This window comes from Bacillota bacterium LX-D, assembly GCA_031628995.1.
GTDB lineage: Bacteria > Bacillota > DUOV01 > DUOV01 > Zhaonellaceae > JAVLUO01.
In genome coordinates, this window is sequence record JAVLUO010000002.1 from 57,672 (window position 1) to 115,342 (window position 57,671).

The 57,671-nt window shown below is 38.4% G+C and carries 60 protein-coding genes and 2 other annotated features (2 of these 62 cut by a window edge); of the genes, 54 read left to right on the top strand and 6 right to left on the bottom strand.

The annotated features are described in order from the left end of the window. The 18 genes from RDV78_02695 to RDV78_02780 form a co-directional block, all read left to right on the top strand. Positions 1-1,493 carry the 3' portion of an Rne/Rng family ribonuclease gene (locus RDV78_02695; protein ID MDS1029411.1) on the top strand. The gene continues 193 nt to the left of window position 1, outside the view, so 1,493 of the gene's 1,686 nt are visible here — the last part of the coding sequence; its start codon lies off the left edge, out of view; its stop codon occupies positions 1,491-1,493. A gap of 108 nt (positions 1,494-1,601) precedes the next feature. After that, positions 1,602-1,856, top strand: a complete 255-nt coding sequence (locus tag RDV78_02700; protein ID MDS1029412.1) for a hypothetical protein — start codon at positions 1,602-1,604, stop codon at positions 1,854-1,856. A 52-nt stretch (positions 1,857-1,908) separates the two neighbouring features. Further along, positions 1,909-1,980, top strand: a sequence feature (ribosomal protein L21 leader region). A gap of 12 nt (positions 1,981-1,992) precedes the next feature. Next, entirely contained in the window at positions 1,993-2,304 is a 312-nt protein-coding gene (gene rplU, locus RDV78_02705) for a 50S ribosomal protein L21 (protein ID MDS1029413.1), read from the top strand. 3 nt (positions 2,305-2,307) lie between these two features. Continuing rightward, positions 2,308-2,652, top strand: coding sequence for a ribosomal-processing cysteine protease Prp (locus tag RDV78_02710; protein MDS1029414.1), 345 nt, complete (start codon positions 2,308-2,310; stop codon positions 2,650-2,652). Next, on the top strand, positions 2,652-2,930 hold the full coding sequence (rpmA, locus tag RDV78_02715) for a 50S ribosomal protein L27 (GenBank protein ID MDS1029415.1): 279 nt from the start codon (positions 2,652-2,654) through the stop codon (positions 2,928-2,930). The genes RDV78_02710 and rpmA overlap by 1 nt, the downstream gene beginning before the upstream one ends. 109 nt (positions 2,931-3,039) lie before the next feature. Further along, positions 3,040-3,585, top strand: a complete 546-nt coding sequence (locus tag RDV78_02720) for a Spo0B domain-containing protein (GenBank protein MDS1029416.1) — start codon at positions 3,040-3,042, stop codon at positions 3,583-3,585. A gap of 44 nt (positions 3,586-3,629) precedes the next feature. Further along, complete coding sequence (obgE, locus tag RDV78_02725) at positions 3,630-4,922, top strand: GTPase ObgE (GenBank protein MDS1029417.1); 1,293 nt, start codon at positions 3,630-3,632, stop codon at positions 4,920-4,922. 148 nt (positions 4,923-5,070) lie between these two features. Continuing rightward, positions 5,071-5,361, top strand: coding sequence for a ribosome assembly RNA-binding protein YhbY (yhbY, locus tag RDV78_02730; GenBank protein ID MDS1029418.1), 291 nt, complete (start codon positions 5,071-5,073; stop codon positions 5,359-5,361). Between the two features lie 14 nt (positions 5,362-5,375). Continuing rightward, positions 5,376-6,509 (top strand): glutamate 5-kinase, encoded by a 1,134-nt coding sequence (gene proB, locus RDV78_02735; GenBank protein ID MDS1029419.1) that lies wholly within the window; start codon positions 5,376-5,378, stop codon positions 6,507-6,509. A 35-nt stretch (positions 6,510-6,544) separates the two neighbouring features. After that, a complete protein-coding gene (locus tag RDV78_02740; GenBank protein MDS1029420.1) occupies positions 6,545-7,798 on the top strand; it encodes a glutamate-5-semialdehyde dehydrogenase in 1,254 nt (417 codons plus the stop codon). 172 nt (positions 7,799-7,970) lie between these two features. Then, positions 7,971-9,281, top strand: coding sequence for a glucose-6-phosphate isomerase (locus RDV78_02745; GenBank protein MDS1029421.1), 1,311 nt, complete (start codon positions 7,971-7,973; stop codon positions 9,279-9,281). Positions 9,282-9,358: 77 nt separating this feature from the next. After that, complete coding sequence (gene nadD, locus RDV78_02750) at positions 9,359-10,000, top strand: nicotinate-nucleotide adenylyltransferase (protein MDS1029422.1); 642 nt, start codon at positions 9,359-9,361, stop codon at positions 9,998-10,000. A gap of 113 nt (positions 10,001-10,113) precedes the next feature. Further along, entirely contained in the window at positions 10,114-10,365 is a 252-nt protein-coding gene (locus RDV78_02755) for an RNA-binding protein (GenBank protein MDS1029423.1), read from the top strand. Positions 10,366-10,410: 45 nt separating this feature from the next. Then, positions 10,411-10,998 (top strand): bis(5'-nucleosyl)-tetraphosphatase (symmetrical) YqeK, encoded by a 588-nt coding sequence (gene yqeK / locus RDV78_02760; GenBank protein ID MDS1029424.1) that lies wholly within the window; start codon positions 10,411-10,413, stop codon positions 10,996-10,998. Positions 10,999-11,019: 21 nt separating this feature from the next. After that, the gene (gene rsfS / locus RDV78_02765) at positions 11,020-11,370 is read left to right on the top strand and encodes a ribosome silencing factor (GenBank protein ID MDS1029425.1); all 351 of its coding nucleotides are present in this window, start codon (positions 11,020-11,022) and stop codon (positions 11,368-11,370) included. Positions 11,371-11,398: 28 nt separating this feature from the next. After that, positions 11,399-11,601, top strand: a binding site (T-box leader). Between the two features lie 43 nt (positions 11,602-11,644). Further along, positions 11,645-14,122, top strand: a complete 2,478-nt coding sequence (gene leuS, locus RDV78_02770; protein MDS1029426.1) for a leucine--tRNA ligase — start codon at positions 11,645-11,647, stop codon at positions 14,120-14,122. A 206-nt stretch (positions 14,123-14,328) separates the two neighbouring features. Then, on the top strand, positions 14,329-14,976 hold the full coding sequence (locus tag RDV78_02775) for a ComEA family DNA-binding protein (protein ID MDS1029427.1): 648 nt from the start codon (positions 14,329-14,331) through the stop codon (positions 14,974-14,976). 13 nt (positions 14,977-14,989) lie between these two features. Then, entirely contained in the window at positions 14,990-17,341 is a 2,352-nt protein-coding gene (locus RDV78_02780; GenBank protein ID MDS1029428.1) for a DNA internalization-related competence protein ComEC/Rec2, read from the top strand. A 2-nt stretch (positions 17,342-17,343) separates the two neighbouring features. Here the strand turns inward: RDV78_02780 and RDV78_02785 are convergent, their stop codons facing one another. Next, the gene (locus tag RDV78_02785) at positions 17,344-18,384 is read right to left on the bottom strand and encodes a rod shape-determining protein (protein MDS1029429.1); all 1,041 of its coding nucleotides are present in this window, start codon (positions 18,382-18,384) and stop codon (positions 17,344-17,346) included. Between the two features lie 130 nt (positions 18,385-18,514). On the opposite strand from RDV78_02785, the gene holA reads away from it, so the two are divergent. Beyond that, positions 18,515-19,546 (top strand): DNA polymerase III subunit delta, encoded by a 1,032-nt coding sequence (holA, locus tag RDV78_02790; protein MDS1029430.1) that lies wholly within the window; start codon positions 18,515-18,517, stop codon positions 19,544-19,546. 60 nt (positions 19,547-19,606) lie between these two features. Here holA and rpsT read toward each other — a convergent pair whose 3' ends face one another. Continuing rightward, on the bottom strand, positions 19,607-19,873 hold the full coding sequence (gene rpsT / locus RDV78_02795) for a 30S ribosomal protein S20 (protein MDS1029431.1): 267 nt from the start codon (positions 19,871-19,873) through the stop codon (positions 19,607-19,609). A 150-nt stretch (positions 19,874-20,023) separates the two neighbouring features. Between rpsT and RDV78_02800 the strand changes: the two genes are divergently transcribed. From RDV78_02800 to RDV78_02890, 19 genes are all read left to right on the top strand, one after another. Beyond that, positions 20,024-20,365: a phage holin family protein gene (locus tag RDV78_02800; protein MDS1029432.1), complete on the top strand. Its 342-nt coding sequence runs from the start codon at positions 20,024-20,026 to the stop codon at positions 20,363-20,365. Between the two features lie 112 nt (positions 20,366-20,477). Beyond that, the gene (locus RDV78_02805; GenBank protein ID MDS1029433.1) at positions 20,478-21,572 is read left to right on the top strand and encodes a stage II sporulation protein P; all 1,095 of its coding nucleotides are present in this window, start codon (positions 20,478-20,480) and stop codon (positions 21,570-21,572) included. Between the two features lie 67 nt (positions 21,573-21,639). After that, positions 21,640-21,921: a hypothetical protein gene (locus RDV78_02810; GenBank protein MDS1029434.1), complete on the top strand. Its 282-nt coding sequence runs from the start codon at positions 21,640-21,642 to the stop codon at positions 21,919-21,921. A 66-nt stretch (positions 21,922-21,987) separates the two neighbouring features. Next, positions 21,988-23,796, top strand: coding sequence for a translation elongation factor 4 (lepA, locus tag RDV78_02815; GenBank protein ID MDS1029435.1), 1,809 nt, complete (start codon positions 21,988-21,990; stop codon positions 23,794-23,796). Positions 23,797-23,804: 8 nt separating this feature from the next. Beyond that, positions 23,805-24,935: a radical SAM family heme chaperone HemW gene (hemW, locus tag RDV78_02820; protein MDS1029436.1), complete on the top strand. Its 1,131-nt coding sequence runs from the start codon at positions 23,805-23,807 to the stop codon at positions 24,933-24,935. A gap of 112 nt (positions 24,936-25,047) precedes the next feature. Continuing rightward, positions 25,048-26,079, top strand: a complete 1,032-nt coding sequence (gene hrcA, locus RDV78_02825; GenBank protein MDS1029437.1) for a heat-inducible transcriptional repressor HrcA — start codon at positions 25,048-25,050, stop codon at positions 26,077-26,079. Positions 26,080-26,191: 112 nt separating this feature from the next. Then, positions 26,192-27,766 (top strand): TCP-1/cpn60 chaperonin family protein, encoded by a 1,575-nt coding sequence (locus RDV78_02830; GenBank protein MDS1029438.1) that lies wholly within the window; start codon positions 26,192-26,194, stop codon positions 27,764-27,766. A gap of 16 nt (positions 27,767-27,782) precedes the next feature. Next, on the top strand, positions 27,783-28,373 hold the full coding sequence (grpE, locus tag RDV78_02835) for a nucleotide exchange factor GrpE (protein MDS1029439.1): 591 nt from the start codon (positions 27,783-27,785) through the stop codon (positions 28,371-28,373). A 78-nt stretch (positions 28,374-28,451) separates the two neighbouring features. Beyond that, positions 28,452-30,269, top strand: coding sequence for a molecular chaperone DnaK (gene dnaK / locus RDV78_02840; GenBank protein ID MDS1029440.1), 1,818 nt, complete (start codon positions 28,452-28,454; stop codon positions 30,267-30,269). A 58-nt stretch (positions 30,270-30,327) separates the two neighbouring features. Further along, positions 30,328-31,473, top strand: a complete 1,146-nt coding sequence (gene dnaJ, locus RDV78_02845) for a molecular chaperone DnaJ (protein ID MDS1029441.1) — start codon at positions 30,328-30,330, stop codon at positions 31,471-31,473. A gap of 89 nt (positions 31,474-31,562) precedes the next feature. Next, positions 31,563-32,501 (top strand): 50S ribosomal protein L11 methyltransferase, encoded by a 939-nt coding sequence (gene prmA / locus RDV78_02850; GenBank protein ID MDS1029442.1) that lies wholly within the window; start codon positions 31,563-31,565, stop codon positions 32,499-32,501. A gap of 16 nt (positions 32,502-32,517) precedes the next feature. Continuing rightward, the gene (locus tag RDV78_02855) at positions 32,518-33,294 is read left to right on the top strand and encodes a 16S rRNA (uracil(1498)-N(3))-methyltransferase (protein ID MDS1029443.1); all 777 of its coding nucleotides are present in this window, start codon (positions 32,518-32,520) and stop codon (positions 33,292-33,294) included. Continuing rightward, the gene (gene mtaB, locus RDV78_02860; GenBank protein MDS1029444.1) at positions 33,284-34,582 is read left to right on the top strand and encodes a tRNA (N(6)-L-threonylcarbamoyladenosine(37)-C(2))-methylthiotransferase MtaB; all 1,299 of its coding nucleotides are present in this window, start codon (positions 33,284-33,286) and stop codon (positions 34,580-34,582) included. The genes RDV78_02855 and mtaB overlap by 11 nt, the downstream gene beginning before the upstream one ends. Positions 34,583-34,638: 56 nt before the next feature. Further along, positions 34,639-34,980, top strand: coding sequence for a histidine triad nucleotide-binding protein (locus tag RDV78_02865; protein MDS1029445.1), 342 nt, complete (start codon positions 34,639-34,641; stop codon positions 34,978-34,980). A gap of 120 nt (positions 34,981-35,100) precedes the next feature. Continuing rightward, entirely contained in the window at positions 35,101-35,277 is a 177-nt protein-coding gene (rpsU, locus tag RDV78_02870) for a 30S ribosomal protein S21 (GenBank protein ID MDS1029446.1), read from the top strand. Between the two features lie 190 nt (positions 35,278-35,467). After that, a complete protein-coding gene (locus RDV78_02875; GenBank protein ID MDS1029447.1) occupies positions 35,468-36,799 on the top strand; it encodes an NfeD family protein in 1,332 nt (443 codons plus the stop codon). Between the two features lie 23 nt (positions 36,800-36,822). Further along, entirely contained in the window at positions 36,823-37,818 is a 996-nt protein-coding gene (gene floA / locus RDV78_02880) for a flotillin-like protein FloA (GenBank protein MDS1029448.1), read from the top strand. 15 nt (positions 37,819-37,833) lie between these two features. Next, positions 37,834-38,373, top strand: a complete 540-nt coding sequence (locus tag RDV78_02885; GenBank protein ID MDS1029449.1) for a hypothetical protein — start codon at positions 37,834-37,836, stop codon at positions 38,371-38,373. Next, on the top strand, positions 38,339-38,986 hold the full coding sequence (locus RDV78_02890; protein ID MDS1029450.1) for a thiamine diphosphokinase: 648 nt from the start codon (positions 38,339-38,341) through the stop codon (positions 38,984-38,986). Before RDV78_02885 ends, RDV78_02890 begins: the two co-directional genes overlap by 35 nt. Positions 38,987-39,105: 119 nt before the next feature. Here RDV78_02890 and RDV78_02895 read toward each other — a convergent pair whose 3' ends face one another. Genes RDV78_02895 through cooS form a run of 3 tightly spaced genes read right to left on the bottom strand, consistent with a single transcriptional unit; the run spans position 39,106 to position 42,723 of the window. Further along, positions 39,106-40,359, bottom strand: coding sequence for an FAD-dependent oxidoreductase (locus RDV78_02895; GenBank protein ID MDS1029451.1), 1,254 nt, complete (start codon positions 40,357-40,359; stop codon positions 39,106-39,108). 39 nt (positions 40,360-40,398) lie between these two features. Beyond that, on the bottom strand, positions 40,399-40,839 hold the full coding sequence (locus RDV78_02900) for a 4Fe-4S dicluster domain-containing protein (protein MDS1029452.1): 441 nt from the start codon (positions 40,837-40,839) through the stop codon (positions 40,399-40,401). Positions 40,840-40,851: 12 nt separating this feature from the next. Then, positions 40,852-42,723, bottom strand: a complete 1,872-nt coding sequence (cooS, locus tag RDV78_02905) for an anaerobic carbon-monoxide dehydrogenase catalytic subunit (protein ID MDS1029453.1) — start codon at positions 42,721-42,723, stop codon at positions 40,852-40,854. A 375-nt stretch (positions 42,724-43,098) separates the two neighbouring features. Between cooS and yqfC the strand changes: the two genes are divergently transcribed. The 13 genes from yqfC to glyS all read left to right on the top strand — a co-directional run bounded on the left by yqfC (position 43,099) and on the right by glyS (position 54,825). After that, complete coding sequence (gene yqfC / locus RDV78_02910; protein MDS1029454.1) at positions 43,099-43,398, top strand: sporulation protein YqfC; 300 nt, start codon at positions 43,099-43,101, stop codon at positions 43,396-43,398. A gap of 12 nt (positions 43,399-43,410) precedes the next feature. Continuing rightward, on the top strand, positions 43,411-44,640 hold the full coding sequence (gene yqfD / locus RDV78_02915; protein ID MDS1029455.1) for a sporulation protein YqfD: 1,230 nt from the start codon (positions 43,411-43,413) through the stop codon (positions 44,638-44,640). A gap of 68 nt (positions 44,641-44,708) precedes the next feature. Continuing rightward, a complete protein-coding gene (locus RDV78_02920; GenBank protein MDS1029456.1) occupies positions 44,709-45,674 on the top strand; it encodes a PhoH family protein in 966 nt (321 codons plus the stop codon). A gap of 25 nt (positions 45,675-45,699) precedes the next feature. Continuing rightward, positions 45,700-47,862, top strand: coding sequence for an HDIG domain-containing protein (locus tag RDV78_02925; protein MDS1029457.1), 2,163 nt, complete (start codon positions 45,700-45,702; stop codon positions 47,860-47,862). Continuing rightward, the gene (ybeY, locus tag RDV78_02930; GenBank protein ID MDS1029458.1) at positions 47,840-48,310 is read left to right on the top strand and encodes an rRNA maturation RNase YbeY; all 471 of its coding nucleotides are present in this window, start codon (positions 47,840-47,842) and stop codon (positions 48,308-48,310) included. The genes RDV78_02925 and ybeY overlap by 23 nt, the downstream gene beginning before the upstream one ends. Position 48,311: 1 nt before the next feature. After that, a complete protein-coding gene (locus RDV78_02935) occupies positions 48,312-48,689 on the top strand; it encodes a diacylglycerol kinase family protein (protein ID MDS1029459.1) in 378 nt (125 codons plus the stop codon). A 52-nt stretch (positions 48,690-48,741) separates the two neighbouring features. Next, complete coding sequence (locus RDV78_02940) at positions 48,742-49,140, top strand: cytidine deaminase (GenBank protein MDS1029460.1); 399 nt, start codon at positions 48,742-48,744, stop codon at positions 49,138-49,140. A gap of 27 nt (positions 49,141-49,167) precedes the next feature. Next, a complete protein-coding gene (gene era, locus RDV78_02945; protein ID MDS1029461.1) occupies positions 49,168-50,070 on the top strand; it encodes a GTPase Era in 903 nt (300 codons plus the stop codon). 136 nt (positions 50,071-50,206) lie between these two features. Next, the gene (locus tag RDV78_02950) at positions 50,207-50,341 is read left to right on the top strand and encodes a YqzL family protein (protein MDS1029462.1); all 135 of its coding nucleotides are present in this window, start codon (positions 50,207-50,209) and stop codon (positions 50,339-50,341) included. 2 nt (positions 50,342-50,343) lie between these two features. Next, the gene (recO, locus tag RDV78_02955) at positions 50,344-51,090 is read left to right on the top strand and encodes a DNA repair protein RecO (GenBank protein MDS1029463.1); all 747 of its coding nucleotides are present in this window, start codon (positions 50,344-50,346) and stop codon (positions 51,088-51,090) included. Between the two features lie 63 nt (positions 51,091-51,153). Further along, a complete protein-coding gene (locus tag RDV78_02960; GenBank protein ID MDS1029464.1) occupies positions 51,154-51,567 on the top strand; it encodes a DUF4342 domain-containing protein in 414 nt (137 codons plus the stop codon). 262 nt (positions 51,568-51,829) lie between these two features. Continuing rightward, positions 51,830-52,750 (top strand): glycine--tRNA ligase subunit alpha, encoded by a 921-nt coding sequence (gene glyQ / locus RDV78_02965; protein MDS1029465.1) that lies wholly within the window; start codon positions 51,830-51,832, stop codon positions 52,748-52,750. 2 nt (positions 52,751-52,752) lie between these two features. Further along, entirely contained in the window at positions 52,753-54,825 is a 2,073-nt protein-coding gene (gene glyS, locus RDV78_02970) for a glycine--tRNA ligase subunit beta (GenBank protein MDS1029466.1), read from the top strand. A 166-nt stretch (positions 54,826-54,991) separates the two neighbouring features. On the opposite strand, the gene RDV78_02975 is transcribed toward glyS, so the two are convergent. Further along, positions 54,992-55,213 carry a hypothetical protein gene (locus RDV78_02975; protein MDS1029467.1) on the bottom strand — a complete coding sequence of 74 codons (222 nt, stop codon included), beginning with the start codon at positions 55,211-55,213 and terminating at the stop codon, positions 54,992-54,994. 245 nt (positions 55,214-55,458) lie between these two features. Between RDV78_02975 and RDV78_02980 the strand changes: the two genes are divergently transcribed. The 3 genes from RDV78_02980 to ppdK all read left to right on the top strand — a co-directional run. Further along, complete coding sequence (locus RDV78_02980) at positions 55,459-56,076, top strand: helix-turn-helix transcriptional regulator (GenBank protein MDS1029468.1); 618 nt, start codon at positions 55,459-55,461, stop codon at positions 56,074-56,076. A 109-nt stretch (positions 56,077-56,185) separates the two neighbouring features. Beyond that, positions 56,186-56,992, top strand: a complete 807-nt coding sequence (locus RDV78_02985; protein MDS1029469.1) for a pyruvate, water dikinase regulatory protein — start codon at positions 56,186-56,188, stop codon at positions 56,990-56,992. Continuing rightward, positions 56,982-57,671 carry the beginning of a pyruvate, phosphate dikinase gene (ppdK, locus tag RDV78_02990; protein MDS1029470.1) on the top strand. 1,947 nt of this gene lie beyond the right edge of the window, so the window shows 690 of its 2,637 coding nt (coding positions 1-690); its start codon is at positions 56,982-56,984; its stop codon lies off the right edge, out of view. The genes RDV78_02985 and ppdK overlap by 11 nt, the downstream gene beginning before the upstream one ends.

Below are 57,671 nucleotides of genomic sequence, written 5' to 3' on the forward strand. Positions count from 1 at the left end.
ATGCATTTTTGTATGTTGAAGATGCTTTCCCTGCTAAACCGGAAGGGGGACATAAAGAAGTAGAAAAGCAACAGCCTAATATTGGCGATTTATTAAAAAAAGGCCAAACTTTAATTGTGCAGGTTACAAAGGAGCCTCAAGGCACTAAAGGACCAAGAGTTACTACTAATATTACTCTGCCGGGAAGGTATTTGGTTTTAATGCCTATGCTAGACTACATAGGTATATCCAGACGCATTACTGACGAAACAGAAAGAAATCGTTTAAAAAAAATTGCCCAGGATCTAGATCGAGGGAATATTGGCGTAATTGTACGCACTATAGCCCAAGGGTATAGTGAAGAGGAGTTAAAGGATGATTTTAACTCCTTATTCCAAACCTGGTTGAAAATTAAGAGCAAAATGCAAAGCCTAGCTGCTCCGGTTCTAATTCATAGTGATTTAGAATTAATGCAGCGCCTATTGAGGGATATTTTAACGGAAGATACAGATAGGATTGTTGTGAACAGTAGAAATACCTATCTAAAAACTCTGGATTATGCGGAAACATTAGCTCCCAATTTAAAACATAAAATTATGCTAAAAGAAACAGAAGAACTTTTAGCTGAATACCAAATTCCTTTACAAATAGAGCAGGCACTGAAACGTAAAATATGGTTAAACTGTGGCGGCTACCTAATTATTGAACATGTAGAGGCTTTAACTGTAATCGATGTTAATACGGGCAAATATGTAGGGAGTACTACTTTAGCTGATACAGTTTTTCGAACAAATATTGATGCTGCCGTAGAAATTGCTCGTCAGCTTCGCTTAAGGGACATTGGCGGTATTGTAATAATCGATTTTATTGATATGAGTAATGAAGGTCACCGCTCTTTAGTTTTAGAGACTCTAGAAAAAGAGCTGAAAAAGGATAGAACCAAAACTCATATTTTGGGATTGACTCAATTGGGTTTAGTAGAATTAACGAGGAAAAAAGTTAGGCAAGAAATTTCCAACATCCTCCAAAAGGATTGCCCCTACTGTCGAGGAAGGGGTAAGGTCCTTTCGGAAGAAACCATTAGTTTAGAAGCACGAAGACAAATAGCAGCTTTTGCTGCTTTGACTACTGCTCCAATTATTAAGGTAAAAGTTCATCCGGCAGTGGCTGCTTTGCTGGTAGGTGAAGAAGGTCGGCTTTTGGCTCAACTCCAAGAACAAACAGGCAAAAAAATAATTGTATTTGGTTTTTCTAGCATCCATTTGGAGGATGTAAAATTAGAAAGAAAACAACAGCTAGATCCTTTGGAAAATATTTGGCCAGTTAAAATAGGCGAGATCCTAACAGTAGAAATTGAATCTGATTCTAATGCCGGCAAACAAGATGGCGTAGTTATGCTGGATGGACATGAAGTTCAGGTGAAAGGCAGCAGCGAATATATGGGGCAATATGTGCCAATTCAAATTACACATGTTGGCAGTGTCTCGGCTAAAGCCAAAGTAATAGGAAGGTAAAGAGCAGCAAGAATTTGCTGCTCTTCTAATGCAGGTACAAGCTACAAAAAGCAGGATTATAAGTCCGAATTGCCGAATGTTATGTGTTAATTCGAGAGGAGGATTATTTTGCTGCACGAACTAATTAAAATCGGAGAAACTATACCTGAAGTGGCGATGATTAATACGCCTGATGGTTTAATTTTCGATGGAGATGAATATCGCCAATGGATAAATGATTGTCTAGCATACTTAGAAAGTCATTACACAACTTTGGATATGAATAAATACTTTAAAGGCTCAGCAGAAAAAGCTTGTGGCAGTAGCAGTGAAAACTATAATAATATGATGAATATTTTAAGATCCCTGCTTAAGCTGCAGTAAATTTGCTGTTTGCTTGACATTTAGATATATGTATGTTACGATTTCTTGGTATAGTTTTGTTCAACCGCCCGGTCCAGGTTAAAAAACCTTTAGGTTACCTAAACCGGCGAGTTTTTTTCGGGGAGGTGCACGAAAAGTGTACGCAATTATTGAAACAGGTGGTAAACAGTACAAGGTAAACGAAGGAGACGTACTCAAGGTTGAAAAACTCCCAGCTGCAGAAGGAGAAACAGTTGTAGTTGACAAAGTTTTGGTTGTGGGAGAAGCAGATAATCTAAAAGTAGGTACTCCAACCGTTGCTGGAGCGAAAGTATCTTTAAAAGTAAAAGCTCACGGCAAAGGAGAAAAAATTATTATCTTTAAGTATAAGCCTAAAAAGGGATACCGTAGAAAGCAAGGACATCGTCAACCATATACCGAAGTTTTAGTTGAAAAAATTGATGCTTAAGTAATGGTGATTGTGGAAATTTTCTTAGATGACTTGGAGAGAGTTCAATCTTTCCAAGTTAAGGGCCATGCTAATGCTGGAATATACGGCCAGGATATTGTATGTGCTGCCGTTTCAGTACTTACTCAGACAGCCTTATTAGGAATGGAGCATTATTTAACAGCAGACATGCAAATTGAGAGAAAATCTGGCTGGCTAAAATGTGTTTTGCCACAGCAGATGCCGCAAGATGAAGCGGAAAAAGCTCAAATCATTTTGCAAACAATGCTGTTGGGTTTATATTCAATGGAAAAAGGCTACCAAAAATACATGAAAATCATTAAGAGGAGGTGGACAGCATGTTCGTAATGGATTTGCAGCTGTTTGCTCATAAAAAAGGGGTAGGTAGCTCTAGAAATGGTCGTGATAGTGAGGCCAAAAGATTAGGTGTCAAAAGATCTGATGGAATGTTTGTTTCCGCAGGAAATATTCTAGTGCGCCAAAGAGGAACTAAAATCCACCCTGGTACAAACGTGGGTATTGGTAAAGATGATACATTGTTTGCTCTAATAGATGGTTACGTTAAATTTGAGCGTAAGGGTAAAGATAAAAAACAAGTTAGTATTTATGACGAAAAAGCTATGTAACAAAAAATTCCCTGGCAACAGGGAATTTTTTGTTTTAATAATTAAAGGATAAAATATATAAAAGTAGAATTATTTTAGCAAATAATATTCTGGAGGTTAAGAAATTACTTTGTTTAATTCTCAAGAAATGGTTAACTACCTTCGAATTAACAAACACGATAATTTCAATCATTTTCAAGTGATTATGGGCTATTTACAGGTTGGAAAACCTGATTTGGCCTTAAGCTATGTTAAAGAGGCTATTGCCCAGTTACAGGAAAATGCTACTATACTGCGCCTCGGTTTACCTAACTTAGTCTTATGGCTGCTTTTTAAGCAAGATGAGCTTAGGGAAAAAGGAATTGACTTAAAAATTTTAAATGAAACTGAACTAAAGAATGCTCCTCCTTGGGAAAAAAGCCTAATGGAATGTTTTACAGAAGTAGGAAATTTAATTGGGAAAATGCTTTTGGAAGTTTCAGCAGAAGAGCGCTGGTGGGAAATTAATTTTACTGGAGAAAAAACCCTGGAAATAAATTTTACTTTGCCTGCTTTAACCAATGGGAATTGGGAAGAATATTTAGCAGAAAAGTTAACAGACTTGAAAAAAATAAATGCAAACTATTGTTGCTCATTAAAGGAAGACCTATTTACCATTACAATTCAAATAAATTAACTTACTCTGTAAGCATTAGAATAATTTAACGTTAGGTGATAATAATGTTCTATGATTATGCGAAGATCTATGCAAAGGCAGGAGACGGAGGGAACGGTGTCGTATCTTTCCGCCGGGAAAAATATGTTCCTGAAGGCGGCCCTAATGGCGGAGATGGGGGAAGAGGAGGAGACATTGTTCTTGTAGCTGACGGAAGCTTAGGAACTTTAGTGGATTTTAAATATAAAAAACATTATAAAGCTGACCGAGGCCAACATGGTCAAGGCAGCAATAAACACGGCAGTTCAGCGGAAAATTTAATAATTAAAGTTCCTGTAGGAACCGTTGTCAAAAACGCTGACACTGGGGAGCCTATTGCTGATTTGTTTGCCGAAGGGCAGAAAGTGGTAATCGCTAAAGGAGGCCGTGGGGGCAGAGGAAATGCTCGCTTTTTAAGCAATAAAAATAAAGCACCTCGATTTGCGGAAAACGGGGAACCTGGAGAGGAAATTTGGGTAGTACTGGAACTAAAGCTCTTAGCTGATGTTGGTTTAGTTGGTTTTCCTAACGCAGGTAAATCGACTTTGATTTCCCGTATTTCAGCTGCTAAACCTAAGGTAGCAGATTATCCCTTTACTACTTTAACTCCTAACTTAGGAGTTGTAAAATATGATGAGGAAAGCTTTGTTGTTGCAGATATACCTGGTTTAATTGAAGGAGCTCACCAGGGGGCAGGTCTTGGGCATAATTTCTTAAGACACATTGAAAGAACTAGAGTTATTGTCCATGTGGTAGATATGAGCACTTCCATCCAATCTTCGGAACAGGAACAATCTGCTGATCCCTATTATAACTTTTTAGCAATTAACAAGGAACTAGAGTTATATAACGCTGATTTAGCCAAACGCCCTCAAATTATAGCTGCCAATAAAGTGGATTTGCCAGAAGCTCAAGCAGCGCTGCAAAATTTTATTGCTAAAGTTCAGGGCTATGAAGTATTTCCTATTTCCGCAGTAACAGGTGCAGGTGTTGAAAAACTACTGGGTAGAATAGCCCAACTGTTGCAAGAAATTGGAAAACCTGACTATGAGCGAGAAAGCCAGGAAGAAAAAGTTCGAGTAGTCAAAGTTGAACCTCAAGATAGATTTAAAATCGATTACGTAGATGGAATTTATCTTTTAAGTGGCAAGGAATTGGAAAAGCACTTTGTCATGACTAATTTTGAAAACGAAGAATCTTTGCGCCGTTTTCAAAATATCATGAAAAAAATGGGTGTTGATGATGCTTTACGGGAGAGAGGAGCCAAGGTTGGGGACACTGTGCGGATAAAGGATTTAGAGTTTGAATTTGTAGAGTAGGCTACATGTTTTCTAGTGTCGAGTGGTTTAGATTGTGCATATTCTATATTTGTTAGTTAATAGTCTGCAGCAACCCTACTGGGTTGCTGTTTATAAATTGTTTGGTAAGGGAGGTGAATGTTACTAACTTAAAAAGTTAGTAATTTACATGCTGACAGGAAAACAAAAAAGATTTTTACGAGCCATGGGCAACGAACTGGACCCTATCATTCAAGTTGGCAAGGGTGGAATCACTAAAAACCTTATTATTCAGGTGGACGAAGCCTTAGAGGCCCGGGAATTAATTAAAGTCCGTGTGCTGCAAAACTGCTTAACTGAACCTAAGGAAATTGGCAATGAATTAGCTGTTCATGCTAAGGGGGAGTTAGTGCAAGTTATTGGACGGAATCTGCTTTTCTATCGTCAAGCTTCAGAAAAGCCGAAAATAGAATTGCCATAAAGAGAGTGAGCCTTTTGGACAATAGTAATCATGAAATATTAAAAAATTTAACAAGAATAGTTGTGAAGGTAGGAACAAGTTCTTTAACCCATCGGACGGGTAAATTAAATCTATTTCGGTTGGAAAAATTAATTCGCCAGCTGGCAGATTTAGCTAACCAGGGGAAACAAGTTATTTTAGTTTCATCTGGGGCAGTGGGTGCAGGTATCGGAAAAATTGGCTTAAAAAGCCGTCCGAAAACAATTCCTGAAAAGCAGGCAGCAGCTGCTGTAGGTCAAGGGGTATTAATGCACATGTATGAAAAAATTTTTGCTGAGTACGGTCAGATAGTAGGGCAGGTTTTGTTAACCAGGGAAGATTTAGCAGATCGGAAAAGGTATTTAAATGCTAGACACACCTTATTTTCTTTGTTGCAATACGGAGTTATTCCCATTGTCAATGAAAATGATACTGTAGCAGTGGAAGAAATACGTTTAGGGGATAATGATACTTTGTCGGCTTTAGTTGCATGTTTAGTGGATGCAGACTTACTAGTACTCCTTTCCGATATAGAAGGACTTTATGATGGCAATCCGCAAAAGGATGCTAATGCTCATTTACTGCCCTTTGTTCAAGAGATTAATGCCGAGATCGAAGCACTGGCTGGGGGAGCAGGTTCGGAATTTGGCACTGGAGGAATGAATACAAAAATCCAAGCAGCCAAAATGGCCATGAATTCGGGCATTCCCATGGTAATTGCCGATAGCAAAAGGGAAGATGTTTTACGGCAAATTGTAATGGGAAACTGCCCAGGCACATTATTTGCTCCCAAAGACACTCCCTTGCATACCAAGAAAAGATGGATTGCTTACGGTTCAAGCATTCAAGGAAAAATTACCGTAGACGCTGGCGCCCAAGATGTTTTGATGAATGATGGAAAAAGTCTTCTGCCCATTGGAATTACCAAAATAGAAGGAAATTTTGAAGCTGGTAATGTAGTTAGTATTTTAGACTTGGCAGGTCATGAGTTTGCACGGGGAATTGTTAATTATGGTTCTGAGGAAATAGAAAAAATTAAAGGCAAAAATACCACTGAGATTCATAAAATTTTAGGTTATAAAGATTATGATGAAGTTATTCATCGAGATAATTTAGCTTTAAGTCAATAAGGGGAAAAGAATATAGTTATCAAAGGGGGATGCCCATGGTAAGCAAATTTTTAATTTATGAACAAGGAAGAAAAGGTAAGGAGGCTGCAAATAAATTAAGCGTCCTTCCCAAAAGTAAAAAGGACGAGGCTTTATTGGCCATGGCTCAGTTTCTACGGGAAGGAGTCGGAGAAATTATAGCAGCTAACCAACAAGATATGGCTGATGGGGAAGCTAAGGGTTTAACTAAACCTCTTCTAGACCGCCTCATGCTCAATGAACAAAGAATTGAGGAAATGGCTAGTGCACTGGAATCTATTGCAGCTTTACCAGACCCGGTAGGTGAAGTACTAACTATGTGGACCCGGCCAAATGGGTTGCAAATCGGGAAAATGCGAGTTCCATTAGGTCTTGTTGGTATTATCTATGAATCTAGACCCAATGTTACAGTAGATGCAGCAGGTTTATGCCTAAAAACCGGCAACGCTGTGTTGCTGCGTGGAGGATCGGAAGCTTTTCGTTCCAATTCGGCCATTGTTTCTATTCTTAGAGAAGCACTGAAGGGTACCAGTATCCCGGAGGATGCAGTGCAGCTCATTGAAACTCCTAAAAGAGAAGCAGTAGAAGTTATGTTAAAAATGAAAAAATTTATTGATGTGCTTATTCCTAGAGGCGGTGCCAGCTTAATTCAAAATGTAGTGGAAAATGCTACAATTCCTGTCATTGAAACTGGCGTAGGTAATTGTCATATTTATGTTGATGAAGGCGCAGACTTGGACATGGCCAAAGATATAGTCCTCAATGCTAAAACCCAAAGGCCAGGGGTTTGTAACGCCATGGAAACTTTGCTTGTACACCGTTCGGAAGCAGAAACATTTTTGCCTGCAGTTGCCAGAGAATTATTAGACAAGGGTGTAGAGCTGCGGGGCTGCCCGGAAACTAAGGCTTTAGTTAAGGAAGTTGTAGAAGCTAAAAATGAAGATTGGGAAACTGAATTTCTAGATTTAATCCTGGCTGTAAAGGTAGTAGAAAGTATGGAAGAGGCTATACAGCATATTGCTAAGTACGGAACTAAACACTCGGAGGCTATTATCACGAAAGACTACGGCAGAGCTAGAGCTTTTGTCCAGCAAGTAGACGCTGCAGCAGTCTACGTTAATGCTTCAACTAGATTTACTGACGGAGGTCAATTTGGTTTTGGTGCGGAAATAGGTATTAGCACCCAAAAACTTCATGCCCGTGGGCCCATGGGTTTAAAGGAGCTGACAACTTATAAATATATAGTTTTCGGAGATGGGCAGATCCGGTAAGGAAGTGATTTTAGCTATTTTTCATATCACCTGATTTTAACGCTAAAGTTGACTAAAAAGCTTTTAATTATTACACAATAAGATTACATGTGTTGATTCTAAAGTCGACAGAATGTTTGGAAAGCATATGCTATGATAGTTATGTTTCCAATAATTAGGAGGTGGTATGTAGTTGTCTCAACAAATAGCTATTGACTATAGCAAGACCAGTGCTTTTATGTACCCACATGAGCTTGAATTTTTAGCTCCCCAGATCAGAACAGCTCATGAAATGCTTCATAATAAAACTTGTCCGGGAAAAGAGTACGTCGATTGGTTAGATTGGCCCTTAAACTATGACCGAGATGAACTAGAAAGAATTAAATATACCAGTCTAAAAATTAAGGAAAAGGCAGAAGTATTTATCGTTATTGGCATTGGGGGGTCCTATTTAGGTGCTAAAGCAGGTATTGAAGCATTGCAGCACCGTTTTTATAACCAATTACCTATAGAAGAACGTCAGGCCCCGGAAATTTACTTTGTGGGCAATAATTTAAGTTCAACTTACATTAATCACTTATTAAAGATTATTGCTGAGAAAGATATTATAGTAAATGTTATTTCCAAATCAGGCACAACTTTAGAGCCGGCTATTGCCTTCCGTATTTTTAGAAAAATTTTAGAGGAAAGGTATGGCAAAGAAGGAGCTAGAGAAAGGATTATTGCTACGACGGACAAAGAAAAAGGATTATTGAAAAGGATGGCTCAACAGGAAGGCTATGCAACATTTGTTGTACCCGATGGAGTTGGAGGAAGATACTCTGTCTTAACTCCCGTGGGGCTGCTGCCTTTAGCCGTAGCTCAAATAAACGTTGAGCAGCTTTTGGAAGGTGCTCAACAGGGCTACCAGCTCTATAACAATAGTAATCTACTGGATAACCCTTGTTACCAATATGCAGGACTGCGCTTTATTTTGTACCAGAAGGGCAAAACCTTAGAACTACTGGCTAATTACGAACCTTCCTTACAATATTTTGCTGAGTGGTGGAAGCAGCTTTTTGGGGAAAGTGAAGGCAAAGACCATAAAGGAATTTTCCCGGCTAGTGTAAATTTAACTACGGATTTACATTCTTTAGGACAATATATGCAAGATGGCCTTAGAAATTTATTTATTACAACCCTTTGGGTGCAAGAACATCAAATTGATTTAACTATTCCCAAGCTAGACGATAATTTAGATGAGCTGGATTATTTGTGCAATCAGTCCTTACATGAAATAAATTATAAGGCTGCCCAAGGAACTATGGAAGCACATACCCATGGAGGTGTACCTAATATTAAAATTAATCTGCCCAAATTAAATCCTTACTTTTTAGGACAGCTCATTTATTTCTTTGAAAAGGCTTGTGCGATTAGCGGCTCCCTGCTGGGAGTAAATCCTTATGACCAGCCTGGAGTTGAAGCATATAAGAAAAATATGTTCAGGCTCTTAGGAAAGAAATAACTTAAGCAGGTAAAAAAGATTAGTCAAAATAGGTATTTTCGTATAAGATATAATTAAAAACATCTATGAGGTAAGATATGACAGGTTGTCCAGCGGTTCAAGCACAGCATAACATAGTTCGAAGTCTGGGAATTATGGGAGGCACTTTTGACCCCATTCATTATGGGCATTTAGTAACTGCAGAAGCAGCCAGGGAGACATTTAATCTGGAAAAGGTCTTTTTTGTTCCTTCCGGCAAACCGCCCCACAAAAAGGCTTATTCTGTTACTGAAGCACGTCATAGGTATCTTATGACAATTCTGGCCGTTGTAACAAATCCTTATTTCGAGGCTTCTTCTATTGAATTCGACCGGGCAGGCTATTCTTATGCTATTGATACTGTAAAAGAATTTAAGCAAAGATATACGGGCACTGAGATTTTTTTTATCACTGGAGCCGATGCCATCTTAGAAATATTAACTTGGAAAAATGTTGATGAGTTAATGCAACTCTGCCATTTTATTGCAGCAACTAGACCTGGGACTAAAATGAAAGAAATCACGGCATTTTTAAAAAAGCTTCCTACAGTGCTTCAAAAGAAAATTCACTTACTGGAAATACCTGCCTTAGCAATATCCTCCACAGATATTCGCCGAAGAGTTGCCGAAGGAAGAACAATTAAATATCTGTTGCCTGAACCAATAGAGCAATATATTGTCAAAAATAACCTATATAAGTAAAATAAGAATTGATTTATTTCTTTTATTTTCCGTGGTATAGATTTAAAGGAAGGGCAGATAATATAAATAAACTTTTAATCTATCTTAATTTTTGCCACGGTGAGGTGAATAAATTGGCCCGAACTCTATACGTAGGAAATCTACCTTGGTCCACAACCAAAGAAGAATTAGCAGATGCCTTTAGACAGCATGGTGAAGTAATCAGTGCTAGGATAATAAATGATAAGCAAACTGGGCGTTCCCGCGGTTTTGGATTTGTTGAAGTAGCTGATGATGATGCTGATAAAATGATAGAAGCTATGAATGGCACCGATTTTGGTAACCGTCCCTTGACGGTTAATGAAGCTAAAGCAAGGGAAGAATAATCTTAAAACCTCCTATGTTTGGTGTACGGGCTAGGAGGTTTTTTTATGGAAAATATTAAACAATTAATTCAAGCAGAAAATAAACTAATTGCAATTTTACACAAAAGATTATCCTCCAAAAGAATGAACCATACTCTAAATGTTGCTCAAACTGCAGCTGAGCTAGCTGCTGTTAACCAAATAAATTGTAAAAAAGCAGTCAAGGCCGGATTACTCCATGATTATGCTCGAGAACTTTCTTCTGATGAGCTATTAATTTTAGCTAAGGAAGCTAAGTGGCCTTTTCACCCTATGGAACAGCACATACCAATTCTACTCCATGGACCAGTGGCTGCTTACCTTGTTAATAGGGATTTAAAAATTTCTGATCAACAGATCTTAAAAGCTATCCAATATCATACTACAGGATGTCCGGGAATGGACAAACTGTCGCAAATTGTTTATATAGCAGATATGATTGAACCAGGAAGGAATTATGAAGGCGTGGAAAAGCTGCGGCACCTTGCTTACGAGGATTTAAGAACAGCATTTTTACAATGTTTAGAACATAGTATTTTTTATATTATCAAACAAGGCGGCTTACTTCATCCTTTAACAGTAGAAGCACGCAATGATTTAATATTGACTAAATAAAATTGTCCTTAGGAGGTACATATGGAGATTCAGGATAAAGTATCTTTAATCGTTCAGGCATTGTATGATAAAAAAGGAGTAGATATAGTTGCTCTAAAACTGCAGGGTTTAACCTTAGTGGCAGATTATTTTATCATTGCCAGCGGCAGGTCAACAAACCAGGTACAAGCTTTAGCGAAGAATGTAATGGATGAATTAGGAAAATCAGAAATCAAGGAACTACGAGTAGAAGGTTATCGCGAAGGTCGTTGGGTTCTTTTAGATTATAGCGATGTAGTGGTCCATATTTTCTTGGATGAAGCAAGGCAGTTCTACGGTTTAGAAAGGCTATGGGGAGATGCTGAGCATGTCCAATTGACTTTCGATAATTAATAATTTATAATACTTTAGTAATATATATAATATAGTGATGAGCGGGAGTAGTAAATCAATTGACTTTTTTAGAGAACTGTTGGTTGGTGAAAAACAGTAAATTCAATGGTTGAACTCACCCGGGAGCTTGTGTGACCTAGACACCGGTAATTGCCGTTATCCGATAGTAAGTGGGCTTTTATTTGAGCCAATACGGGTGGTACCACGGGAGTAAACTCTCTCGTCCCGACGGGGATGAGGGGGTTTTTTAGTATATAAAAGAGGAGTGAATATTTTGGAAGAACGCTATTTATTTTCGGAAATCGAACCCAAATGGCAACAAAAATGGGATGACGAAAAGTTATATAAAACAGAAGAAGATTTAACGAAGGAAAAATATTACGTTTTAGAAATGTTTCCTTACCCTTCAGGCAATTTGCATATGGGACACGTGCGGAATTACTCCATTGGTGACGTAGTAGCCAGGTTTAAAACTATGCAGGGCTTTAACGTAATCCATCCAATGGGTTGGGATTCTTTCGGCTTGCCGGCTGAAAATGCTGCCATTCAAAGAAAAATTCACCCTGCAGACTGGACCTGGGATAATATTAGCAATATGAAACGCCAACTGAAATCTATAGGCCTTAGCTACAATTGGGATCGGGAAGTAGCAACTTGCCACCCAGACTACTATAAATGGACCCAATGGCTTTTCTTACAATTTTATAAGAAAGGTTTAGTCTATAAAAAGAAGGCAGCTGTTAATTGGTGCCCATCCTGCGCAACTGTGCTGGCTAATGAACAGGTAGTGGACGGTAAATGCGAACGCTGTGACAGCACTGTAGAGAAAAAAGATTTAGCCCAATGGTTTATGAAAATTACAGATTATGCTGAGCGTTTGCTCGATGACTTGGAAAAACTACCGGGCTGGCCCGAAAAAGTTAAAATCATGCAGCATAACTGGATTGGCAAAAGTAATGGGGCAGAAGTGACGTTCCAGACAGAAGCGGGACATAATTTAACTGTGTTTACAACTCGGCCTGATACAATCTTTGGAGTTACATATATGGTCATAGCTCCTGAACATCCTTTAGTGGCAGAACTAACCAAAGGCAGTCCACAGGAAGAAAGTATTCAGGATTTTGTCAAAAAAGTAAAGAATATGTCCAACATTGATCGCATGTCTACGGATATGGAAAAAGAGGGCATGTTTACCGGAGCTTATGCTATAAATCCTTTAAGCGGGGAAAAAATACCAATTTATGTGGCAAATTATGTATTAATGGAATATGGTACTGGAATTGTCATGGGTGTTCCTGCTCACGATCAGCGGGATTTTGAATTTGCTAAAAAGTATCAATTGCCCATTAAAATAGTAATTCAACCGGAAGATGCAGATTTAAATTCCCAGGAAATGACTCAGGCCTTTCCAGCAGTTGGCGTTGTGGTTAATTCAGGGGAATTTAATGGACTCCAAAGCGATGTTGCTTTAGAAAAAATAGTAGCATACATGGAAGAAAAAGGAATTGGGCGTAAGCAAGTTAACTATCGTTTACGGGACTGGCTTATTTCCCGACAAAGATATTGGGGAGCTCCCATTCCTTTTGTTTATTGTGAACACTGCGGCGTTGTACCAGTACCTGAAGAAGAATTGCCGGTACTGCTGCCAACGGATGTGGAATTTAAGCCTGGTGGAGCTTCACCTTTAACAACTAGCCCAACCTTTATGAATACAACTTGTCCAAAGTGTGGTGGTAAGGCTACTCGAGAAACAGATACGATGGATACTTTTGTGGATTCTTCCTGGTATTTTCTAAGGTATTGCGATCCCAAAAACACAGAAACTCCTTTTGAAAAAGATAAAGTTGATTATTGGATGAATGTGGATCAGTATATCGGCGGTGTAGAACATGCTATTTTACATTTAATGTACGCTCGCTTTTTCACTAAAGTGCTATACGATTTAGGCATGGTAAGTTGTGAAGAGCCTTTTCAAAACCTATTGACCCAGGGCATGGTGCTGAAGGATGGTAGTAAAATGTCTAAATCCAAGGGGAATGTAGTTAGCCCTGAGGAAATTATTAACCAATATGGTGCAGATACAGCCCGGTTATTTATTCTATTTGCTGCTCCCCCCGAAAGGGACTTGGAATGGAGCGACCAAGGAGTAGAAGGCTGTTATCGCTTCCTAAACAGAGTTTGGCGTTTAGTTTATAGCTATGCTGCCAAAGTTAAATCCCTGGAGGCGGTGGATAAGGCTGAGAATAAAGCTGACAAAGAATTAAGGCGTTTAACTCATGCAGTTATTAAAAAAGTTACTGAAGATATTGGTGAACGCTTCAACTTTAATACAGCCATTAGTTCTATAATGGAAATGGTTAACGGTCTCCACCAATACCGGGATAATGTGGCTGAAGGAGAACAAAACCTATCTTTAGTAAAATTCAGCCTGAATCAATTAGTACTTCTCCTAGCTCCCTTTGCTCCCCACATTGCCGAAGAACTCTGGACATCCTTAGGGGCTGAAACTAGTGTTCATCTGGAAGCTTGGCCTAAATATGAACAGCAGGCCTTAGAAATGGACGAAATTACAATAGTTGTGCAAATCTCCGGCAAAGTTCGAGATAAAATTGATGTACCTAGAGGCCTTGGAAAGGAAGAGCTGGAAGCCAAGATCCTTGCGGAGCCAAAGGTGAATAAATATATTGCAGGTAAACAAGTGGTTAAAGTTGTTATAGTACCGGATAAATTAGTAAATGTAGTAGTAAAATAGTTTTTTGGAACAACCTAGCCAAAAAGGCAATTAGTTATTTGCAGCATGAAATAGCTAATTGCCTTTTTTAGTGCAGAGGTAACCAATACCGATAGTACCTGGCCCTGTATCAAAAATAGATATATTTGGAATATAACTTAAAAATATGCAGGAAAATGTAAATGTTTAGTAGAAATAGCATCAAAAAGTTGAAAGGAGACTAAAAGATGTGGCAGCAGCTTCCAAAGCAAATTAAATCCTTAATTGTTGTCTTAGCGGCAGCTCTGGTGTTTGGCACAGGTTTATTAGCTGCGCAATTTTTTCATAGGGATAGTAATGGGGAAAAGGAATTTGTGATTGATGAAGCTAATAAAACTGCAGAAAGTTCTACTGCCCAAGGAAATTCCGATGAGCAGGCTGTTTCTCAGGAAATTAAAATTCATGTTACTGGTGCTGTGCAAAAACCTGGGGTTTATCAGCTTCTAGCAGGTGCTCGAGTCCAGGATGCCGTCAATTTGGCAGAACCTTTACCCAATGCTAATTTAGATGCTTTAAACTTAGCAGCTCCTTTAAATGACGGACAAAAAGTTACGGTGCCCAAAAAAGGTGAAAAAGTAGATGAGTCCTTAATCTCTGCTGGTGTAACTGGCGGGGAGGTACCAGAGGGAAGCAGCACAGATGGGAAAGTAAACCTAAATACGGCAACCTTAGCTGATTTAGATGGACTTCCGGGTGTTGGTCCTGCCACTGCCCAAAGAATAATTGACTATCGGACAGCCCATGGGGGTTTTAAAAAAGTAGAAGAATTAGATGAGGTTTCTGGTATTGGACCTAAAAAATTAGTACAATTGAAAGATTTAGTAACAGTTTATTAAAAGGGAGAAAGCTGTGCAGCGTTTTATAGTTTGGGGAGTTTCCGCCTATATTTTAGGTATTCTAGCTATCCAAAACAATATTTATCTTTTTACAGTTTTATTTCTAGGGGAATTATGGCTTTATTCTGTATTTATAAGCCCTAAAGGTCTAAGACAAAGGAATTTACTGCTGTTCCTTAATGTTTTTGTGCTTTTAGGCTTAGGCAGGACAATTTGGATTAATAAATCGTTAGAAACCTTACCTATAAATCCAGGAAAAGAAGTTACTTTTCAAGGACAAGTAAGAGCCGAACCTCAGTATTATTCAGGCCGCACTGTCTATGTAGTTAATTTGCTGCAGACTAACGGTAAGCTTAGTCGGAAAAAAGTTTTAGTTAATGTGGTGGATACTAAGCCGTCGCCCTATGAGTACGGAGATATCTTAAAGATAACGGGAAAAGTAGAGCTGCCGAAAAGAGCTAAAAATTCAGGTGAATTTGATTATCGATGGTATTTAAAACGCCAAGGTATTTTAGTGCAAACTTATCTAAGACCTAGCCAAATAAATTTAATTAGACAAGATTTAGGTAATCCTTTGTACAAGCTTGCCTTGTTGGTTAAAGCAAGAACAGAAAGAACAGTGAACAAGTATTTGCCCCAGACAGAGGCTAATATTTTTAATTCTATTTTCTTTGGCGATAAAGGGTTGCTGACTGATGAACAAAAGGATATGTTTTCCCGGCTGGGGATTATGCACGTTTTTGCAGTTTCTGGCTCAAATGTGGCGGTAGTTCTACTGTTTCTCCAATATTTGAGTATACTGTTGCGGCTAAAGCCCACATTGGATAAAACCTTGCTCATTTGTGGCTTAGGATTCTATGCTTTACTTACAGGTTTATCAGCAGTTGTCCTGAGAGCAACCCTAATGGCCATGGGTATTCTATGTGCTAAGTGGTTTTTGCGCCAATGGGATTTTTATAGTGGTTTAGCCGGGGCTGCCTTACTTATTTTACTTATTAATCCTTTAACCTTATTTGACAGCGGTTTTCAGCTTTCCTTTACAGTTACTTGGGGGCTAATTTACCTAGGTGCTTTATTTAATGGTATTGGAAAATCCCTTCCCTTTTTCCAAACTTACCTGGCACCAGTTTTAACTGCCCAAATTGCTACTCTGCCCTTAACAGCTTATTACTTTAATCTTATTTCTTTGACAGCTGTATTGACTAATTTAGTTGTTGTTCCGGCAATAGGAATATTGGTCTTACTAGGTATGGGTGTATTGATTCTAGTGCTGATTTTTCCCCCTTTAGCGGTGCCTTTTATTTATAGTTCCGGTTTTATACTAAAAATATTAGTAGCTTCCCTGATGTGGCTGGGAAAGTTTCCTTGGAACGCACTGCCCGTCAAAACTCCCAGTATTTATTTAATCATAGGAATTTTCCTTTGTTTAATTGCTTTAGTGGAAATAAAAAAGAAGCAAGAAATTGAGCAAAAATATCCGCAAGCTATACCCATAGTATTAATAATTTTCCTGCTGCTTAATGTGGGCTATTTTGTACCTAACTACCGACAACCTAATTTAGAAGTAACTTTCATTGATGTTGGACAAGGAGATGCAATTTTTATTGCTACTCCAAAAGGGAAAAAATTGCTCTTAGATGGAGGAGGACAAAATTTTACAGGAGCTTTTAATGCTGGAGAAAAAATTGTTGTACCTTATTTAATTAGAAGAGGAATTTTCAAACTCGACGGTATTATCAGTTCTCATCCTGATACAGACCATATTTCTGGCTTATTTCCTGTACTTGAAACTTTAAAAATAAATACTCTCTTCATCCCTCCAACTGCATCTTTTGGCCAGGAATACAAAAATCTTATTAAATTGGCTCAAAATGAAGATTGCAGAATCCAAGAACTTACAGCCGGACAAACCATTAAGCTGGATGAGGGTAAAGTGCTTTTGGAAGTCTTAAATCCTCCTGGCAAGAAGCTTGAAACTACTAAAAGTACCAGCAATAACAATAGCTTAGTAATTAGACTTGTGTATGGTAAAGCAACTTTTTTACTATCTGGTGATCTGGAAGAGGAGGGGATGGAACAAATTTACCAACAAAAAAAACTACTGGAAGCAGTAGTATTTAAAGTGCCCCATCATGGCAGCAAATATGCTTTTCATGAAAATTTCTTAGGCCAAATTCATCCCCAAATTGTTGTATTTACAGTTGGTAAAAATAATTTTGGTCATCCGGCAAAGGAAATAATAGATTACTGGCAGCAGCAGAAAGTAAGAATTCTGCGTACAGATTGGGATGGAGCTATTACTTTTCGCACCAACGGCTCAAAAATATATGTACAAACAATGGGACGGGAAAAAGTTGCTGATTAGGATTATGCATGATATAAAGCAAGTTTAGTTAAAGTGCTCATGTGGCGGATTATTTTTCCTGTCCCTATGGCTACACAGGCCATTGGGTCCTCAGTTATGACAACGGGCAAGTGCATTTCTTGGCTAATAAGTTGATCCATATTTCTTAAAAGAGCTCCACCGCCAGACAAAGTAATGCCTCGGTCAATAATATCAGAAGCCAGCTGAGCAGGAATTTTTTCATAGATTCTTTTAATTCCCGACAGCATGTTGGTAATAGGCTCTTCCATTGCTTGAGTTACTTCTTCTGCTGTTATTTCCATAGACATGGGAAGACCATTTTTTAAGCTTATACCTTTAATTTCAGTGCGCATTTGAGGGTCAGGATTTACGGCAAAACCCATTTCAATTTTAATATTTTCTCCTGTCCGTTCACCTATTTCCATGCGGTAATTCCTTCGGATATGTTCAACAATAGAATGATTTAATGCGTCGCCGCCGCTTCGTACGGAAATACCTTGAACAATGCCTCCTAAGGCAATAACTGCTATTTCCGTAGTGCCCCCCCCTATATTTACAATCATACTTCCTACAGGATCTTGTACTGGAAGATCCGCACCAATAGCTGCTGCTAAAGGTTCCTCTACTAAAAAAACCTCTTTGGCACCAGCTTGTTGAGCTGCCTCCACTACGGCTCTTTTTTCAACTTGAGTAGTTCCAAAAGGAATACTAATAATGACTCTAGGTTTCAGTAGTGGATTTTTCCCTAAAATTTTTTCAATAAAATAGTTAATCATTTTGCGGGTTGCTTCAAAATCTGCTATTGCTCCTTCTCTTAAAGGACGGGTTGCAATAATATTACTAGGAGTACGGCCTAACATTTCTTTAGCAGCAGAACCTACGGCTAAAACGGAATTAGTATTAGTATCTATGGCTACAACAGATGGTTCTCGAATCACAATACCTTTTCCCTTTACGTAAACTAAGGTATTGGCTGTTCCTAAATCTATGCCCAAGTCCCTGGTGAGACCAAAACTCCAAGATGGTTTAAGTTTTATGACCAAGGTTTTCACGTCCTCTAATTAACGTATTTTGATATATTTAGTATCTGTGTTTTCTTGCTTGGGATACATGGAAAGATTTTAATCTTTTATGTTAAAATAGGAACATGAACAAATCTGGGGTGTTTATAAAATGAATTATCATGATTTTAAATCTAAAATTACTGCAGGCCAAATAGCTCCTATTTATCTTTTCCATGGAGAAGAAGAACATTCAAAAGAAGAAGCTGTAAATTTTTTCAAAAAAGCTGTCTTAGGTGATTTACAAGATAATATGGCCTTAGAAATCCTAGGTGAAGATAATTCCCTAGAGAGTATTTTAGAAGCTGCTAATACTTTTCCCTTATTTACCCACAAAAAATTAGTCTTAGTGCAAAATTCCACTTTGTTTTTAACTAAGAAAGGTCAAAATAAGGCGGAGGAAACTGGTAAGGAAAAAGAGCTTCTCACCGGCTATTTAGCAAATCCTTCACCATTAAGTAAGATAGCTTTTGTTATAAAAGGCAAAGCCGACAGCAGAAAAAAACTTTTTCAAGTTTTAGCTAAACAGGACTTAACCATCGAATTTAAACAGTTAAGAGGGCAGGAACTCCTTAATTGGACTAAGGGAAAGTTTTTAGAAAGAAAGAAAAAAATTAATTATGCTGTCCTAGATTACCTTTTAGCCTGCCAAGGAAATAACTTAGCAGTACTTCAACAGGAAATAGATAAAATTTGCTTATACTTAGGAGATGAAACAGAGGAAGTACCTTTGGAAGTAGTACAAAACTTAGTTAGTAAAACATCTCAAACTACTATTTTCAACTTAGTAGATGCTTTTGTTGAACAAAAGGGAGCTAAAGCAATTCAGTATTGCCGCGACTTAGTCAAAATGGGCGAACCGGAAATACTAATTGTCTATATGCTGGCTAGGCAATTTCGCTTAATCTTAGAAGCAAAGCTTCTTTTGGCTAAAGGTTATCATCAAAGCCAATTACCGCAAATGCTCCAGACTCAATCCTTTACAATTAGTAAAGTTGTGAAGCAAGGACAGCGTTACCATGTTCCTGAGCTAATTAGCAATTTAGAAAAACTACTAGAGTTAGATATTGCTTTAAAAACAGGACAAGGAAACCGCAGCATGCTTTTAGAGTTGACAGTAGCAGAACTATGTAAAGGAACATAGAAGCAAAACAAAAAGACCTGAAAACAGGTCTTTAATTTTGCTTAATTATAATCTCTTTAATTAGCTTGCGGAGGTGTTAAACAATTTCTGCAAACGAGATTTTTTTCTGGCAGCTGTATTTTTGTGAATTAAACCTTTGCTAGCTGCTTTATCCACAGTCCGAAGAGCACGGAGTAAAGTAGTTTTTGATTTTTCTAGATCCTTGCTTTCAACGGCCTCAACAAAACGCTTAATTACTGTTTTTAAGTTAGATTTTAAAGCTACATTTCTTAAAGTACGTTGACGAGCAATTTCAACTCTTTTAGAAGCAGATTTGATATTAGGCACAGTTCCTGTCACCTCCTTAAAGCAAAAAGACACATATGCAATAATTAACAGAATACATTTTATCATTTATATAAGCTAAAAGCAAGTATTACTTTGTAAGTATATTTTCAATCAATAAGGGTTAAAAATATACTAGAAGGAGGTGACATAATGGCAAGCAATATTTTAGGAACAATTATTAGATTTATTGTTTCTGCACTAGTGTTACTAGTCGTAGGTTGGCTGCTGCCCGGTATTACCGTTAATGGATTTACAGGGGCACTTTTAGCAGCTATTGTAATTGCAGTTTTAGGTTATATTGTTGAAGCTATGCTGGGTAAATCCATTTCCCCACGTAGTAGAGGAATTGTCGGATTTATTACGGCTGCTGTAGTTATTTACTTAGCTCAATTCATAGTTCCAAATTACTTGAGTGTAAATATCTTAGGAGCGTTGCTGGCAGCTTTTGTTGTTGGAATTATAGATGCCTTTGTACCAACAGAAGTTAGATAATTTATTAAAAAAAAACAAACCTTAGTACATCTGATGGTTTGTTTTTTTTTTGTTCTAAAGAATTTACTCCTTGCATATGTTAAGGTATGTGACTTATCTGGAGGGACATACCTTGAAGCCTATATTTATTGTACGCACTTCTTTTAAAATTAAAAATATTGTTTTTGGTTTTGTAAAATTAGCTGCATTAATTACAATAGCTTGGCTATTAGGCAGAGGGTTTGCATTTGCCGTTGAAGCACCTTTTTCTATGTTGGACAAGACGTTGGGCAAAATAGTTACGGTTAACAATTCCAAACACATACTGCTGGAAACAATGCCTATCCTTTATCCTAGTGCCGATCTAGAAAAAGATGCTGTAAACAGTATTATCCCCAACCCTAAAAATCTATTCCTATTTCTAACTAATCCTAATATAAATGGACCAGGGGATTATTTAGGATCTGAATTAAAACTTCTGAAATCAACAGGGGATGAGGCGGCAGCCGTTTCTACAGGTATTTATGCAGATACGGAAGAGGAGTATATTCCAGAACTTCAACCAGAATCAACATCATCGGAACTTTTATCTAAAGAGAATATGAAGAACTTAGAAAAAAATGGAAATCCCTTAGTAGCAATTTATACAACACATAATGCAGAGACATATATTCCTACTGATGGAACGGACAAACTGGAAGGACAAAATGCAGGTATTTCCAAAGTTGCAGCTACCCTGGCCCAAGCTTTAAAAAATAGACAAATAGAAACAATTCGAGCCACAGTTATTCATGACTACCCAAGCTTTCCTAAGTCTTATAATAACTCGGAAAAAACATTTCGCACAATGCTGCAGGGAAATAGCAGCTTAAAAGTAATTATAGATGTGCACAGGGATGCGGGAGTTAAAAAAAGAGAAGTAGTCAAAATAGATGGTCAAAAAGTGGCTAAAATTATGCTTATCGTAGGCAGCAACGCCCGTCTTAAGCACCCTAATTGGCAGCAAAACAAAAAATTTGCAGCTGAAATCGTTAAAAAAATGAATCAAATGTATCCCGGCCTATCCAAAGGCTATCGAGTACAAAGCGGTAGGTATAATCAACATCTTCATTCTCACGCCATTCTAATTGAAGTTGGTAGCGCCAAAAATTCCCTGGAAGAAGCCGAAAGGTCCGTAAGTTTGTTTGCCGATGTTTTAACTGCTATCTTAGCCGAAATGAAAAATTAAAAATGTATTATTAGCCGCATAATTGGAAAATGCTAGAGAAAAGTTGTTTTTTACAGGGGGAATGGAAATGCGGCTATTGAAATTTGTTCTAATACTGCTAGTCATAATGGTTGTGGGTTTAAATATGGCGGGACAAGGTGTAAAAAAAGTTGTGGGCAGTGGCGATTGGGAAGTTCTTGGCTGTAGATTTCAGGAAGAAGAGGTGGCACTAACTTTTTTGAATAAAGCTTATACAATTGATTATACTCCTGTTTTAGAAACAGCCGCCTTAAGCAAAGAAATAATGGAAAAAGTTAAAGTACAAGGAGAAGATCTCTGGAAGTCCCTTCTTAGCTTGCTAGGGATATAAAGTGGTGATATAATCCAATAGAGATAAGTTTGAGTATGGATGTTGGAAACTTACTGGAGGTCTAACATGACACAAGATTGGCAAAAAAAAATTCGTAACTTTTGCATTATTGCTCATATAGATCATGGAAAATCTACTTTAGCAGACCGTTTATTGGAATATACCGGCGCTTTGTCGGAGCGGGAAATGGAAGAACAGGTCTTAGATAAAATGGACCTAGAAAGGGAACGAGGCATTACTATTAAGCTGCAAGCGGTGCGTTTAAATTATAAAGCCCAGAATGGAGAAACTTACCTGCTTAATTTAATTGACACACCGGGACATGTGGACTTTACTTATGAAGTTTCTCGTAGCTTAGCAGCCTGCGAGGGTGCCTTGCTGGTAGTAGATGCAGCTCAAGGCATAGAAGCTCAGACCTTGGCTAATGTCTATTTAGCACTAGAACATGATTTAGAAATAATTCCTGTTATCAATAAAATTGACTTACCCAGCGCTGAACCGGAAAGAGTAAAACAAGAGATTGAAGATGTAATTGGCCTTGATGCTAGCGAGGCTATTTTAGCATCTGCCAAAACAGGAATTGGAACAAAAGATATCTTAGAAGCTATTGTGCATAAAATTCCTCCTCCAGAAGGGGATGTAAAGGATCCTTTAAGAACTTTAATTTTTGATTCCCATTTTGATGCCTATAAAGGAGCAATTCCCTATGTACGCATTATGGAAGGTACTGTGTACAAAGGCATGAAGATTAAAATGATGGCAACTGAGGCTGAATATGAAGTTAACGAAGTAGGTGTTTTTACTCCTGCTTTAAAAATAGTAGATAAGCTGGCAGCAGGTGAAGTTGGTTTTATTACTGCCAGCATAAAAAATGTTAAGGATACTCGAGTTGGAGATACAATTACGGAAGCGGAAAATCCAGCAGCATCTCCTTTGCCTGGTTACCGTAAAGTAACCCCCATGGTTTTTTGCGGTTTGTATCCAATCGAAACTAACCAGTATGATAATCTTCGTGATGCTTTAGAAAAATTGCAGCTAAACGATGCTTCCTTAGTTTTCGAACCAGAAACTTCTACTGCTTTAGGTTTTGGTTTTCGCTGTGGTTTTCTAGGTTTGCTGCATATGGAAATTATTCAAGAAAGGCTGGAAAGGGAATATGGACTCCAGCTGATTACCACTGCTCCCAGCGTTATTTATCGGGTAACAAAAACCAGCGGTGAGGTTGTCATGGTAGATAACCCTACTAATTTACCGGAACCAAATTATATAGAGACAATCGAAGAACCTTATGTCAAGGCTTCCATTATGGTTCCTAGCGATTTCGTTGGAGCTGTAATGGAACTTTGCCAGGACAAAAGAGGCACTTTTGGCAACATGGAGTACTTGACTACTAACAGGGTGATGCTAATTTATCATTTACCATTGAGCGAAATTATTTTTGATTTCTTTGATCAATTAAAATCCAGAACAAAAGGGTATGCTTCTTTTGATTATGAGCTGACAGGTTATCGCCAATCTAATCTGGTCAAGCTGGACATCATGCTTAATGCGGAAATTGTTGATGCTTTATCTTGTATTGTCCACAAGGATAAAGCCTATTACCGGGGCCGAGCTTTGGCAGAAAAACTGCGTAAAATTATTCCGCGTCAAATGTTTGAGGTTCCTATTCAAGCCGCTATTGGTAATAAAATTATTGCCAGGGAAACAGTTAAAGCTATGCGGAAAGATGTATTGGAAAAATGTTATGGAGGGGATATCTCTCGGAAAAAGAAACTCTTAGAAAAGCAAAAAGAAGGAAAAAAGAGAATGAAACAAGTTGGTTCTGTAGAAATACCTCAGGAAGCTTTTATGGCTGTTCTGAGCATTGAGGACTAAGAGTAGTTATGGGCGTAGGTCTTTATTTACATTTCCCTTTTTGTTTACAAAAGTGTAACTACTGTGATTTTTTATCCTTCCCTGCTGATAAGTATACAATATCCACATATTTAAAAGCATTAGCCAGAGAGATGGAACTTTACCAAGAACAAGGTGCTCCCTGGAAAATTGATACGGTTTATCTAGGCGGGGGAACTCCTACTGCATTAGAATCAGAACAATTGGTCCAGGTGCTAACAAGGTGCCGGGACTTTTTTAGTTGGGACCATGTTACGGAAGCTACTGTAGAGGCAAATCCTGGTACAGTGGACTTAAATAAACTTCAGCAGTTAAGGTGTCATGGAATAAACAGGATCTCTTTTGGAGTCCAATCCTTTGATGATGAATTATTGCAGAAGATGGGGAGAATTCACACCTCAGCCCAGGCTAAAGAGGGTCTTAGGCTAGCTAAAAAAGCAGGTTTTAACAATCTTAGCTTAGATTTAATGTTTGGACTGCCAGGCCAGACTTTAGGGCAGTGGGAGTTAACTATTAAAGAAGCATTAAGGATAGGTGTTCAGCATATTTCTGCTTATGGGCTAAAAATTGAAGAGGGAACTCTGTGGGGAGATTTAGAAGAGCAAGGTCAAATCAGTTTGCCTGAGGAAGATGTGACTTTGGAAATGCGCCAACTTGCTAATGAGCTCCTTGAAGCTGCAGGCTATAATCACTATGAAATTTCCAATTATGCCTTACCAGGTTTTGAGTCCCAACATAATTTGGGATATTGGCAGTATAAAAGCTTTTTAGGACTGGGATTGGGGGCTAGTTCCCAAATAGAGAACAGACGATTTATGAATGAAAAAAATTTGCCCGCTTATATTCAAGAACTTAACCAGAACCGTTTTCCTATAGCGGAAGAGGAAAAACTATCTGAAAAAGAAATGATGGGTGAGCAGGTTTTTTTAGGTTTACGTTTAGCTCAAGGGTTAGATTCCAAAGCATTTCAAAGAAGATTTAAGAAAGAAATTGAAGACGTATTTAAAGAGGAGCTTCAAGAATTACTAAAATTTAAGCTGGTGGAGTTTAATGGCAAATATTTGCATTTAACTCCTAAGGCTGTTCCTATTGCTAATCAAGTTTTCATGTATTTTGTTTAAGAAAGCTGGTTTATAAATCTTGACAAATTAATATGAGAGTGATACGTTTTAATTATAAATCTTAGCACTCGATAAGGAAGAGTGCTAACAAAAAGTGGTGAGAGGCATGCCGATGGACGAGCGGAAGAAGAAAGTTCTTCAATCTATTATTCAAGATTACATTGCTACCGCAGAACCCGTTGGATCTAGGACAATCGCCCGAAAATATAATTTGGGTGTGAGTCCCGCTACTATCCGAAACGAAATGGCAGATTTGGAGGAATTAGGTTATATTGAGCAGCCCCATACGTCTGCAGGTCGAATTCCTTCCGATTTGGGCTACAGGTACTATGTAGACTGTTTAATGGAAAAGCAGGAACTTAATCAAGCAGAAAAGGACTATATAGATTTTTGTTTTTCGCAAAAACAAAAGATGGAAGAAATCCAAAGTGTGATTAAACAGGCTAGTGAACTTTTATCAGAAATGACTCATTATACGGCTATGATTGTAGAACCCCAGTGGGATAGACTAGTTTTTGAGCATATTCAGCTTCTGCCTTTAGGCCCGGGAGTAGCTTTAATGGTAGTCGTCATTAATTCCCGCATTATTCAGCATTATATTTTAAATATACCCGAAAGCATAAGTGCTGCTGATTTAGAGAAAGTTAGTTTAGCCTTAAATCACAAATTTAAAGGATTTACTTTAAACCAGATTAAGCAGGATCTTCTCTTAGATGTTTTGCGTGAAAATCAGCAGTATAAGGAAATTATCGACAATGTCCTAGGATTGTTTCAGCAGCTTAACAGTCTAGCATCCAAGGAAAAAGTTCACTTAGGAGGAACCTTAAATATTTTTAACCAGCCTGAATTCAAAGATATTGACAAGTTGCGGGATCTATTAAGTTTGCTGGAAGAGAAGGAGATTTTAAAAGATATTTTAACCCGAGAGACAAAAACAGGGTTAACAGTAAAAATTGGTGGAGAAAATAAACATGAGGGTATTACAGGCTGTAGTATTATTACGGCTTCATACCAGATAGATGGGGAGATTTTAGGTTCTATTGGGCTTTTAGGTCCTACCAGGATGGCTTATTCCAAAGCTATTTCCTTAGTAGAGTACGTGACCCAAAACCTTTCTCTGGCATTAGCTAAGCTAATAAAGTAAGAAATTTTGCTGACAGGCCTGAAAAGATGGAAAGGCAAGAAGAATCATGTTCCTTCCTGCCTTTTTCCGCTTGTCTAAAAGTAATTTTGGTAAAAGGAGCTTAAGATTCTTAATGAGTGTTAAACAAGTGAGTGAAAATGCCGAAGTAGATGAAAGTTTAGCTGCTTTATCTACAAATGTTAGTGCTGTTCGAGCTATATCCAGCGCAGTTGAAGGAACCTTAGGACCTAAGGGTATGGATACTATGTTGGTAGATCAATTTGGCGGCGTTGTCATTACTAACGATGGTGTAACAATTTTAAACTTAATGGAAGTCAATCATCCTGCGGCCAAAATGCTAATTAATATTGCCAAAGCTCAGCAAGAGGAAATTGGAGATGGTACCACTACGGCAACTATTATGGCAGGCAGTTTGGTTAGTGCAGGTATGGAGCAAGTCCTAAAAGGGGTTCCAGTAGCTAAAGTTGTAGAAGGACTTCGCTTAGGTGTGCAAGAAGGTCTTGATTTTTTTCAACTGCAGGCTAAGAAAATAAAAGATTTGAAGGACCCTAGTTTAAAGCAAATTGCCTTGGTAGCAGGACGTGGTTATGCTGAGATAGCAGAATTGGTAGTTAATGCTGCCAATTTAATCGGTCAGGAAAAATTGCTAGAACCCCATTTTAAGTTGGCTGAAACCGTAATAGCTCAAGCAGGTGCCCAAAATGAAGTGTTCGAAGGCGTCATTATTAATAAGGAATGGATGAATGCAGAAGTTGAAGCAGATTATATAACTAATGTTAATCTATTAATCATAGATGATGCTCTAGAACCAGAGGAAGTTGAAGAAGAAGCCTTAGCTACTGAAGCTGGAGTAAGGCGCTATTACGAATTACAAAATGAGTTTATCCACAATTTAGGGAAAATAATTGATTTACAGGTAAAATTAGTCTTAGTTGACAGAGGCGTTTCACCTTTAGCTGAGGAAATTTTAACTGATGCAGGAATAGTAGTTTTACAGAGAGTAGCCCACAAGGAATTGCGCAAAGCAATGGAACATTGTGGTGCCCGTTTTATTAAAAGAACGGGTTTGAAAAAAGAAAGTACTGAACTAAAAAAATACTTAGGCAAGGCTCAGACAATTTACTTAGATCAAAAGTTAAAACAGGTTCGGATTATCGATGGCTGCGGCAAACCTACGGCCAGCATTTTGGTTGGAGCTGCCACAGAAGAAGTTGTAGACGAGATGGAGAGAATTGCCAAAGATGCAGCTAGTGCAGTGCAGGCAGCTGTAAAAGGTGGCATTGTGCCTGGAGGAGGTGCCGTTGAAATAGCAGCAGCCTTGGCTGTCCAAAATTCCCGCCAAAAAGCCAAGGGAATGGCAGCATATGGGGTAGATTGCGTTGTGGAAGCTTTAAATAAGCCCTTTTGCCAGATAGTGGCCAATGCCGGATACATGGCTTTAGAAAAGCAGCAAGAAGTAATTACAGCCCAAAAATCTCAAGAAAATATAGCGTTGGCTTTAGATTGTGAAACTGGTGAAATTACCGATATGTTTGAATTAGGAGTAGTAGACCCTGCTTTAGTTAAAATACATGCCTTAAAAGCTGCCGGTGAAGTGGCAGAGGCTATTTTAAGGATAGACACTATTATCAGGATGAAAGAAATAAATCCTAGTCAGGAGACGAAAGCGGGAAATATAGAGTTTTAAAGGGAAGGTGACCTAGTTGGCAGAGAAAAAAGTAGAAAAAGTAGAATTGGAACAAGAGCAGCAAGCAGAAAATGCTGAAAACATGGAAGATTTAAAAATGGAAGATTTAAAAGATGAGGAAACAGTTGAAACACCAAGTGCAGACGATTTATTAGCGCAAATTCAAGCTAAGGAAAAAGAAAATGAAGAATTATTCAATCGGCTGCAAAGATTACAGGCTGATTTTGATAATTTCAAGAAAAGGTCTCGTAAAGAATTAGAGGATATGGCCCGTTATGGAGCGGAACGCCTAATTTTAAGTATTTTGCCCAGTATGGATAATTTTTCCCTGGCGTTAGCTGCTGCAGAAAAAGGTGGAGATGCGGCAAAATTTATGTCAGGTATGGATATGATTTATCGTCAGCTTATGGAAGCGTTAGAAAAAGAAGGACTAAAGACCATTGAAACTTTAGGCCAGCCTTTTGATCCTGAAAAGCATGAAGCTGTAATGCAAGTTGAAGCAGAAAATCAGGAACAAGATAATCAAATTGTTGAGGAATTGAAGGTTGGATATACTTTATACGAAAAAGTAATTAGACCTAGTGTTGTTAAGGTTGCCAAATATTAAAACTTTTAAGTTTATTACATATTATATTTGATTAGATGATTAATTTCCCAATAGCAATTTGAAGAAGGAGGAAAAATAATGGGTAAAGTTATAGGCATTGATTTAGGAACTACTAACTCCTGCGTTGCAGTAATGGAAGGCGGAGAAGCTACTGTTATCACTAACGCGGAAGGAAATAGAACTACACCATCTATTGTTGGTTTTGCTAAAAATGGTGAGCGTTTAGTTGGCCAGGTAGCAAAACGCCAGGCTGTTACCAATCCTGACAAGACAATTACTTCAATTAAAAGACATATGGGTACTAACTATAAGATAAATATTGATGGCAAAGACTATACACCTCAGGAAATTTCAGCTATTATATTACAAAAGCTAAAATCCGATGCAGAAAGTTATTTGGGAGAAAAAGTTTCTCAAGCTGTTATCACCGTACCTGCCTACTTTACAGATAGCCAGCGCCAAGCAACTAAAGATGCTGGTAAAATTGCAGGCTTAGAAGTTCTTAGAATTATTAACGAACCTACTGCTGCTGCTTTGGCTTATGGCCTAGATAAAGGCGATGATGATACTATTTTGGTCTTCGACTTAGGCGGAGGTACTTTTGACGTTTCCATTTTGGAACTTGGTGATGGCGTATTCGAAGTTAAAGCTACCAGTGGTAACAACCGCTTAGGCGGAGACGATTTTGATGAAAGAATTATGAATTACCTGGTGGACGAATTTAAGAAATCCAACGGTGTTGATTTAAGTAAAGATAGGATGGCTATGCAGCGTTTAAAAGAAGCTGCTGAAAAAGCAAAACATGAACTATCCAGTGTTATGACTTCTAATATTAATTTACCTTTTATTACAGCAACAGAAGAAGGACCTCAGCACATGGATATTACATTAACTAGAGCCAAATTCGAAGAATTAACAGCCGACTTAGTAGAAAAAACAATGGGTCCCACGAAACAGGCTTTATCAGATGCAGGCCTAAAGCCAGAAGAAATTAACAAAGTTATTTTGGTAGGGGGTTCTACTAGGATTCCAGCAGTTCAGGAAGCAATTAAAAAATTAATTGGCAAGGAACCTCACAAAGGTGTAAATCCTGATGAATGTGTTGCTCTTGGTGCTGCTATTCAAGCAGGTGTTTTAACTGGAGAAGTTAAAGATGTGTTGCTTCTTGACGTAACTCCACTATCCTTGGGTATTGAAACTTTAGGTGGTGTCTTTACAAAACTAATTGAAAGAAATACAACTATTCCAACATCCAAAAGTCAAATCTTCTCTACTGCTGCCGATAATCAGACTAGTGTTGAAATCCATGTGCTGCAAGGTGAACGGCAGATGGCGGCAGACAATAAAACTTTAGGTAGATTTAATTTGACAGACATACCACCTGCTCCCCGCGGCATTCCACAGATCGAAGTTAAATTTGATATTGATGCTAACGGTATAGTTCAAGTTTCTGCTAAAGATTTAGGCACTGGTAAACAACAACAAATTACGATTACTTCTTCCGGTGGCTTATCAGATGCTGATATTGAGCGCATGGTTAACGATGCCGAAAAATTTGCTGAAGAAGATAAGAAACGTAAAGAAGAGGTAGAAGTTCGCAACCAAGCAGATGCTTTATTATATCAAACAGATAAAACTCTAAAGGAATTTGAAGGCAAGGTTGATGCAGCTGATGCGGAAAATGTCCGTAAGGCTAAAGAGGAGTTAGCGGAAGCAGTTAAAGGAAATAATATTCAAGATATTAAGCAAAAGACAGAACAGCTTTCCCAAGCAATTTATGCAGTAACAACTAAAGTTTATCAGCAAACAGGAGCCCAGCAGGGTACAGGTGAAGCACCAAAAGATGATAATGTAGTAGATGCGGACTACGAAGTAGTTGATGACGACAAAAAATAAGCTGAACTAGAACCAGCATTGGGAAATCCCTTTTGGATTCCCAATAAGGGGTGAAAGAATGCAGAAAAGAGATTACTATGAGGTTTTAGGTGTAAATAAAGATGCCAGCCAGGATGAAATAAAAAAAGCCTATCGTAAGCTGGCTCGAAAGTACCATCCTGATGTAAACCCAGGCGATAAAAGTGCAGAAGAGAAAATTAAAGAAATCAACGAAGCTTACGCAGTTTTAAGCGATCAGGAGAAACGGGCCAGCTATGACCAATTTGGCCATGCCGGTGCCTCAGGTCAAGGCTTTGGAGGCTTTGGTGGAGGCAACGCTGACTTCAGCGGCTTTGGCGATATTTTTGATATGTTTTTTGGAGGTTTTGGTGGCCGTGGACAGCACCGTGGCCCCCAAAAAGGCGATGATGTTCGCTATGATTTGCATATTACCTTTGAAGAAGCTGCCTTTGGGGTAGAAAAGGATATTGAAATTCCTAAAATGGAAGAGTGTTCTATTTGCCATGGCTCCGGTGCTGAGCCTGGTACTACTCCAGAAACATGCACCGTATGCAGTGGAACTGGTCAAGTTCGTATTACTCAAAATACACCGTTAGGACACTTCCAGACTATTAAAACCTGCCACCACTGCAACGGCACCGGAAAAATAATTAAGAATCGTTGTCACGCCTGCAAAGGGCGAGGCCAGGTAAGTGTGACGAAAAAAATTCATTTAAATATCCCGGCTGGAGTAGACAATGATTCCAGGCTCCGTGTTTCCGGGGAAGGGGAATTAGGTACTCTAGGCGGGCCACCTGGGGACTTGTATGTTTTCATTGTGGTGAAGCCTCATAAAATGTTTAAACGCCAAGGCTATGATGTATATTGCGATTTCCCAATAAGTATTGTGCAGGCATCTTTAGGGGACGAACTGCAAGTGCCAACTTTAGATGGCAAAGTGAAATTAAAAATTCCTGAAGGCACACAAACGGGAACATCTTTTCGCTTAAAAGGGCAAGGTATTCCCAAACTAAGAGGTTCAGGCAGAGGGGATCAACATGTAAGGGTTAATGTTGTTATTCCCACAAATTTAACAGAAAAACAAAAAGAGCTGTTACAACAATTTGCCCATACCTTAACAAGAGATAACCTTAAAGCTAAAGAAAAAGAAAAAGATAAAGATAAGGGTTTCTTTGATCGAGTTAAAGATGCTTTTAAAGGATAAATTATGGCGGGTTACCGGACAGATGGAAGCTGTCCGGTATAATACCGCATTTTTCATTTTTTAAAAATTTTAGGTAAGGAGCTTCGATCATGAGTAAATGGCAGGAAATATCTGTAACCACTACAGAGGAAGCGGCTGAGGCCGTAAGTAATTTATTTTACGAAATTGGAGCATCGGGAGTTGTCATCCAAGATCCTAAAGTTTTAGCCAGGTATTTGGCTGAGGCTAATTGGGATGCATATGAACTACCAGTAGAATTGATCGAAGCGGAAAATGTGGTGATTAAAGGCTATCTTCCTATTGATGATTTGCTGCCTGGACGTTTAAATCAGTTTCGAAACCAATTGGAAACTTTGCAGGAACATTTTACCCAATACTTAGCCGAAGTTTCTTTGGCTGAAATTGCCGAAGAAGATTGGGCTAATTCCTGGAAAACATATTACAAGCCAGAAAAAATAGGCAATAGGATTGTAATTGTCCCCAGTTGGGAAAACTATTCAGCTGATGAGGAAGATTTAATTGTTAAGCTGGATCCAGGTATGGCCTTTGGTACAGGCAATCATCCTACTACGGCACTCTGTATTAAGTTCTTGGAGAAATATTTACAGCCTGGGGCAAGTGTAATAGATGTAGGCACTGGTTCAGGGGTATTATCTATCGTAGCTGCTAAACTGGGAGCTGGAAAAGTAGTGGCTGTAGATGCAGATACCTTAGCGGTTCAGGTTGCCCAACAAAACGTCCTGGAAAATAAAGTAGAACAACAAGTTGAAACTAAATATAGCGATTTGCTGGCGGGAGTAGAAGAACAAGCCGATTTCATCGTTGCTAATATTATTGCAGATGTGATTATTTTATTAACTCCCCAGGCAAAGTCCAAATTAAAAAAAGGCGGCTTCTTTTTAGTATCAGGGATTATCCTGGACCGCTGGCCTGATGTCCATGAGGTTTTAACTAAATCCGGTTTTCAGGTTATAGAACGTCGTCAGGAGAATGACTGGGTTACAGCACTGGCGCAAAAAATGAGGTAATGAAAGGGGCACTGCCTTGGCTCACCGTTTTTTTGTATCACCTGAGCAGGTACATGGACAATTTATTACAGTTTTAGGAGAAGATGTCCAACATATTAGTAAAGTACTTCGACTTAAAACAGGCGCTGAAGTAGTAATTGCCGATGGAACAGGCTCTGAATATTTTGGTGAAATCGCTCAACTAGATAAAAATAAGGTTCTTGTTGCTATCCACCGCCAGGAAACAGCTTCTGGGGCCGAACCTCTCCTGGAAGTAACATTGTTGCAAGGCATTCCTAAAGGGGATAAAATGGAATTTATTATACAGAAATGTACTGAATTAGGCATTTCCAGAATTGTACCTGTGGAGACAACTAGAACAGTTGTACAGCTGACAGAGGAAAAAGCTTACAAGAAGCAGGAACGATGGCAAAAAATTGCCATGGAAGCCGCTAAACAATGCCAACGTACTTCAATCCCCATCATTGAACCTGTACAGAGTCTGGACAAGGCACTACAGGCGTTAAATGGACAAATACTGATAGTTCCTTGGGAAGAGGAGAAAGAAGTTGGTTTAAAAAGCCTTTTACAGCAGCTTAAGAATCAAGAGCAAAAGACTAAACAAAAGATAGCTTTTCTAATCGGCCCTGAAGGGGGTCTCGATGGAAGTGAAATAACCCTAGCCCAAAAATTTGATGCTAGGACAGTTACTTTAGGATCTAGAATTTTACGGACAGAAACAGCCGGACTGGCAGTTTTGGTAATGGCAATGTACGAAATGAATGAACTAGGAGTTGCAGGGAATGACCACTAAAAGAGTTGCTCTCCATACTTTAGGCTGTAAAGTCAATCAATACGAAGCAGATGCATTTTTAAATATTTTTCTGCAAAATGGTTACGAAGCTGTAGATTTTGCTGACCAGGCTGATGTTTATCTTATACATACTTGTACAGTAACTCATTTAGGGGATCGGAAGTCCCGACAGCTAATCCGTCGGGCTGTTAAAAATAACCCAGATGCTTTGATTGTTGTTTCCGGCTGTTATGCGCAAGTTGCACCTGAAGAAGTTGCCAAAATACCTGGTGTGGATTTAATCGTAGGTACCCAGGATCGAGGAAAAATCCTGGAGCTCCTTGAGGAGGCTAAGAGGAAAAAGGAACCAATTAATGCGGTAAGGGATATTATGCATACCCATGATTTTGAAGAACTTTCACGGCAGCACACAGGCAAAGAACGTGCTTTTTTAAAGATAGAAGAAGGCTGTCAGCAATTTTGTTCATATTGTATAATTCCTTTTGCCCGGGGTCCAGTGCGCAGTCGGGAACCTCAGCGTACTATTCAGGAAGTTCAACAGCTAGTAAGTCAAGGATATAAAGAAATTGTTTTGACTGGTATTCATACTGGAGCTTACGGACAAGACTTAGGTTCCCCCTATAATTTAAACTGGTTAATTATTGAGCTAAGTAAAACACCAGGTTTAAAAAGGTTAAGGTTAAGTTCCTTAGACCCTAATGAATTTACAGAGGATTTTATTGAAACATTGGCTGCAAACCCTATTATTTGTCCTCATCTCCATATTTCTTTGCAAAGCGGTGATGATGATGTTTTGCGCCGTATGAATAGAAGATATACTACAACTGCTTTTGCCAAACTAGTGTTCAAATTGCGCCAAAAAATTGCTGATTTAGCATTAACAACAGATATTATGGTTGGTTTTCCAGGGGAAACTGCCAAACAGCATGAGAACTCTTTACATTTTGTTGAAGAGATGGGTTTCGCAGCTCTGCATGTTTTTAAATACTCTCCCCGGCAGGGTACTAAGGCAGCCCAATTTCCAGACCGGATTAGTCCGGAAATCAAAGAAAAAAGAAGCCAAGAAATGCTTTGTTTAGGTGAAAAATTAGCTGTTCAGTTTAAACAAAAATATTTAGGCAGGAAAATGGAGATTTTAGTTGAAACAAAACATAAGAGACTTTGGGAGGGGCATACCACCAATTATCTAAAATTAAAATTTCCTTCCGATGAAGAGCTGCGCGGTGAATTGGTGCAGGTTTCTTTAGAGCAAATATGTAGCGATTATATTCTTGGCAAGCTAGTTTAAAACTAAGCTATTTACTTGGAAAAATTGTTTAACTATTAAGGGTGGGAGGTGAAAAAATGAGCGACTGTATTTTTTGTAAAATAATTAATAAAGAAATCCCAGGGGAAATAGTATACGAAGATGAACTTGTGTTAGCTTTTCGTGATATTAAGCCCTTGGCACCTATCCACATCTTAATAATTCCTAAGAAACATATTCCTGATTTAACTTCTTTGGAAAGCCAAGATAAAGAATTAATTGGACATATTCATTTGGTGGCTAAAAAGTTAGCCCGGCAAGAAGGCATTGCTGAAAAAGGTTTCCGCCTAGTTAATAATTGTAAACAGGATGGCGGACAGGTTGTTTATCATTTACACTTCCATTTATTAGGCGGACGTCAACTAACTACATTAGGTTAAAAAGTTGACTTTACTTATTCAAATATAGTATAATTTAATGTGTGTTTTTGCGTTTTTCCTATCATTCTCAGCGCAAGCATTTGGTTGCATGGTTGGTAGTGGAGGGAGGGAGATTAGGCTTTGAGCGAAATTAAAGTTGGGAAAAATGAATCTCTAGATGCTGCTTTACGCCGATTCAAAAGATCGTGCCAAAAAGCAGGAGTTTTATCTGAAGTAAGAAAAAGAGAGCATTATGAAAAACCTAGCGTAAAAAGGAAGAAAAAATCAGAAGCAGCTAGGAAGCGTAAGTGGAGTTAAACCTCTATACCTTCCTCTCTACTTGTGGTTGGGTTAAATGAATAACTATTTACGTCCCTGAGTCTGGTATAATCTTATTTATACCAGACTTTTTAGTATTACCCCATTCAAAGGGACATAAAATATAAACAAATATGTTCGGTATATAGGTAAGCTGGGAATAATTATTAAATAAGAAAGGTCGGTTAATTTGAAAAAATATTTTGCTGTTGCATTACTCTTATTAACTGTAGCTGCTTTTTCATGCTCCTTTGCCTTGCCTCAAGCTTCAGCTGCAGGAAATAAGGTCTATGTAGTAAAAGTCCAGGGGGCTATTGAAGGAGCTTTAGCAAAGCATATTGCTAAGGCTTATAAAGAGGCAGCTGCTAATAATGCCCAAAGGGTCTTGCTAGAAATCGATACCTTAGGAGGCCAGGTTAATGCGGCCATTGAAATTAAAGATACAATTGAACAATCTCCTGTAGAAACAATTTCTTTTGTTACAGGAAGAGCTATTTCAGCAGGTGCTTTAATTGCCTTAGCTGCACCAGAATTGGTAATGGCACCGGGAACAACTATGGGAGCTGCTGAGCCAAGGGTAGGAGAGGAAAAAGCCGACGAGAAATTTGTTTCTTTTTGGTCAGGTGAGCTTGCGGCAGCAGCGGAAAAAAACGGCCGTAATCCCCAAATAGCAAGGAGTATGGCTGATGCTGATATAGAAATACCCGGCTTAGTGCAAAAAGGGAAATTACTTACCTTAACTGATGCCCAGGCACAAAAATGGGGAATGACTAATGCTACCCTTGCAACGAGAAACGATGTTCTCGCCAAATATAACCTGCAGGATGCTGAGATAATTGAATATACCCAGAGCGCCGGGGAAAAGTTAGCTCGCTTTCTTAGCAGCCCTTATGTTAGCCCTTTGCTTTTGACTATTGGGATAGCTGGGCTAATTGTAGAAGTCTTTACAATAGGATTTGGTATAGCAGGGGGAGTAGGGTTAGCTGCTTTAAGCCTATATTTTGGAGCAAGTATTATTGCCGGTTTAACTGGCTGGGAGACTATTTTAATATTTTTAGTAGGATTGATTTTAATGCTTGTTGAGGTCTTACTGATTCCAGGCCACGGATTTGCCGGGGTTCTAGGTTTCGTAGCTGTCCTGATTAGTATTTTCCAAGCTGCTCCTTCCCTGGAACAAGCTAGTGTTTCCATAGTAATCGCACTTATTGGTACAATACTTATTGCAATTTTAAGTTTTAAGTATTTACCTACCAGAAATGTCTGGAAAAAACTGATGTTAGAGACTCATCAGGATAAAACTGCTGGCTATGTAAATATTAAAAGTTCCTTAGAAGAATTAATAGGACAACAAGGTGTAGCCATAACTCCTTTAAGGCCTGCAGGCTCGGCTCTTTTTGGTGAACGTCGAGTTGATGTGGTGACAGAAGGAGATTTTATAGCCCCTAAAAGTACTGTAAAAGTCCTTAAGGTGGAAGGTACGAAGGTTGTTGTGGCCAAGGTTGATGCAGTAACTAAAGACTAAAAAAATTTTATGGAGGTGCGTAAATGTCAGGTTTGTTTGGTAGTTTAATTTTTGTAATCTTAATTGTAATTGCTGTCCTGATTGTTTTAAGCTTCATACCTGTAGGATTGTGGATTTCAGCTTTAGCTGCTGGAGTTAAAGTTGGGATTATAACACTAATCGGAATGAGGTTAAGAAGAGTGCCGCCGGCTAAAATTGTTAACCCATGGATTAAGGCTGATAAGGCAGGTATTAAAGTCACTGGGAATCAGTTGGAGGCTCACTATCTTGCTGGAGGTAATGTTGACAGAGTAGTTGATGCTCTAATTGCCGCCGAAAGAGCAGATATTCCTTTACCCTTTGAAAGGGCAGCCGCAATTGACTTAGCAGGCCGTAACGTCTTAGATGCGGTGCAAATGAGTGTTAATCCTAGAGTAATTGAAACTCCTACTGTTGCTGCTGTAGCTAAAAATGGTATTGAAGTTAGGGTTAAAGCTAGAGTAACTGTACGGGCCAACATTGACCGTCTAGTAGGGGGAGCAGGGGAAAATACGATTATTGCCAGAGTAGGTGAAGGTATTGTTACCACAGTAGGTTCCTCAGAAAGTCATAAAGAAGTTTTGGAAAACCCAGACCTTATTTCTCAAACTGTTTTAAGTAAGGGACTTGACGCTGGAACAGCTTTTGAAATACTCTCCATCGATATTGCAGATATAGATGTAGGTAGAAATATTGGTGCTCAGTTGCAGACTGATCAGGCTGAGGCAGATAAACGTATTGCCCAGGCTAAGGCAGAGGAACGCCGTGCTATGGCAGTTGCTAAGGAACAGGAAATGAAGGCTTCGGTTCAGGAAATGAGAGCTAAAGTAGTAGAAGCTGAAGCAGAAGTGCCTAAAGCCCTGGCTAAGGCCCTAAGCGAAGGTAAACTTGGAGTAATGGATTATTATAACTTGCAAAATGTTTTAGCTGATACCCAGATGCGCGATGCCATTGCTAAACTAAATCCCGATGCTAATGTTACTCAGAACGACAAAAAATAACCGGGGGAATATCAAGTGGATATTTTAGGTGTTTTGGGCTTTATTATTTATATAGTTTTTAAAGCCTGGGAAGAATCAGCGAAAAAAAAGAAGCGCCAGGAAGAAGATTTTGATTTTGATTGGGAAGATGTAGAGCCTGAAAAACCACGGCCTCTTCAGGTGGAAACAGGGGAAGAAGGCATGGCCTTTGAAAGTGAAGGCTATGCTGTGGAAGGTAATAGCAGTATGGCATACACGCCTATGGATTCAGAAGAAGGATTAGCTGCAGGTGAGGAAGGTATACAGGAAGGCACCGAGGGAATTGCCTCAGAAGGAATGACCTCAGAAGGGATTACAACAGAACAAATTACAACAGAAGGAACCACTACAGAAGTAATTTCCCCAGAAGGCTTTAAAGAAACGAACACAGATAATCTTCAGCGGAAAACAGGACTCCCCTTTACTCAAGATGAAGTTGTTAGAGGCTTTGTTTGGGCTGAAATCTTACAACCGCCGAAAGCAAAAAGAGTTGGTGAGGGACATGAAAAAATGCGCTATTGTTACCGGAGGAACTAAACCCCAGGGTAGATTGCCTCTAAAGTACTTGGAAGAAGCTGACTTTATTATTTGTGCCGATCAAGGTGCAGAATATGCTTATGAACTGGGTTATACGCCTAATTTAATCCTTGGTGACTTCGATTCTGTCTCTCAAGAAATACTGGAAAAGTATCAAAGCCTGGGAGTGGAAATTGCCCAGTTCCCTGTAGATAAGGACTATACGGATACTGAATTGGCTTTAGAAAAAGCCATAGCCCAAAACCCTCGGGAAATATATCTTTTAGCTGCCACCGGAGACCGCTTAGATCATACTTTTGCTACAGTCCTGGCGCTGGTGCCTTATGCCGCTCTTAAGATACAGCTAAAAATTATTGAGGATAATTTTGCAGCTTGGCTTTGTACAGGACAGTCAGTAGTGCAAGGAAAGCCGGGTGATACAGTCTCTTTAATTCCTCTAAAGAGCCATGTCCAGGGTGTTACAGTAGAAGGATTTAAATACCCTTTACATAATGAAACATTGTACTTTGGCAGCTCTCGCGGGGTAAGCAATATTTTAACTGCTCCAAAAGGCAAAATTGTTTTTCCTCAAGGGTTACTGTTGGTAATTCATTATTTCGAAAATGTAAATTAAAGTAATAAAACACCGTGACTAATTGAAATGTTAGTTTACGGTGTTTTATTAGATTTATAACCGGAGCAAAATTCATGGCAGTTTGCGACTCAGTAAGAATGTAAATTATTTAGAAAATGCTAGTATCTATATAAGCCATTTTCTTGTTGATTAAAAAAATTAGCGTAGCTAATACTAAAAAGACGCTCTGGAGGTAATGAGTTAATAGAGATTTTTTCTGCAATTAATTTACCATAAATACCTGCTCCGCTGATATCTCCTTGGAAAATAGCTCCGAATAAAATACCATCTTTAATAATAAGTTTCTTATAGCTGCCCCGTTCAAACTGAATATGAGTCGTATAATTTTCATTGGGGGCTTCGGTAAAACCATATGAAATGGTGGAAAGTCCAAAAAGATTCATTGAATTTTTATAGGCAAAATTAATAGTACGTTGTTTATTGCCGCCAGCCATATTGGTACCGGCAATTCGTCCCTGTTCGATTGCTAAAGGCCAAATTGGTGTGGGCGTTATTTTAGCAGTAAAAGACTCTGTTGATGCACAGACATCTCCGGCTGCATATATATTTGGTATTGAGGTTTCTTGTTTTTCATTAACGATAATACCTCGATTAATTTTAATGGGTACATGGTCTAAAAATTGAATATTTGGAGTTATACCTGTCGCAACAATGATTAAATCTGCTGGCAATATAACTCCGCTTTTTAATTCAACATGGGTTACATTTTGTTTTTCATCCAGATGTATTTTTGTAACTATTTCATTGGTGTAGATATTGATTTGATGTTCATTCAGCAGCCTTTCATAATTTCCAGCTGCGGTTTGGTCTAACTGTAAGGGTAAAATATGTGAGGCATTTTCGACCAGGGTTACTTTTAATCCTAAATCATTTAAGGCTAAAGCTGCTTCAACGCCAACTAAACCAGCGCCAATAATAACAGCTTTTTTCATGTCATGTGCATAATCAACGATTTGCAAAGCATCATCTATATTACGAAGTCCACAAATTTGACGTCCTTTTTGTAAATTATCAATTGGAGGAAAAAAAGAACTGGCTCCAGTAGCAATTAACAGTCGGTCAAAGGTAATTTTTTGACCGTTATTTGTTTCAACAACATGGGCGTCTGTATTAATATGAGTTACTCCAGTATCATCAATCCATTTCACACGATATTTTTCGAAAAAATTAGCTGGAATAAAGCAGCTTTCTTTCAGGGTACGTTCCCCTGTAATGATTTCAGGCAATTGACAGCGAGAGTATATTTGTTTATCTTTTGAAATCATAATTATGCTGTTTTTTGGATCTAATTCTCGAATTGCCGAAACTGCGCTGATTCCCGCAGCACTTGATCCAATAATGACATATTGCATTTTAATACCTCCTCATTTACGGATTATAACGAATATGTGTTAAATTGTCCGAAGAGTAATGGCACCTGTAGGACAACTGCTAACGCAGCGAGGTGTTCCTCTCTCTGCACAAAAATCGCATTTAGCGGCAGTATCCTCATAGACCCCAGAAGTGTGCATCATACCGTAAGGACAGGACATGATACACATCCAACAGCCGGCACATTTATCACGATTATGTTCAACGACGCCTGTTTCGGGATTCTTAGTGAGTGCCCCTGCCATGCAGGCTGTAACACAAGCAGGATCATCGCAGTGCTGACAGAATATAGGCGTTGGTTGACCGGAATTATCTAAAGCAACCCTATTATTAGGCTTATTAGAAGGATCACTTAAATTAACTAGCCATAAGGATCTATGAGTAGTATGCTCAGCCATACAAGCCGCTTCACAATTTTTACAGCCGGCACAGAGGCTCTTGTTAATAAAAATTCTCTGCATCTTGGACCCTCCTTAAATATTTAATCCGGCACGTTTGGCCATAATGATCGCTTCTAATTCATTAACGGTATCTTCTACGTTGCCATTGACAATAACTTTACCGCCAGTTAAACCTTCGATGTCTTTTGTTAAAATATTGGTAACTAATTCACTGCCTGTTATAAAAGGAGGAATGGCTAGATGAAGAGGCAGCCCTAAAGCTAACCCAAAGGAACCATCGGCCAATGCTTGCTCTTCTAACCATTGGGGCGCTGAAAGAACGAGTGGAAGTTCCGGCAAATCAACACCTAGCTCTCCGGCAATATCGGCGGCTGTTTCTTCTAAGCGGCCAATAGCAAGACAAGGTCCGAAGTTTAAAACGGGAGGTATTTCTAATTGCCGACAGATAGCTTTTAGACTTTCTCCGGCCAATTCAGCCGCACTGGGAGACATTAAACCTACATTTTCTAAAGCGCCGCTGGTACAGCCGGCAGATAAGACAATAATATTTCGCTTAATAAGTTCTTTGGTCATTTCAACTGTAAAAACATCATGGCCTTTGGCGGTCAGATTGGAACAACCGACTACTCCAGCAATTCCTTTAATTTTTCCAGCAATAATCAGATCAATTAACGGTTTATAAGAACCGCCTAAAAATTCTTTCAGTGTTTTTTGACTAACACCTGTAACTACATCATCATAGCCATGTTCAGGAATATCTACCTTAACTGAAGGACGTTGCTTTTTGTAACGTTCAACAGCAGTTTCGATAACTTTCTGAATAATGGTATCTTTTTCAGCCAGTGAAAAAGCAATATATTCTGCATTTTGTTTTTTAGCCACATCATCCAGACAAATTTGAGGAACCCCATAAGCATCGCAGACCGGCTCAATTCCTGGAAGCGTGCAGTTAAATTCAGAAACAACTAAATCAACCGCACCCGTTGCGATTAAAATTTCAGATGTAAAGTTATTGCCTGTCTGACCAGCAAATATTTGTTGGCAGTGAGCACCTCTAAGCTGCATGTCCTGACCCACGCAGGTCGAACCAACTAGTTTAAAGCCCTTAGCCCCAGCTTTTTCAGCAATATTGATTGCTTCAGAAGTTGATAGTCCATCCTGCAAAATGCCCACGAGAGCTTGTTGATGCCCGGTCACCATTACATTAATATATTCAGGGTCCAATACCCCAAAACCGACTTTAGCCAAACGAATTCTAGGTTCGCCCCAAATGATGTCATTTAGATGGTTAGTTAAACCTAAGCCGTAAATACCAGTTGTAATCCCTAGTCGCAAAGCATGTAAAAGCATATCCATGGGATCACTGTTTAAATTGGTGCTGGTTTTGACGAGAGCGTCGAAAACTTCTGCTTTTGCGCCGCCTGGCAGGATGTTTAATTCTGTCCATTTCTTATAACGTGGTGTGTAAGCAAGCTTTTCTACCAGTTCCATCTTTTCGTGACGGGGACGGTAAAGATCTTGTATAACTTGATTTGCTAAAGCAACAGCTTTTTCTCCCACATTATTTCCTGGAAGATCTAATTTGCTGCTTAGCTCTTCCAATAATCTAGTTCCTTTTAAGGATATATCTGATTGACCTAATCCAATTGCTTTTAAATTAGCAGCAGTGTTCTCAACAACATGGAGATAGCAAGCCGCACCAGCTGCAACTGCGCGGAGAAAATTACGAGCTACAATGGTATCGGCAGTGGCACCGCAAACGCCTTTTGGTGTTGTCGGAGTGATTCGACATGGACCATTGGCACACAAACGACAACAAATCCCTTGCATGCCAAAAGCACACTTCACTTCTTGATCAGGAACGCGATTAAATGAAGATTCTAAATCTTTTTTACTTAATATAAATTTCTCCAGCACTTTATCAGCAGAAACACAAATTGACATTAAAATTCCTCCCCAACCATTTTTAATTTAAATGTATACTCCAAAGGTATACATTAACTCTAAAAAAATCAGTTTAATGTTTACCCGTTAGGTATACTTACAATTTTATATTATTCTTCCTTTTAACTTTTTGTCAAGGGAAAATTCTATTTTTTTAAAGATTTGCGGCAATTTCTTCAAAGCTAGCTGCTGCTGGGGTAGAAGCGGCACTGCTTCTGCAGCAGGCTGTTGTGATTTGTGAGCGCTATATAGTGCGGGAGAAAGAAGTACTGCTACAGGATCTGCAGATATTTATCTTTATTTAGCTAAAGTTTTTTGAGGCTGGTCTAAATTCTTAACTCCTAGGCATAAATTAGTTTAAAGGGGTGAGAGTTAATGCAGTGGTCTAAAAATTTTTTAGCATCCAAAAGGAAAAAAATTCAGAATCAATTTGTAGACTTTTTAGAATTACCGCAAGATGCTTTACTTGATTTACCTAAAATTACTATAACCGGGGACAAATATCTTTGCCTAGAAAACCATCGGGGTATTATTGAATATAATTCAGAAAAAATTAGGGTAAGTGTTTTAGGAAGTCAGTTGGAGATTAGTGGTAAAGAACTAATTTTAAAAAATATAAAGACAGATGAGATAGCTGTGGAAGGGCAAATTGAAGGGCTTCTTTTTTTGAGGTAGGGGGACAAATAAATGAATTTAAAAAGCGTTTGGTCCTTTTTTTTAGGGTATTGTCAAATACGGGTTCAAGGTGTGCAAAAAGAAAAATTAATCAATTTAGCCATAACAAATGGAATTATGCTATGGGACATTGTGGAGGAAAGCAAAACAAAATTCAGATGCAAGGTTTTCATAGACCATATTAAACCTTTAAGACACATTGCCCGCAGTGCAAAATGCCGTTTTAGAATAATCCAACGCAGAGGATTTCCCTTTCTTTTGCGCCGAATAGAGCAGCGTAAAGGAATGGTAGTTGGGGCAATTACTTTTGCTATAATATTATATTGGCTGTCATCTTATGTATGGTTTTTAGAAGTGGATTCGGCAAAACCGTTAAAACATTTAACACGAGAAAAAGTTATCTCACAAGCTGCTAAAGTGGGCCTCAAAATAGGTTCCGCAAAAGGAGACCTTAACTTAAATAAGCTGGAAAAAGAATTAGTTGGTTTGTTGCCGGAAGCATCTTTTATCAGTATTAATTTACATGGAACCTTAGCAAAAATTCAAGTTGTGGAAAAACAAGTAGTAGAAAAAACAGATAATGAGCCGGCCAATATTATTGCTAACAAAGATGGAATCATTGAAGAGATTTTAGTACTGCAAGGTGATCCCCAAGTGAAAGAGGGAGATACAGTCCAAAAAGGGCAAATCCTGATTTCCAGCCTTGTACCGGGTATGATGCTGGATCCGGAAACTGGAGAAATTAAACCAGATTATGAAAATTGCACATATGTCCAGGCAAAGGGTATTGTCCGAGCCAGAGTCTGGTACGAAGATGCAGTAGAAATACCTTTAATTCAGTTTGTTAAAACAGAGACAGGACACAAATCTACTCAAATCTTGCTGAGAATAAATGATCGTGTAATTAAGTTAAAAGGGCCTCAACAAAGCCCTTATAAAGTGTATAAATTGCAAACAAAAACTAAAAATTTATCCTTCTGGAGGGATTCCTCCAAACCTATAGAATTAATTTACAATACTTATCTAGAGCTTTCCAGTTCTCGGAAAGTACTAAGTAAAGATAGGGCTGTGAAAATAGCCGAAAAAAAAGCCTTTAATATCCTTAGTGCAAAGATACCGCAACAAGCAAAAATCCTGGATAGGAAAAATATTGTTGAGGAGGTCCAGCAGCAGAAAATTAAGGTTAGAGTAAATATAGAAACATTAGAAGATATAGGTATGGCACAAATTTTACAGCAATAGTATACTTGGTTTGTAAGAGTTAATTATGGTTAAAATAATTATATTTAATTCAGGAGGTTAGCAAAAGTTTGTCCGAATATATAGAAAAGAAAGTAGTAATCGATAATAATGGCGATGCCGTAACTCTATTCGGTAAGCAGGATGAGCATCTTCGTTTAATAGAACAGAATTTTCATACAAAAGTTATAGCTCGGGGAAACGAGATCATGATTGCAGGAACGAAGGAAGAAGTTATTAAGACGGAAAAAGTTTTTACGGAATTAGCCAATTTAATTAAATCAGGAGTAAGCATTGACCAAATGACCGTTAATTATACCCTTAACCAAGTAAAAAAGGATAGTCAGGATATTGATTTAGCACATGAGTTATCAGAAGTTATCTATGTTACACCTAAAGGGAGACAAATAAAGCCAAAGACTATTGGACAGAAAAAATATGTTCAAGCTATGCGCCACAATGACATTGTTTTTGGTATTGGCCCTGCTGGGACGGGTAAAACTTATTTGGCAGTATTAATGGCTGTTTTAGCTCTAAAAAATAAAGATGTCAATAGAATTATCTTAGCCCGTCCGGCTGTGGAGGCAGGGGAAAAACTAGGTTTTTTGCCTGGCGATTTACAGGACAAAGTTAATCCTTATCTTCGTCCTTTGTACGACAGCTTGTATGATCTGCTTGGTTTTGAAACTGCCCAGAAATACATGGAGCGCACCATCATCGAAGTGGCTCCTTTAGCTTATATGCGGGGACGTACTTTAGATGATTCCTATGTTATTTTAGACGAGGCTCAAAATACAACTCCTGAACAGATGAAGATGCTTTTAACTCGCATTGGTTTTGGGTCCAAAGCAGTTATTACAGGGGATATTACCCAGGTGGATTTACCTAACAATGTTTCGGGGCTGGTTGAAGCCCGGAAAGTTTTACGCCACATTGACGGAATTTCCTTTCAGTATTTAACCCAAGCTGACGTGGTGCGGCATCCTTTAGTGCAAAAAATAATTCAAGCTTACGACAGTTACCAGAATCAGGATTAAATTAATCCTGAAAGGAGTTTTTACTTTGAAGGAAATTATTTGGAAGAAAAACTTGGATAAATTATTTTCGGGATTTAAGAATTATAAATTTAGACGGCTTTTATGGCTATTTTTATTCTATTTTGTAGCGACCCTAATCCTAGGGACAAGCCTTTTGCCCCGCAGTTTGGAAGTGGCTGCCAATCAACCTAGCCCTAGAGCTTTTTTTTCTAGGCAGAGCATAGATTATGAGAGTGAAGTTTTAACTGAACAGGCTAGGGATAGAGCAGCCAAAGACGTAGCTCCTGTTCTTAAGGTAGATCAAAGTGCCATTGCGGATATGGAGTATGCAATTCACAACAACTTTGCAAAAATTAGGGAAATAAGATTACTTCAAGGGGTAAATGAAGACCAAAAAGTAATCAAAGTAAAAAATAGTTTGGGTTTTGCCATGACTGATTCCGCTGCCCGCACCCTGTTGGAGACGGACAACAATACATTAAATTATTTAGAAAAACAGGCTATTCAAATTCTTGATAAAATTATGGAGTCTGGGGTTCAGCAAGCTGCCTTGCCCGTAGCTAAGGAAAATATCTCAAAAGAAATTGAACTTTTAGCTATTGATCAGATTTATCAGGATGCCTTAAAAGAAATATATAAGGGTGTTACTTTAAAAGAAACTTTAATCAATGATCCTGTGAGCACAGCCCAAAAACGTGAGGAAGCAAGAGCTCAAGTGGAACCCGTTAGAGTAACCATTAAACAAGGTGAAAAAATTGCAGGCGAAGGTGACATTTTAACACCTGCAAAAATTGAAGCATTGCAACAATTAGGTTTACTCAGAACAAGTACTAGTTTTACCAACTTTTTTGGCGTAGCATTGTTGGTGCTAGTGACTTGTATCTTGATTGTTGTTTTCTTACGCCAGTATTATAAAGACATTTTGCATAGCGAGTCTCATCAGCTGCTGCTGGCGCTGCTGCTGGTACTAGGATTAATTATTATAAAAATTTTATCCAGCTTCAGCGGTACATCAGATGCAATGGCTTTGATTGGCTATCTTGTTCCGGCCAGTGCCATTACAATGTTAATTGCCATCTTACTTGGAACGAAGCTGGCAATTTTTAGTGCATTTATTTTAGGGTTGTACACTGGAGTTTTAAATGGTTACCAATTTCAATTTGTGGTGGCCGTAATTATTGGTGGTATTACAGGTGTCTTTAGTGTTTCCCGCTTAAGCCAGAGGGGAGATTTAATGAAGGCAGCCCTTTATGTAATGCTGGCTAATACCATGACTGCTTTGGCACTGGGAATGATGCTGAATTATAGTTTGTATCGTATGGCTATAGCTATTTCCTTTGCTTTAGCCAATGGCTTATTATCTTCAGTGGCGGCCATAGGCACTTTGCCTTTTTTGGAAACAGTCTTCGACATTACTACATCTGTTAAGCTGCTGGAACTATCTGATGCTAATCAGCCTCTTTTACGAAGACTGCTGTTAGAGGCACCGGGTACTTACCATCACTCGGTATTAGTAGGCAATTTAGCTGAAGGTGCTGCCGATGCCGTAGGTGCCAATTCCATCTTAGCTAGGGTAGGAGCCTATTATCATGATATTGGCAAAATTCGCAGACCTTACTTTTTTATTGAAAATCAAATTAACAGCGAAAATCCCCATGATAAATTGACGCCAACTTTAAGTACTTTAATTATTACTTCCCATATTAAAGATGGCCTGGAATTGGCTAAAGAAAGTAAACTGCCTAAGGTTATTGTTGATATTATTGCCCAGCACCATGGAACTAATTTAATTTCATTTTTCTATAATAAAGCTTTGGAAAACATTGCAGCAGATAATGATAAGTCTGAAACTGTCAATGAAGAAGACTTTAGGTATGAAGGTCCTAAACCCAAAAGCAAAGAAGCGGCCATTGTAATGCTGGCTGATGCTGTGGAAGCTGGTGTCAGGTCCTTAAAAAACCCTACTCCTGGTAGAATGGAAGGCTTTATTCGTAAAGTAATTAAAGACAAATTGGACGATGGCCAGTTGGAAGAATGTGAACTGACTTTTAGGGAGCTAGATACCATTGCTCAATCTTTCCTCTTGGTGCTCAACGGCATCTTCCATTCCAGGATAGAATATCCTGATCAAGTTTTAAAAGAAATGGAAAGAAGGAAAATAAAAGATGCAACTCCTCGTAAGCAATGAACAAGATAAAATAGAATTTAATACCAGTTTGCAAGAAGTCATTACTAAAGCATTAAAAATAGCACTTGATTTTGAAAAACCCCAGGAGGAAGTGGAAATTTCACTGCTCATTGTTGATGATTCTTATATCCAAAAACTAAATAGGCAGTATCGCGGAATTGACGCTCCTACAGATGTACTTTCTTTTGCCTTACAAGAGGAAACGGAAAATGAACCGGATTATGCTGACCCATTCGATGATAATTTGCTGGGTGATATTGTTATCTCCTTAGAAACTGCCCGGCGGCAGTCTTTGGAATACGGCCATAGTTTAGAAAGAGAGGCAGCCTTTTTAGCAGTCCATGGCTGCCTGCATCTTTTAGGTTATGACCATGAGACTGAGGAAGAACGGACAATTATGCGCCAAAAAGAAGAACATATTTTAAATTCGGCTGGTCTTTTTAGGTAAAATGAAACCTTTATCATTTAAAGATAGCTTTAAAAATGCTTTACGGGGCGTTATTTGTGCACTTTCTTCGGAACGAAATCTCCGCATTCATTTTATAGCTTTTGGCAGTGTTATGTTTTTAGGGTGGATTTGTAATCTTAGTGCTTTTGAATTCATTGCCTTAATTATGGCCGGTTCTTTAGTAATCATTACTGAATTAATTAATACAGCTATCGAAAAAACAGTAGATTTATGCGTCCAAGATTATCACCCTTTGGCTAAGGCTGCTAAGGATATAGCTGCCGGTGCAGTGCTGTTGGCTGCTTTAAATGCAGTGCTTATTGGCTGGCTCCTTTTTGCTGGTCATGTGCAGAAAATATTTTTTTGGCTAATTAAATAATTAATTAATGTTTAAACTATATTTAGAAGAATTGAAAAAAAGAGGTGGCTAAATGCTAGGAGAAAATGAGAAGAGGCTTCTATTAAGGGCTGCTTCCGATGTTATGCTCAATGCTTATGCCCCTTATTCAGGAATTAAGGTGGGAGCTGCTTTACTGGCAGAAAACGGCCAAGTTTATACAGGGGTAAACGTGGAAAATTCCAGTTTCGGTTTAACTGTTTGCGCAGAAAGAAATAGTGTCTTTACTGCTGTAGCTCAGGGAGAAAAAAACTTTGTGGGCTTAGCGATTGTTACTGATTCTGCCAAGGTAACAAGCCCTTGTGGAGCTTGCCGCCAAGTTTTACATGAATTTGCTCCAAGCTTACCCATTATATTTCAAAACCCTTTGAGGGTTTGTGAATATACTTTGGAACAGCTTTACCCTGCAGCCTTTAGGTTGGAGAGGGGTTAGTATCATAATTAGATAAAGGGGTGCCAAATGACTCAAAAGTTTCAATCTGGTTTCGTGGCAATTATCGGTAGGCCTAATGCAGGTAAATCTACCCTTTTGAATAATATAATTGGTCAAAAGATAGCTATTATGTCTGATAAACCTCAGACTACAAGAAATAAGATTCAAGGAGTTTATACTTCAGAACATAGTCAAATTGTTTTTTTAGATACACCAGGAATTCACAAACCTAAACACAAGTTAGGCGAATATATGGTTCAAACTGCTTTAAATACCATTCGGGAAGTGGAGGCAGTTTTGTATGTAGTTGATTCTACTTCTCCTTACGGTGGGGGGGAAGAATATATTCTACAGATTTTAGCCCAAAGTAAGACTCCTGTTCTACTAATTCTTAATAAAATCGATTTAATTCCTAAAAATGAAATTTTAACTCTTATTGCGGAATATAGCCAGAGGTTTAACTTCGCCGAAATAATACCTCTTTCTGCCCTGCAAGGGGAAAATGTACAGCATTTATTAGATGTACTTACTTCTTACCTGCCTGAAGGACCAAAGTATTATCCTGAAGACATGGTGACAGATCAACCAGAAAGGTTAGTTATTGCCGAATTAATTCGCGAAAAAATATTTACTTTAACTGAGCAGGAGATACCTCATTCTGTAGCAGTGCAAGTAGAAGTAATTCAGGAAAGGAAAAGGGGCAGTGTTTACATCGGCGCTAGTATTTATGTGGAAAGGGATTCACAAAAGGGGATCATTATTGGCAAAAAAGGACAAATGCTGAAAGAAATAGGACAGTTAGCAAGAGCGGATATTGAAAGCCTTTTGGGCAGCAGAATATTCTTAGAACTTTGGGTAAAGGTAAGGTCGGATTGGCGTACCAAAACAAATTATTTACAAGATTTTGGATATGGTGGTAAAAACTTATAATTTTTGTTGACACAACTCTAAAATACTGCTAGATTTAAATTAAATATGGTCAATTTTCCAAACATTTTATAGGATATGAAGGCTTTATTAGGCTAAACCTAGTACTGTCAATCTAAAAGCAGAAAGGGATAGAACTATGAAGGAAAGTAACATTATGTGGAAAATATTTGCAAATACTGGTTACATTAATGCCTATTTGTTCTATAAAAATCTGCGTCAGGATGAAGTACAAACAAATCAACCAAATGCTAATTATGTTGCGGAAAATTAAAAATGCGTTTATGTCAAGTAGAAGCTTTTGTTTTAAATGCTAAGAATTTTAGAGAAGCAGATAAAATAGTAACGCTTTTTACGAAGGAACAGGGCAAGATTAGCGCTTTAGCTAAAGGAATTAGAAAAATTAAAAGCAAGAATCGAGGAGCATTACAACCTTTTTCTTGCAGTAAAGTAATGCTTTACAAAGGTCAGGAACGCAACATAATTACCCAATGTGAGTTAATAGAAGGCTTCCCAGGTTTGCGTAAAGATTTAGAGCATCTGTCTGCTGCAAGTTATCAAATGGAATTAGTGCAGCTTTTACTTCCGGAAGAGGAAAAAAATCAGCAGGTTTACATACTACTTTCAATAGCATTACAGCTTTTAGTCTATGAAGATTTGGAGCTAGTAACAAGGTTTTTTGAAGTTAAACTACTAAATATTTTAGGATACCAACCTGAGCTTGATGCTTGTGTTTTATGTGGACAACCTATCCAAATGGGAATAAATACATTTTCCGCTGCTGAAGGCGGTCTTTTATGCTCTTCTTGTCAATATAATCAAAGCCAATGTAAAAAGCTCAATGGTTCAACATTAGCTATTTGGAAACAATTACAAAAAATTAATCCTCGCCATTTAAATCGGCTTAAAATAAGCTCTAATGATCGGATTATATTGAAAGAGACTTTGGCAGATTATTTAGAATTTCTGTTGGAGCGAAAACTAAAAGCAGCTGGATTTATGAGTAAACTGAAAAGTATTTAACCGGGAAATGGATGAATAGAAAAGCACTTAAAAGTTAAACCTAATAAAAAGGGGTGAGGATTATTGACAGAACTAGAAAAAATCGATGTCATTAGGGACCGTTTAGGAGTAAGTTTTAAAGAAGCAAAGGAAGCATTAGATCGCTCTGGTGGTGATTTGGTGGAAGCTTTGATTGAGCTAGAGCAAAAAAGCACCAAGTGGGAAGAAAAAATGCAAAATACAAGCGGAGAGCTCTTTAGCCGCATTAAAAGCATTGCGCAAAGAGGCAATGTAACAAAAGTTAAAATTAAAAAAGCTGGAGAAACAGTTTTAGAAATACCCGCTACCATTGGTGCATTAGGTTTAGTAGGTGTATTAACTAGTATGCCTCTAACAATTGCTGCCGGTATAGGTACTGTGGCAGCTGCTATGAACAAATACACTCTGGAGATTGAAAAAAACGACGGCGATACTGAAGAAGAGGATATTGAACTTTAACATTGACAAATTAATTTAAGGCTGTTATTGTAAAGGGTAAATATTTATAAACAGCAATGATGGAAGGAGTAATTTCCTGCATTTTTTAGAGAGCCGGTGGGTGGTGCAAATCGGTAAAATGCAGAAATGAAGGGCAGCCAGAGCTTTAAATAAAGAGTGGCCTTACGAGGCAATCAGGGTGGAACCGCGGGATAACTTCTCGTCCCTGTAGCAAATAGCTGCAAGGAGAGAAGTTTTTTATATTTTTGCAAGGAGGTCTATTATGAATTTTCAAGAATTAATCATTACTTTAAATCAGTATTGGTCTAACCAAGGCTGCATTATTTTACAACCTTATGATATGGAAAAAGGGGCAGGCACCATGAATCCTGCTACTTTTTTACGGGCCTTAGGACCAGAACCATGGAATGTAGCTTACGTTGAGCCTTCCCGCCGCCCAACTGATGGGCGGTATGGGGAAAACCCTAATCGTTTACAGCATTATTATCAATATCAAGTTATTCTAAAACCATCGCCAGATAACGTTCAAGAACTGTATTTAGGGAGCTTAGAGGCTATGGGTATCGATCCCCTAAAGCATGATATCCGCTTTGTTGAGGATAACTGGGAATCTCCAACCCTGGGAGCATGGGGCCTTGGCTGGGAGGTTTGGTTAGACGGAATGGAAGTTACCCAATTTACATATTTCCAACAATGCGGCGGCATTGACTGCTATCCTGTTTGTGCTGAAATCACCTACGGAATAGAACGTTTAGCAACTTTTATTCAAAAGGTTGACAGTGTTTTTGAAATTAATTGGGTAGGGGACTTATCTTACGGAGATGTACATCATCAAAATGAGGTAGATTACTCTCATTACAATTTTGAAGTAGCAGATACGGAAATGCTGCTTAAAGCTTTCGACATGTATGAAAAAGAAGCGGAAAGGGTAATTGAAGCAGGTTTGGTGCAGCCTGCCTATGATTACGCATTGAAATGCTCCCATACTTTTAACTTGTTAGATGCTCGTGGAGCCATAAGTGTAACAGAAAGGACAAGTTATATCGGAAGGGTGAGAAATTTAGCTAGACTGTGTGCTCAAGGTTATGTGGCGCAAAGGGAAAAGTTGGGATACCCGCTGCTGAAAGATGAAGAACTTCGCCGGAGGCTGGGCGTAGATAATCCAGGATCAAAGGGGGAATAAGCATGCCTGCTTTATTATTTGAAATAGGTACGGAAGAAATTCCGGCCAGGTTTATGCAAAGAAGCATCAACCAGTTTCAGGAATTAGCTGAGAAAATTTTTACTGAAAAGAGAATAGCCTATAAAGGTTTAAAAACATATGGTACTCCTCGAAGAATTGCCTTATACATTGAAGATTTGGCCGGCCGCCAAGAGGATTTAACGAAAGAAGTAAAAGGACCTGCCAAAAAAGTTGCTTTTGATGCCGATGGTAATCCTACAAAAGCTATTCTTGGCTTTGCCAAAGGACAAGGGGTAGCCGTTGAGGATTTGGAAGTTAAAAGTCTAGGTTCAGGAGAATACATGTGTGCCATTGTAAAAGAAACTGGCAAAATGACCAAGGACATTTTAGCTGAGGTTTTGCATAGTCTCTTAACTGGTCTTAATTTCCCTAAACCAATGCGCTGGGGTTACGAAGAAATGCGTTTTGCCAGACCAATTCGTTGGCTGGTTGCTCTTTACGGTTCAGAAGTAGTTGATTTTCAAGCTGCAGGAGTAAAAGCAGGCAGGGAAACTAGAGGACATCGTTTCTTAAGCCAAAAGCCAGTTATTTTAGACCATCCACAAGAATATTTGGCAAAACTGGAAACTGCCTATGTAATTGTTGATCAAAATAGAAGGCACAAGGAAATATGGGCTCAAATTCAAGCAATAGCTGAAAGGGTAGGTGGCAGTGTTAAGACTGATGAAGAGCTGCTGGAAGAGGTAACCTACTTGGTGGAATATCCTACGGCTCTTTGCGGTTCCTTCCCGGAGAAATATCTAAAATTGCCGGAAGAAGTTTTAATTACGCCTATGAAAGAACATCAGAGGTATTTCCCGGTTTACTCAAGTGAGAATAAATTACTTCCTAAATTTATCACAGTTCGCAACGGTGGACAGGATTATCTAGATAATGTTGCGTCAGGCAATGAAAAAGTTTTAGTGGCTCGTTTGGCAGATGCGGAATTTTTCTATCAAGAAGATCAAAAAGTATCATTAAAACAAAAGACCGAAGCTTTGCAGAATATTATCTTTCAAGAGGCACTAGGAACTGTCTATGAAAAAGTGCAAAGGATTCAAATGCTATCTAAATCTATAGCACAATTTTTAAATTTAGATGAACAAAAAACAGCTTTAGTAGAAGAAGCTGCCTTAATTTGTAAAGCTGACTTAGTTACTAATATGGTTTACGAATTTCCTGAATTACAGGGTATAATGGGTGGTTATTACGCGCGTTTGGAAAATTACCCTGAAGAAGTGGCACGAGGCATTAGAGAACATTACCAGCCTAGGTTTTCTGGAGATGAAGTTCCAAAAAGTACATCAGGAATTGTGCTGAGCATAGCAGACAAAATTGATACAATTGTAGGCTGCTTCGGTATTGGACTAATACCCAGCGGCTCTCAAGATCCTTACGCTTTGAGACGCCAAGCTTTAGGGATTTGCCATATCCTAATTGACCATCGTTTAAGTCTATCTTTACGGGAGCTAATTCTTCAAACCCGCAGCTTTTATGGTGCTGTTCTAGGAGCTATGGATGAAGAAAAAATTAACCTGATTTTAAATTTCTTCCGCCAAAGAATTCAAAATATCTTGGAAGACCAGGGCATTCGTTATGATATTGTAGATGCTGTTTTAGCTATAGATTTTGACAATTGTGCTGATGCAGCTAACAGAGCTGAGGCATTACAGGAATTTGGCGAGGAACCGGAATTTGCCGCTTTAGCAACTGCTTTTGCCAGGGCAGCAAATTTAACTAAAGGTTATGCAAAAATTCAAGTCCAGGCAGATGATTTTGTCGATGATGTTGAACAGAAGCTTTATAATTCCGTTCTTGCAGCGGATGCAAAAATTCGAAAAGAATTGGATCAAGCTAATTATGCTCAAGCTCTAAAAATCATTAGCACTTTACGCCAGCCTGTAGATGATTTCTTTAGCCAGGTAATGGTTATGGTTGATGATGAAAAAATAAAATTAAACCGGCTAGGGTTATTGCAAATGGTTACGGATTTAACCTACCGTATTGCAGATCTTTCAAAATTGGTTATAAAATAGATTATTAAATGGGTAATTAAAGCCAAATATCCCATGTCAATGCCTTGCCGGAGTGTGGCTTTTTAAGGCGGGCATTTTGCCCGCCATTTTTTTAATTTGCCCGGCATGTTTGCTGAGCCGATGGCTGAAAGAAGCCCTATCGGCTTTACCTTACTCGATTTTTTTATTAATCATCAGCACATGGTTTACATGGCGTTTTAATAATTACAACTTGGAAAGGAAGCTTTTTCTCAAGAAAGAATTTTTCCCGACCTAAACGAAAAATTTTTTCTACATCAATAAATCCAGTTAATACAGCAACGCAAGCATCCTCTATTACTAGTTGATCAACTTTACTAACTATTTCAATTTCATTACCCTCAAAACCATTTTCTTTTGAATCTAACAATTATTTTCCCTCCTCAAATTTTATTTAAAGGAGCTCCTTTAATAATATTTTATGGTGTTATTTGCATTTTGTTATAATATATGGAAACTAATGATCAAAGAATGTGTTATACTTTTATACCTTTTAGTAAATTAGTATGCTAAAATAATCCCTAACATAACAAATAATTGCCTATAAACTTTAAAATGTTAGTGCTAATATGTAATAAAAAGGGGGGTGGTATTATCCAACTGACACAAAGACAGATGCGGATAGTAGAAATTGTAAAGGCTCAAGGTCCTGTAACTGGCGAAGAAATCGCTGGTAAGCTCAATTTAACCAGAGCAACATTAAGGCCCGACTTAGCAATTTTAACTATGTCAGGAATTTTGGATGCCCGCCCTAGGGTAGGCTATTACTATAGTGGTAAATCCACCAAGAATTTAGTCTCTGAAGAGTTAAAATCAGTGTTAGTTAAGGATATTAAATCTATTCCAATTGTCATTAAAAGCGATGCTACAGTGTATGATGCTATTGTTACTTTGTTTATTAAGGATGTTGGGTCATTATTTATCGTGGGGGAACAAGGAAATTTAGAAGGAGTTGTCTCCCGAAAAGACCTTTTGCGCTATTCCTTAGGCCAAGGGGACCAGCATAAAACGCCTGTAAGCATTGTAATGACTAGAATGCCCAATATAGTTATGGTAGATCCAGACGAAACTGTCTATGAAGCTGCCAAAAAAATCATTGAACATAAAGTTGATGCTTTACCAGTAGTTAGAAGGGTCGAGGATCAGGGAGAGCAAGAGAAACTAGAAGTAATTGGAAGATTAACTAAAACAAATATTACTAGTCTTTTTGTTGAGCTAAGCGAAGGTATTTGAAATACTTATTAAAAATAGGGAATATATTTAACAAGATAATAATATTTTAATTAAGTCAGACTTTTGAAGTTTGATTTAGTTAGGGGGGATACATATTACCAAAGCATCTATGGTTTATGTGATATCAGATGCCTTAGGTGAAACAGGGGAGTTAGTTGCCAAGGCTGCCATAAGTCAATTTAAAGATAAAGATATATCAGTAAGGCGTTTTCCATATGTCAACAGCAAGGAAGACTTAGCTGAAATAGTTGAAGAAGCAAGTAATTATAATTGCGTTATAGCTTATACTTTAGTTTGGCCTGAACTTGAGGACTATTTATTAAAACTGGCAGCTAAAGAAAATATTATGACGGTAAATATTCTGGGTCCTTTGATTGATACACTGGCTAAGGTTAATAATGTCCAACCTGTACTGGAGCCTGGTCTTGTTCGAAAAATGGATGAGCAATATTTTCGTAAAATAGACGCTGTGGAATTTGCTGTGAAATATGATGATGGAAAAGATCCCAAAGGTCTATTATTGGCCGATCTAGTTATAATCGGTGTTTCAAGAACCTCAAAAACGCCCCTAAGTATGTATTTAGCTCATAAACGGCTTAGAACTGCTAATGTGCCCCTAGTACCAGAAGCTGCTCTTCCCGAAGAATTGTTTCAAATTTCCCCTAACAAAATTTTTGGGTTAATTATAAACCAGGAACAGTTATATCAGATAAGGGGGGAACGTTTAAAAGCCTTAGGTTTAACTGGGAACGCTAGTTATGCTAGCATAGATAGAATCCAGCATGAGCTGGAATATGCCCAAAAAATAATGAATAAATTGGGTTGCCACATTATTGATGTAACTAACCGTGCTGTGGAGGAAACTGCCAGCAAGGTTTTGGATATTTATTATGAGGAGGAGCATAATGGCTACTAAAAAATATGTATACATGTTTAGCGAAGGCGACGCTTCCATGAGAGATTTGTTGGGAGGCAAAGGGGCTAACCTTGCCGAGATGACTAGGCTGGGTTTGCCTATTCCCCAAGGGTTTACTGTTACTACAGAAGCATGTAATAATTATTATGCCCAAAATCAGAAAATCTCATCGGAAATTATAAAACAAATTGAAGATGCCTTAGCTAAAGTAGAAGAAATTTCCGGCAAAAAATTTGGAGATGCCCAAAATCCATTATTAGTATCCGTTCGTTCCGGAGCTAGAGCCTCCATGCCAGGAATGATGGATACAATCTTAAATTTGGGATTGAATGATAAAGTGGTTGAGGGATTTGCAACTGCTACCAATAATCCTCGCTTTGCTTATGATTCTTACCGCAGATTTATCCAAATGTTTGCTGACGTAGTTAAAGGTGTAGCAAAATCAAAATTTGAATTAATTTTAGATGATATTAAAGAGCTAAAAAACGCAAAATTTGATACAGACCTAAATGAAAATGATTTGAAAGAAGTTTTTACTAAGTTTAAAGAATTGTATAAGCAAGAACTAGGTGAAGAATTTCCTCAAGATCCCAAAGTACAGTTAATCGAAGCTGTTACAGCAGTATTTCGTTCTTGGGATAACCCAAGGGCAATTGTGTATCGTAGGATGAACGATATA

Coding starts and splice junctions, on each gene's coding strand:
- RDV78_02710 (MDS1029414.1), top strand. CDS start 2,308: ATGGTGATTGTGGAAATTTTCTTAGATGACTTGGAGAGAGTTCAATCT.
- rpmA (MDS1029415.1), top strand. CDS start 2,652: ATGGATTTGCAGCTGTTTGCTCATAAAAAAGGGGTAGGTAGCTCTAGA.
- obgE (MDS1029417.1), top strand. CDS start 3,630: ATGTTCTATGATTATGCGAAGATCTATGCAAAGGCAGGAGACGGAGGG.
- yhbY (MDS1029418.1), top strand. CDS start 5,071: ATGCTGACAGGAAAACAAAAAAGATTTTTACGAGCCATGGGCAACGAA.
- RDV78_02740 (MDS1029420.1), top strand. CDS start 6,545: ATGGTAAGCAAATTTTTAATTTATGAACAAGGAAGAAAAGGTAAGGAG.
- nadD (MDS1029422.1), top strand. CDS start 9,359: ATGACAGGTTGTCCAGCGGTTCAAGCACAGCATAACATAGTTCGAAGT.
- yqeK (MDS1029424.1), top strand. CDS start 10,411: ATGGAAAATATTAAACAATTAATTCAAGCAGAAAATAAACTAATTGCA.
- rsfS (MDS1029425.1), top strand. CDS start 11,020: ATGGAGATTCAGGATAAAGTATCTTTAATCGTTCAGGCATTGTATGAT.
- RDV78_02775 (MDS1029427.1), top strand. CDS start 14,329: ATGTGGCAGCAGCTTCCAAAGCAAATTAAATCCTTAATTGTTGTCTTA.
- holA (MDS1029430.1), top strand. CDS start 18,515: ATGAATTATCATGATTTTAAATCTAAAATTACTGCAGGCCAAATAGCT.
- RDV78_02800 (MDS1029432.1), top strand. CDS start 20,024: ATGGCAAGCAATATTTTAGGAACAATTATTAGATTTATTGTTTCTGCA.
- RDV78_02810 (MDS1029434.1), top strand. CDS start 21,640: ATGCGGCTATTGAAATTTGTTCTAATACTGCTAGTCATAATGGTTGTG.
- lepA (MDS1029435.1), top strand. CDS start 21,988: ATGACACAAGATTGGCAAAAAAAAATTCGTAACTTTTGCATTATTGCT.
- hemW (MDS1029436.1), top strand. CDS start 23,805: ATGGGCGTAGGTCTTTATTTACATTTCCCTTTTTGTTTACAAAAGTGT.
- hrcA (MDS1029437.1), top strand. CDS start 25,048: ATGGACGAGCGGAAGAAGAAAGTTCTTCAATCTATTATTCAAGATTAC.
- RDV78_02830 (MDS1029438.1), top strand. CDS start 26,192: ATGAGTGTTAAACAAGTGAGTGAAAATGCCGAAGTAGATGAAAGTTTA.
- dnaK (MDS1029440.1), top strand. CDS start 28,452: ATGGGTAAAGTTATAGGCATTGATTTAGGAACTACTAACTCCTGCGTT.
- dnaJ (MDS1029441.1), top strand. CDS start 30,328: ATGCAGAAAAGAGATTACTATGAGGTTTTAGGTGTAAATAAAGATGCC.
- prmA (MDS1029442.1), top strand. CDS start 31,563: ATGAGTAAATGGCAGGAAATATCTGTAACCACTACAGAGGAAGCGGCT.
- mtaB (MDS1029444.1), top strand. CDS start 33,284: ATGACCACTAAAAGAGTTGCTCTCCATACTTTAGGCTGTAAAGTCAAT.
- RDV78_02865 (MDS1029445.1), top strand. CDS start 34,639: ATGAGCGACTGTATTTTTTGTAAAATAATTAATAAAGAAATCCCAGGG.
- floA (MDS1029448.1), top strand. CDS start 36,823: ATGTCAGGTTTGTTTGGTAGTTTAATTTTTGTAATCTTAATTGTAATT.
- RDV78_02890 (MDS1029450.1), top strand. CDS start 38,339: ATGAAAAAATGCGCTATTGTTACCGGAGGAACTAAACCCCAGGGTAGA.
- RDV78_02895 (MDS1029451.1), bottom strand. CDS start 40,359: ATGCAATATGTCATTATTGGATCAAGTGCTGCGGGAATCAGCGCAGTT.
- RDV78_02900 (MDS1029452.1), bottom strand. CDS start 40,839: ATGCAGAGAATTTTTATTAACAAGAGCCTCTGTGCCGGCTGTAAAAAT.
- cooS (MDS1029453.1), bottom strand. CDS start 42,723: ATGTCAATTTGTGTTTCTGCTGATAAAGTGCTGGAGAAATTTATATTA.
- yqfC (MDS1029454.1), top strand. CDS start 43,099: ATGCAGTGGTCTAAAAATTTTTTAGCATCCAAAAGGAAAAAAATTCAG.
- yqfD (MDS1029455.1), top strand. CDS start 43,411: ATGAATTTAAAAAGCGTTTGGTCCTTTTTTTTAGGGTATTGTCAAATA.
- ybeY (MDS1029458.1), top strand. CDS start 47,840: ATGCAACTCCTCGTAAGCAATGAACAAGATAAAATAGAATTTAATACC.
- RDV78_02935 (MDS1029459.1), top strand. CDS start 48,312: ATGAAACCTTTATCATTTAAAGATAGCTTTAAAAATGCTTTACGGGGC.
- RDV78_02940 (MDS1029460.1), top strand. CDS start 48,742: ATGCTAGGAGAAAATGAGAAGAGGCTTCTATTAAGGGCTGCTTCCGAT.
- era (MDS1029461.1), top strand. CDS start 49,168: ATGACTCAAAAGTTTCAATCTGGTTTCGTGGCAATTATCGGTAGGCCT.
- RDV78_02950 (MDS1029462.1), top strand. CDS start 50,207: ATGAAGGAAAGTAACATTATGTGGAAAATATTTGCAAATACTGGTTAC.
- recO (MDS1029463.1), top strand. CDS start 50,344: ATGCGTTTATGTCAAGTAGAAGCTTTTGTTTTAAATGCTAAGAATTTT.
- glyQ (MDS1029465.1), top strand. CDS start 51,830: ATGAATTTTCAAGAATTAATCATTACTTTAAATCAGTATTGGTCTAAC.
- glyS (MDS1029466.1), top strand. CDS start 52,753: ATGCCTGCTTTATTATTTGAAATAGGTACGGAAGAAATTCCGGCCAGG.
- RDV78_02980 (MDS1029468.1), top strand. CDS start 55,459: ATGCGGATAGTAGAAATTGTAAAGGCTCAAGGTCCTGTAACTGGCGAA.
- RDV78_02985 (MDS1029469.1), top strand. CDS start 56,186: ATGGTTTATGTGATATCAGATGCCTTAGGTGAAACAGGGGAGTTAGTT.